We start from the raw sequence: 55,983 nt of genomic DNA, 5'->3' as shown, positions 1-55,983 counted from the left end.
AGCGCACGCCGTCGAGCGAAACGTCGGGTGCGACGATAAAGCCGGTCGCCACGCCATTCGAATCCGCATGGATGTTGCCGAGGTCGCCCTCGACGCGCGCGCCCGGCTTCAGGCGCTCGGCGGCGGGGGCGAACACGGGGCCGGCGCTCGATGCATCGATGGCGTTGCAGTCGCCGCGTTCGTGCACCTGCAGTGCGTGATCGCTGTCGGGCGGCAGGCCCGCGAGGTTGTAGCTCACCTGCACGCCGTCCGAGTGCTCGACGAACGACACGGTGCCGCGCGCCTGGCTGCCGACCGTCGGCAACAGCTGCGCGCTCGCGCGCTTCTCCTGCTGGCCCATGAAGCTCGTGCAGCCCGCTAGCAGCATGCCGCCGCCGAGTGCCACGAGCGCCACGAGGGCCCTCACCCGTACGACGTGCGCGTTCCCCGCTTGCCTGTCGTGTCCTTTATCCATGCGATCCTCTTGCCGGCCGGCGGCAGCCCCGTTGCTCCCGCCACACCGGACCCGATGAAGCCCACATGATACCGCGCACGCGCCGCGCCGCGCGCCTATCTGTCCCCATGCGCGGGAACCGGCCAGGCCTCTGGATGCGCAGGAATTCAGGTGTTCTGCACGACGATGGTCGGGAACTTCGAGGTCATGTCGCGGGCTCGCTCGGCGATCTGGATTGCCACGCGCCGCGCGATCGCGCGATAGATTTCCGCCACCGGCCCCTGCGGCGCGGCCACCACGGTGGGGTTGCCCGAATCGGCCTGCTCGCGAATGGCGATGTCGAGCGGAAGGCTGCCCAGCACTTCGACGCCGTACTCCTTCGCCATGCGCTCGCCGCCGCCCGCACCGAAGATATGTTCGGCCTGACCGCAGTTCGAGCAGATGTGCACGGCCATGTTCTCGACGATGCCGAGAATCGGAATGCCCACTTTCTCGAACATCTTGAGGCCCTTCTTCGCGTCGAGCAGCGCGATGTCCTGCGGCGTCGTGACGATCACGGCGCCGGTCACGGGCACGCGTTGGGAAAGCGTGAGCTGGATGTCGCCGGTGCCGGGCGGCATGTCCACCACGAGATAGTCGAGCTCGCGCCAGTTCGTCTGCCGCAGCAGTTGCTCGAGCGCTGAGGTGGCCATCGGGCCGCGCCAGACCATCGGATTGTCCTGCTCGATCAGAAAGCCGATCGAGTTGGCCTGCACGCCGTGACCTTCGAGCGGATTCATCGACTGGCCGTCGGGCGACTCGGGGCGGCCCTCAATGCCGAGCATCATCGGCAACGAGGGGCCGTAAATGTCCGCGTCGAGCACGCCGACAGAAGCGCCTTCGGCCGCGAGCGCGAGCGCGAGGTTGACGGCGGTCGTGCTCTTGCCCACGCCGCCCTTGCCCGACGCCACGGCGACGATATTCTTGACGTTGGGCAGCAGCTTCACGCCGCGCTGCACCGTATGCGCGGTAATCTCACTGCGCACGGCGACGCGGCTTGCCTGCACGCCCGGCACGGCGGCGAGCGCCGCTTCGACCTGCTTGCGCACGGCGTCGAACTGGCTCTTCGCGGGATAGCCGAGCACGATCTCCACGCCGACCGTGTCGCCTTCGACGCTGACGTTGCGTACGCCCTTGGCCACCGTGTAGGGATGGCCCGTGTTCGGATCCGTCAAGGCCGCGAGCGCGGCGTCGATCAAAGCCCGGTCTATGCTCATTGAAACTCCGTGGGGAGAATGCCGGTTCGCGTAAGCGCTCATCGCAGCGAGGAGTGATCGCGTACGCGCCGGAAATCGAAAGAAATTGTTAAGCTGCATTGCGCAAATCCGGCCGGGAAGGCACGCTTCGCGGCAGCATCGTTTGCGCGCGCCAAAGGCGCTCTCAAGGCTGCTGGAATGCGGCCGCGAGAGCGCCTGGCGGCGCAATCCTCAAGGCGTCATTGTAGTAGCTGCCGCCGTGCGCGCATCGAAGACCCTGTTCGCAAGCGGGGCCGCGAACGCCACGGCCGGCCTGGTTCCACTCAAGAAAGGAAAGCAAATGAACACAAGAATCCTGACCCGCCTCTCCGTCTTCGCCGTTGCCGGCGCGCTCGTCGCCGGCTGCGCGACCCAGCAGGGCACCAATACGGCGCTCGGCACGGGTGTGGGCGCCGGTACGGGCGCCGCCATCGGCGCGATCTTCGGCGGCGGCAAGGGCGCGGCGATCGGCGCGGGCGCGGGTGCACTGGTCGGCGGCATCACGGGCTACAACTGGAACGCGATCCACAACAAGCTCTCGGGCGCGACCAAGGGCACCGGCACCCAGATCACCGAGCAGCCGGACGGCTCGCTCAAGCTCAACATCCCGAGCAACGTGACGTTCGACACCAGCAGCTATGCGATCAAGCCGTCGTTCGCGCCGGTGCTCGACGAGGTCGCGCAGACGCTCCAGCAGAACCCGGAAGTCGTCGCGCAGGTGGTAGGCCATACGGATAACACGGGCTCCTCCGCCTACAATCAAACGCTGTCGGTCAATCGCGCGCAGAGCGTCGTGAACTACCTCGCCTCGCGCGGCATTCAGATGCAGCGCATGGCGGCCGACGGCCGCGGCGACACGCAACCGGTCGCCGACAACAACACCGAGGCGGGCCGCGCCGCGAACCGCCGCGTCGAAATCTATCTGCGCGCCACGGCGCAGCATCAGGGCTGAGGCTGCCCGGCACAGCCGCTGGCTAGAGGCGACAGCTAAAGGCGACACATCGACGGGACGGCAGCGATGCCGTCCCGCTTGCATTGCGCATTCGGAGCGGCAGCAGGGCCGCTTCGGACCCGCTGCTGGACGGCCATCAACGCCTCGTCTGGAAACGCTGCCAGGGAATCGAAAAAATTTTCGAACTCTCCGGAAACCGCGCTGTCTTTGTTTACGGTACGTGTGCGGCAGCGCCGCCGCGTCACCATTCTCCTCTTGTCGTTGTTGCTCCGGGGCCATACTGCCCCGGTTTTTTTTTGGCCGCTTTTTGCAATGCGGCTTCTCCGTTGCCCGAGCGGGCGTGCTGTCTCTACCCAAATCGCATGCGAGCGCTCAGCCGCCGGCTGAACGGGGGTGCGTCTGCCCTGCTAAAATCGCCCTTTCCCCCTGCAACATCGGACTTCTCCTCATTTATGTCAGCACCCGCCACCGACCTCGCAGCAGCCGGCGCGCATGCCAATCAAAGTGGCCGCCGCCAGATTCTCGTCACGTCTGCTCTGCCCTATGCCAACGGGCAGATCCACATCGGCCATCTGGTCGAGTACATCCAGACGGACATCTGGGTTCGCGCGCTTCGAATGCATGGCCACGAGGTCTACTACGTCGGTGCCGACGACACGCACGGCACGCCCGTCATGCTGCGCGCCGAGAAGGAAGGCGTCACGCCGCAGCAGTTGATCGCGCGCGTATGGCAGGAGCACAAGCGCGACTTCGACAGTTTTGGCGTGTCGTTCGACAACTACTACTCGACGGACTCCGAAGAAAACCGCGTGCTCTCCGAGTCGGTGTATCTGGCGCTCAAGGAAGCCGGCCTGATCGACACGCGCGACATCGAGCAGGCCTACGACCCGGTCAAGAACATGTTCCTGCCGGATCGCTTCATCAAGGGCGAGTGCCCGAAGTGCGGCGCGAAGGACCAGTACGGTGACAGCTGCGAAGTGTGCGGCTCGACCTATGCGCCCACCGATCTGAAGAATCCGTACTCGGTGGTTTCGGGCGCCACGCCCATCCGCAAGACCTCGACGCACTACTTCTTCCGCCTCTCCGACCCGCGCTGCGAAGACTTCCTGCGCGGCTGGGTGAGCGGGCTCGCGCAGCCGGAAGCGACCAACAAGATGCGCGAGTGGCTCGGCGAGTCGGGCGAATCGAAACTCGCCGACTGGGACATCTCGCGCGACGCGCCGTACTTCGGCTTCGAAATTCCGGGCGCGCCGGGCAAGTACTTCTACGTGTGGCTCGACGCCCCGGTGGGCTATTACGCGAGCTTCAAGAACCTTTGCGAGAAGCGCGGCATCGACTTCGAGGCGTGGGTAAGGCCCGGCTCGAAGACCGAGCAGTACCACTTCATCGGCAAGGACATCCTGTACTTCCACACGCTGTTCTGGCCGGCCATGCTGCAGTTCTCGGGCCACCGCACGCCGACCAACGTGTTCGCGCACGGCTTCCTGACCGTGGACGGCGCGAAGATGTCGAAGTCGCGCGGCACGTTCATCACGGCGGAAAGCTACGTGAGCACGGGCCTGAACCCCGAGTGGCTGCGCTATTACTTCGCGGCAAAGCTCAACAGCACGATGGAAGACCTCGACCTGAACCTCGATGATTTCCAGGCGCGCGTGAACAGCGACCTCGTCGGCAAGTACATCAACATCGCGAGCCGCGCGGCGGGCTTCCTGATCAAGCGCTTCGACGGCCGCGTGCAGGACAGCGCGATGAATCATCCGCTGCTCGAGCAACTGCGCGCCGCGATTGCGCAGATCGCCGCGAACTACGAGGCGCGCGAATACGGCCGCGCGCTGCGCCATACGATGGAGCTTGCCGATGCGGTGAATGGCTACGTCGATACGGCCAAGCCGTGGGAACAGGCCAAGGATCCGGCCAACGCGGCGGCGCTGCACGAAACCTGCTCCGTGAGCCTCGAAGCGTTCCGCCTGCTCTCGCTCGCGCTGAAGCCGGTGCTGCCCACGCTCGCCGAAGGCGTCGAACAGTTCCTGGCGATCGAGCCGCTCACCTGGGCCGACGCGGGCAAGGCGCTCTCCTCGCAACGCCCGATCAACGCGTACAAGCACCTCATGACGCGCGTCGATCCGAAGCAGATCGAAGCGTTGCTGGCCGCGAACCGCGACTCGCTCCAGGCCACTGACGCGCCCGCCGCGGCAGCCGCCGATGCGAACAAGAAGTCGAAGGCCGTCAAGGAAGCGAAGAAGGCAGAGCCGCAACTGCCTGGCGAGCCCGAAGTCATCTCCATCGACGACTTCGCGAAGATCGACCTGCGCGTGGCGCTGATCGTGGATTGCAATGTCGTCGAGGGCTCGGACAAGCTGCTGCAGCTCACGCTCGACGTGGGCGAAGGCCGCACGCGCAACGTGTTCTCGGGTATCCGCTCGGCCTACAAGCCCGAGGATCTCAAGGGCAAGCTCACCGTGATGGTCGCGAACCTGGCGCCGCGCAAGATGAAGTTCGGCATGTCCGAAGGCATGGTGCTCGCGGCGTCGGCCACCGACGAGAAGGCGGAACCGGGCCTTTACATTCTCGAGCCGCACTGCGGTGCAAAGCCGGGGATGCGAGTGCGGTAAAAGCGTAGCGAGTCTTTTCAGTTCCAGTCGTCGCAAGCGCTGCTTCGCGACTGTCGACTCAAAATGCCGCCCCACGGGGCGGCATTCGTTTATCAGGCACTCGCGTGCAACTGATACGTCATCTGCGGGGTGATGGAGGTGATGGCACTCTCCCCCTTGACCCGGTGCCCCTCTGTCAGGGCGCGATCGTGGCCTTCACGCTTTCGACCACGGGGTTGCCGTCGTCGTCGATCAGCGAAAACCGGACTTCGGCCGTTTCGCCTGCCCCGGCGCCGAGCTGGTCGAGTTCGAGCGTCGAGCCGGAAAGCGGTGCCACCATGTCGGGTGTGATCTGCTGCGAGCGGCCGCCGATCTTGACGAGAACAGCGTTGAAAGTTGCGTAGTAGGGCGTGGGGTTGTCGATCTTTAGCGTGAGCTTGCCCCCGGCATTCGCCAGCGAGAACGTCAGACGTTTCGGCAGCTCGCGCGCTCCGTACGGCAGTCCGGCCGGCCGCACGAAGACCTTGTACTGCGTGCGCATCGTGACCATCACGCTCTGTGCCTTGTCGGGCTGATTTTTCGGCACGCCCGGGATCTCATACAGGTTGAGCCAGAACAGCGACTCCCGGTCGGACGTCAGCTTCGCGCCGGAATGAATGATCCGCAGGCTGGTCTGGTCCCCTGCGCCCATGCGAAAGATTGGCGGCAGCGTAACGAACGGTGCGGTTGATTCCTGGGGTACCGCTTCGATACGGCCGTCGTCGATCCACGCCTGAACCAGTACGGGATATTTGTTGACATTGAAGAGCTGCACCGATTGCTCGGTATCGCCCGCGGGAAATATCACGCGCGATGCCACCGGCGTCACGCCCGCATGAGCCGGCAGGCTCAGCGAGGCCGCGAGCAGTGCTGCGAATGCGAATGCGAGACCGGCGAGGCGAAGAGAGCGCAGGACGTTCCGGGCGGGTAGCCAGTCCGTGAGAACGCGCAAGGCACTGGCGCGCCGCCGTGCATGCAGCGCGTGACTGGCGGACGGCCCCGAGCCGGATCCACTGCGAACGGGAAAGCCGCTGGGCGCGGCAGCGCTTGCGCTACGGACGGATTTACTGGACACGGACAATGACCTGCGCGGTTGCGTTGTATCTGCCGGGCGTGACAGGCACCGCGCCAGGCGCAAATGCCTTGAACGTCGCATTGATCTGGCGCTGGTAGGACGTCAACCCTGCGCCCGGCGATCCGGTCGAGGTCGCGTCATTGAGCACCGGATCCCAGCCGTCTTTCGCGCCGCCCATCGTCACATACTGGTTCGTCAGAAAGTTCAGCGCACCGCCGCCAGGCCGCGTCAAGGCGACGCCGACACCGGTCGCGACCGTCGGATCGGTTCCATAGTTGTCCGAAAGCAGATAAGTCACGCCGGTGCCCGTGGTCGTGAGTCCTGCCGACGCCGCGGCCCGGGCGTTGGCAGCCGGCGCGAGGATGCCGAGCGCGGTCTGGTTGGCACCGGTGCCGCTCGCAAAGGCGCTCATGCCCGAGGGGGTCGTGGACTGGCATTGCATCTGGATCGTGACGGGCAACTGGCGCGTGGTGCCCTTGTTCAGCTCGTCAACCGTGATCAACGGAAAAACGACGACCGGAGTCGCATTGGTCACGGCGCAGGTGGCCGTTCTCCTGATGTAGACCGTGTTATAGGCGTTGATTGCGCCCGGCCATCTGCTGTAGAACCCGTCGTATGCAACGTTGTGGTCGGCACCGGGCTTTACGTTGCCGCCGAAGTTGGGCGCCACGAATGCCACATACCCTGCGGGCTGGTAATAGGCCCAGATGCCAGGGTCGGCGCTGGTGTTGGCATAGTAACGGGTACAGGTGCTGCACTGGAAGAATTCGAGCTTGTACTGGCTGAAGTTCTTCGCTTTCACGAGCAGCCAGCCCTGGCTGTCCTTGTCGAGGTTCGTCAACTGGCGAGCAGCCCAATAGCGGGAGAGGTATTGTCCGGTCGTGATGTTGGTGATGCGCGAGATGAGTCCTTTGTAATAGGTGTAGTAGGTGCCGGGAATGCCGGAGTCTCCGCTCGCGTCCTGTTTCCCGGCATAGTCGTTGTCGCCGTTGGTCGAGAAGAACTCGTACAGGCCATTGGCCGTGGCGGCCTCGGGCGAGCAGCGCCACAGCACCTGTTCGGGACTGTAGCTGCCGACGCCGTTGGATCCCATGTTGTAGAGGGAAGAGACGCCGCTGCCAAGCAGTGTGCCGTCTGGCACGAAAGGCGGCGTGTTGACCGTGACGGTCATCGGGTAGGCGCCTTGTCCCGCCGTGTCGGTCGAGCCGAGCCAGTTGGTCGTGATCGTACCGGGATCGGTGTAGTACGCGCTATTCACGTCATTGATGAGACCCGTGATCTTGTAACATCCCGTTGCCGTGGACACAGCCCATGACGAGGTGGGCAGGCCCACACCGAGGCAGCAGGCGAGCAGCGACAACCAGGCGGTTCGGCGCGGTTTGAGCATGCGTGCAAGAGAATTAATGAATCTGCGGGACATGGTTGGCATTCCTGATTGCGTGTCTGTTCTGTCGCATCCGCTGTTGATGACGGACCGATGCGGCCGGGTGCCGGACGGTGCGTCCGGCTTCGCCCGGCCATGCTGGGCTTCGCTCACCGCTTCGCGGAGACCACGATGGGCGAACACTCGGCCTTCATATTCACCAGGGGTGCCTTGGCATCCTGCCCGCTCAGGTCGTAAGGAATCGCGCACTGGTTTTCCCGGCCCTCGCCCCATTTCACGGTGACGACGCCCTGCTCCGACGGCACGCGCGCATACACCTGCCCGCCCTGGCCGACCATTCCGATGGCAGTGCCATCGCTGGTCAGGACGTCGGCGCCGAGCGGCAACGGCTTGCCGTCTGGCAGCGTGGAGCGGATCAGCACCGCATGGCCCGTGAGGGTCGAGAAGCGCAGCAACACGGACGAGCCAGGGTACGGCGCGACGCGCAACTGGTTGCCCGTCAACTCCGCGCGCGTGCTGATGCCCTTGGTGTCGAGCGCCACGTCGTTGTACCGATAAGGTGTGAGCGACGGCACGATCGCATAGCCCCAGCGGTCCACCTGTGCGCCCTGGCCATTGCGCACCGTCGCGCCTTCGGCCCCCTTGGCCTCGACGAGGCCAAAGGTATCGGAGAGATAGGGGCCGAACGTCACGCCGCCGCTGTGCGCGACTGCCGCGCCGCGCGCTGTGGCGCCGGCCTGCCAGAAGCCGTTGCCCTGCGAGTAACTCGCGCCCATGGTGATCATCGAGAGGTTCTTCTGGATGTTGCCGCTGATGCTGCGCTGACCGTCGCCCGTCTGGGCCGTGCCCGTGAGGCCGTAGCTGATCGTCTGGGCCTCGTCGGCGATGCCGGAGACCGAGGCCTGATAGGTACTGCTCGAGTGCGAATCGAGCGTGACGCCGCCCGACACCGAGGCGGAGCGTGGCCCCGAGCCGAATGGAATCGACACGGTCGCCATGAACGTGTTCGAAGTCGGATACTGCCTGCCCGTCTGCGCGCTGCCCGTGACGAAGCCAGGACCACTCGTCGTGTAGATCGGCCCCGTGTGCTGCCGCACGAACGACAGGTTGTAACTCAGCGACTTGAAATGATTGTTGTAGCTGATCTGGAACTGCGTATCGCGGGACTTGGCTCCGTAGTAGTTGCTGACGCCGAGCGACAGTGACAGCGAGCCGTAGCTGTCAAGGTTCTGGTTCACGTTGACCGTGAACTGGTTGCGCTGCTGGTATGTGCTCGACGACCAGTTCTGGCCGCTCTTGTAGGCCGCGCGCGCGCCGAGCGCATCGACGAAATCGCGATAGCCGCTCGTCGAATAGCGGTAGCCGGCAAGCGCAAACGTGGTCTGGGTGGCCGCGATCGTGTGGCTATAGGTAATGGAACTGAGCCAGCCGTTCGTGTGGTGACCGGTCTGGTCGAGCGCGTTGGACCACGAGGCGTTCAAGCCGAACGCGCCGACAGGCGTGGCGAACACCGCGCCCGCGAGCAGCGACTGGTAGTCGCTGGACAGGCGGGTGGCGCTGTTGAGCGTGACGTGGTTTGTCAGGCCGCGTTCATAAGTCAGGTCGGCGAACGCGGCGTTCGCGCCCTGGACCTGGCGCACCTTGCCGAGCGTGGCGCTATAGTGCGACGACCCTGCGCGCCGCGAGTTCGGCACGGCCGAGAACGGCACGACGAAGCTGGACACCTGCCCGTTCGCTTCGAACACCTGAACGGTCAAGTCGCCCTGGAAGCTGGTCGGGCTGAGATCCGTGATCCTGAATGGGCCGGGTGCGACCGTGGTTTGATAGATCGTATTGCCGTTCTGGCTGACGACCACGCGCGCATTGGTATTCGCGATACCGGTGACGACCGGTGCATAGCCCTGCATCGAATCGGGCAGCGAGCGCTCGTCGGTTTCGATGTGAACGCCGGTATAGCCGACGGAACTCAGCAGGTTGCCGCTGGTGAAACTCTGTCCGACGACGAGTTGGCTGCCGATTTCCGGCAGGGGCCGCTCGGCGTAGGCACGGATGTTGTTCCAGCGCGAATAGCGGGTATTGCCTCCGTCGGTGAAGCTGTAGGCGGACTGCTGGTGCAGACGCCAAAGGCCAATATTCACACCGGCGTTCAGGCCGGCGTAGAAGGAGTTCGTCTTGAAGCCGAACGCCGACGACGTGTAGTAGTTGGTGTCGTAATTGACGTAGGCCATGGTCTGGCCGGCGTCGAGGCTCTTGATGTCGACGGATCCGCGCGGCGTGCTCTTCATCATCGCCTGGGGAACGCTGATGTCGAGCCTCAGGCGCGACAAATCGAAGGTCGTGGACGCGCCTTCGACGCGCTTGCCCATAGGCAGACACGCTCCGGGCGTGTCGGTGCCGCCGGCCATGCCGCCCTCGCTGTCGGGCATCGGTGTTTCGGCGGGCGCCGCATCGACCGAGGCGTCGCCGGACTTGACGCCGGAAACCAGCACGCCGCTTTCGCGCAGGAACGAATCGCTCAGGCAGGGATAGACCTCCCCGTCCTGGTCCGCGCGAAACTCGACGGCCTTGCGCGAGATGAAGTTGCTGTTCAGGTAGACGTCCACCTGATAACGGCCCGGGTCGACGACGCTCGCCTTGTTATAGCGTTCGATGTCGGCCACGCCCAGCGACGAACCGAGCAGCAGCTTGCTGTCGAAGTTATAGGCCAGCGTGGTCGGCATGGCTGCGCCGGACTCTTTTTCGCTGGACTCGACCGGCGCGGCGAGCACCGGCATGGCCGGCACCGCGAAGCCAAGCGCGAGGATGCTCAGCGATAGCCGGCAGGCCGGATGCGCGTCTTTTCTCGGGGCGAGTTTTCCCGCGCGGCGCGTATGGCGTGCCGCGGCATGTGCTGAACACGTCATCTTAGTTTTTTCCCGTCGTCGTAGAGGTGGCGGGATACTCGGCGTCGCGGATTGCGCCGTAGTCGTCGATGTATTTCACCTTCACGCGCACGGCGGTGCTGTCGTCGATGCGCGCGGATTCGAGCTTCCAGCTTTGCGCGGAATGCGGCCCGACCATGGACGGGGTGAAATTCGTGACATGCGAACCGCTCACGAGCTGGCCCTCGATGAGGGAGACGTAGTAGCCCGATGCGTTGTTCGCACTGACACGCCACTTGCCGGCTTCGCTCTCGAGGCGGAAGCTCAGCTGTTCGGGCGCCTTCTGCGCGCTGCCCTCGATACCGGTGGGGCGATAAAAGATCTTCAGCCGGTTACGCAACATGACCATCATCTGGTTCTGCTCGGCGTAAGCGCTGTTGAGCGACGGAATCTGGAGGGTGTTCAGATAGAACACGGATTCGCGATCCTGGGGCAGATCCTTGCCGGTGAATACGATGCGAACGGTCTGCCCGGCTTTCGGATTGATCCTGAAAACGGGGGGCGTGACGATAAAGGGGGCATCGGCGGTCTGGGGCACGGAGTCGGGATTCCCGGAGTCGACCCAGAGCTGCATGACGCTCGGCGATTCATCCTGATTGGTGAGCTGAACGGTCTGCTCACGCGCGTCGGAGGGGTAGATCACCCGGGTCGTGGACATGACGACACTGGCCGACGCGCTTCCCAGTTGCGCCGCCAGCACCAGCGGTGCTACCACCTTGAACAATTTCGCGTTGAGCCCTGTCATGCCGATCTGCCTTCCTGGTATGAACGATTGAATATCCGGGCCTGGAGGTATCCAGGCCCGGTTTGAAGCGCTGGCCCTGAAGCTGAGGCAGGCGCTCAGGCCTTACTGGTAGCTGACTGCGTACTGCACGCTGCCGAGCACCGAACCGGCAGTGGCATTGCCCGTCGCGCTGTAGTAGCGAACGGCGAAGTCGTGCGTTGCCGCGGTTGCGCCAGCAGCGAGATTCAAACCCGCTGCGGCATAGCCCGTGGCGCCGGACAGGTTGAACGGCGTGGACGTAGCCGTGGGATCGAGCAGCTGCAGCGCCACGTTCGTTGCGGTGCCGGTGTTGCCGAGGTTGCCGTTGCCGTCGACCTGGTTGCCGACGAACACCGTCTTGATCGGCGTCGCGCTGGCTTGCGCCGTGCAGCCGGTCACCCCGATCGTGAAGGTGGTCATGCCTGCGTTGCTCCCCGTAGCAGCCAGAGAGGCGGTCGAGACGGTGGGCAGCAGAACCGTCGGGTTAGCTGCGTTGCCGTTGACCGTCACCGCGCAGGTCTGGGTCGTCACTTCGCCCTGGAAGTTGATGGTGTTTGCGCTGGCGGCGAATGCCATGGCCGGAGCGGTGGTGGCCGCAACGAGAGCGATCGCGGCAATTTTCTTGTTGAACAACATTTTTGGGTTCCTTTCGGGTTGAAGAGGGTTTGTAATATCCATGCAAGCTTCCTCTATAGATATCGGATATTTCCTATTTTTTGGATCGGAGCCAGGGAACAGGAATTTCCCGTTTTATTGGGGTGCAAGCGCAAGCTGCGGAATCGCAGCCGTGAGCCGTATCAGGCGTGCACCGAATCTTGCGGCCATTTCATGGCACGCCGTAATGCTAGATATGGGCGATCCATCCTCCATAGGAATAATCCGAAATCAACCCGATCTTATTTCCGCAATTAAATTCGTCCTATCAGACGAGTCAGAATTTGCGCCATTCCTTAATCTGACCCATCCGATCCCGAGAATTCCTTAATGCCACTGCCGTGCGCCGGGAAAAGCCGCGTGTGCACAACAATAAGATCATTCACATTTAATTTATCCGGGTCGCAGGGATTTCCTAATGCCGTAGAGATCTATTAAGAAAATGCCGGCGCATAGCGACGACGGCCCGGTCATCGACATTCGACGACCGGGCCGCTCGGTTTCACAAAATCGTTTTCGCGTTGTTACCGGCGTAGGCGATCGAAGCGCCGCGTATACAGAATATCGGCGCCGTTAAACGTGCCGCCGTACACCACCAACGACCAGTAACGCGTCAGATTGATCGTCGCCTTCACCGCGTTCGAGGCCGACTGCAGGCCCTGCTCGTAGCCAATCACGAGCCGCTGGTTGATGGCCTTCGCGATCATCACGACCTCTGGGTCCGTCAGGCCGACCTGGCTGCGGCCGATCGAAAACTCGTCGAGTCCGATGCTCTGCGCGATGCGCTTGCCTTGCGCGCTGCCGAGCAACGCGAGCGCCGTGGTCATCGCGCTCTGCTGGCCGAGGTTGTTGCCCTGGTCGGTGCCGTGGCCAAAGAGGAGCCAGGAGAGCTTTTCGTTATCGGGCACGTTCGGCTCGGATACCAGCCGCGCCACGGGCGCCTGCACCGTGCCGGTCACCTGCACGCCCGCCTCGACTTGCTGGTTGCGGCGCATGGCGAGAATGTTGATGCCCGGATTGCCGACCGGCCCGTTGAACGTGAAGAAGCCATTCTCGATGTTGAGCTTGGTGCCGAATGCCGTGTAGGTGGATCCTTCGGTCACCCGCACGTTGCCGTCGGCGCGCAGCGGAACATCGGGCTCGCTGATCACCGTGATCGTGCCCGCGAGGCCGAGATCCGCGCCCTGCCCGCGGAAGCGGAAGTCGCGCCCGAGATCGATGGCCACGTTCGCGCGCGGCGCGAAACGCGGCGCGGGTTTCGTCGAGGCGGTCTCCCCGATGGGCGGTCTGCCGCCCGACGTGCTGCCGTCGGGGCGCACGATCACCACGTCGTCGCCGAGCGAGGGCGCGGGCGATTCGGGCATGTCGAAGAGCGCATGATCGACGGTGAACTTGCCGTCGATCTGCATGCCGCCCAGGTGGCCGCCGTTGGCGATGCTCGCGCTGCCCGAGAGCGATAGCTTGCGGTCGGGCGAGGCAAAGAGCTCGAGCTTGTCCGCGACGATGCTCGCCGTGAGATCGGGTTCGGCGTTGTCGAGGCGCACACGGCCCGTCGCGCGCAGCGTGCCGCTTGTCGCCCCGTGGAACTCAACTTGCTGGAAGTCGACGAGATTGTGCGAAAGCGCAATGTGGATCACACCGTCCTTCAGCTCCACGCCCTGGTCGACCATGGTGGCCGACAGGCCGTCGCCGACCAGCGAACCGGTGAGATCAGGCTTCGCTACGGTGCCGGCGAGCGCGAGCTGCAGCGCGAGATGGCCTTCGAGCAGATAGCTCGGTCCAAAGAGGCCGCCCGTCGTTCGCAGCGAGGGCACGTTCGCCGTGATCGTGCCGCCGATCGGGGCCTCGTCCGCAACGGTGAGGATGCCGTCGCGCGGCATGAGCGTCGTGTGGGCGTCGATATCGAGGACCCCAACGCGGCTCGCCTGCGCGCGTGCCGTGAACGTGAGCCGGTTGCCGCCGCTGAAGGCCGCGCGTGCCTGGAGCTCGCCGATGCCGAGCGAAGCGAAGCCGCGGCCGATCGCGGCCGTGATGTCGCCCGAGTGGCGCTTGAGCTGCACGTAGCCATTCGCGCTCTGGCCAACGGAGAAGTCCCAGTCGCCATCGAACACGAGATCGGTCCTGAGCGTGGACGTCTCGCCCGTGTACTGCTGCCGCAGTTGCATGATGCGCGCGAGCGAAACGTTCCTGAGCGTGCCAGCCGAACGGATGCTGCCATGGTCGAGGTCGAACGACTTGAGCTCGAGCGAAGCGCCTTCGGCCACGATGCGCGTCGCGCCCAGCGTGACCTTGCCCGCGCCCGCGCTCACCGTCATCGGCGCCTGAAGCTTCACGCCGGGCGAGCCGCGGTTCTCGAGCTGCGTGAGCGTGCCGTTCCAGCGCGTGCCCTCGCGCGTCTCCTGGAGCCCGCCGTTTGCGGCCACCGCCAGATCGATCGGCTGGCCCTGGACCTTGCCTTTCGCGTTCGCGTTCGCGGTGAGCGTGTGCTTCGCGCGGGTGCCGTCAAGGCGCGCGTTGAGCGTCGCGATATCGACGCCCGCCACGGCGACATCGCTCGCGTCCGTGCTGAAGGCGAGCGCGCCGTTCGCGCCGTCGCGCGCGAGCGCCTTGCCCTCTGCATGGCCGACCCGGTTATCGCCGAACACGACGTGATCGGCCCGGTAGTCGAACGAGACGTCGGGATGGGCGAAGCTGCCGGTCAGATCGCCGTTCGCCGCGAGCTGCCCCGCAACGCCGAAGCCGAGCCGGTCGAGCTGCGGCGCGTCCACGCGAAAGCGCAGCCGGTCGCCGGGCGCGCCGAAGCTGCCCTCCAGATCGACGTTATTGCCCGCGACCGAGAGGTTCGCACGGCTTGGCAGAATGCGCGAACCCGCCAGCTGAATGACGCCCTGGCCCGTGAGCGGCAAGTCGTCGTAGACGCTCGGACCGAGCTTGAACTCCGCCTTCGTCGTGAAGGCGGGCGCGAGCGTGCCGCTCGCGTTGAGCGTGCCGTTCACGCGCGCCTCGATGCGGCGGGTTGCGCGTACCGGCGCAGGGCTCGGTCTCGCTGCGGGCCTCGCTGCCCCGCCCTGCTCCGTCTGCTTCGCAATGTCCACTCGCTTTTGCTCGGCAGCCTGTTCGCCCGATTGCGCGGGATTGAGCGCCGGGTTTAGCGCGGGATTCAGCGCGAGATTGCGCTTCGGGTTGAGCGCGTCGGCGGTGTGCGCGGGCGCCGGGGCGTGCGTTGGCCGGGCGCTCGCGCTCGTCGTCCTGGGCGTCGGGCGCGCCGGTGTTTGCGACGTCAGCGAGAGCGGGTCGAAATCGGTCAGCACCGCCTTCAACTGATACGTCGAGCTGGCGTCGTGCTTGAGCGCGCCGGACAGGTCGATGCGACCTGCGCCCGACGTCAGCCGCACGTCGCTGAACGACAGGCGCGCAGGATCCTGCGTCACCTTGCCCTGCACGCGCAGCGCCGCCCGCGGATCGGCGAGATCGAGCGTGACGCTCTGCACGTCGCCATTGAGCCGCACGCCGACCGGCCCCGCGAACTGCGTGGCGCGCACGCTGGACTGGATCGCGTTGAGGTCGAGCCCGGCCACCTTCAGGTCGAAGCGGCCGTCGCGCCCGCTGATGGTGCCGCCGCCCGTGATCGTCGCGTTCTTCATGAGGCGCACGGCGAGCTTCGGGATACGCTGCGTCTTCGCATCGAGCACGACGTCCGCTTGAGCGTCGATGAGTGGCAGCAGCTTCTCGTCGATCGCGCCGGGCTTCGCGTTCACGATCGAGACCGTGCCCGCCACCGTGAAGCCTGCGACATCGCGGCGTGCGCCGGCCGCAGACGCAGATGCCGCCGTAGCTGCGGATCCCGCCGCCGTGCCGGAAGCCGTTGCGCCAGGTTTCGTGCCGGCCTTCGGCGCCGAGGCCCCGGCCGGCACGGACGCGGGCGCCCCCTGCGAAGCCGCGGCAACGCCAGAGGCCGCCGCCAGCGCCGCCGGCACACCCGCCGCGCCGCCCGGCACCGGCTGCAGTTGCGCGCGCAGCGCGAGATCGGCAAACGGCGCGCCCGGCGCGAACGCCTGCGGGTTGACGTGATCGAAGGCGAGCGTCGCCCGCTGCAGGGGCACCGAGGCGAACGGCGCGGCCTCCACATGGGCGCGGCCCGTGAGCTTCATGCCGCTCGCCACGATCTCGGCCGTGAGCGCCTCGAGCGAACCGGCCAGGTTCGCGCTCACCTGCACGTCTTCGCCGTTCACCTTGCCGGAATAGCCAACATCGCCGGTGAGCGCGAAGGGCCGCACGCCGTCGAGCTTCGCCTCGGCGCTCACGGCGCCAAACGGCGTGTCGAGACGCTCGATGGCGGCCTCGTGATGACGGCCGTCGCTGCGGCCGTGGAACTGGAGCCGCGAGTACTCGCTGGTCGACGTGCCTTCGTGCAGCGTGAGCTTGTCGACCCGCAGGTCGCGGATCTCGAGCCCGAGCGGCAGCTCCAGGTTCTCCGGCAGCGTCATGGGCGTCGAAGGTTCGTGCGACGGCACGATGCGCATCTCGACGTCGCCGATATGCAGATAGTCGACCACGAAGCGCCACGGCCCCTGGCCGAAGCCGTGCAGCGCCCATTGGCCGCCGATGCGGTCCACCTTGAGCGTGGTGCCGTCCGCGCCGCGCCAGCTCACGTCGGAAAACCGCACGCCGCTCGCGAGCGTGCCGCCTTCGAGCCTGCCGGCGAGCTTGCCGTCGAGCAGCCTGACCGCCGCGCGCCACGCGAACGCCGTGCCGCGCTCGGTGGTCAGCAGGCCATGGATCCCGCCGGCGATGAGCCCGACGATCAGCACCGGCACGACGATCGCCCAGGCGAGCGCCTTCCACAGGCTGCGTCCACGGCGCGGCGGCGGCGCGTCGCCATTGCCGCCATCCTGGCCGCCGCCGTTCCCGCCGCTCGCCCCCCTTTGGCCGCCGGTGTCATGGCCAGCGGCGTCGTCCGGCCGGCCGCTTGCCTCCCCCGGCGGCACCGCGAACGCGGCAGACCGCCAGGGCAGCGCCGCGAAACGGCGCGCGCTCATGCGGCCACCCCACCGTGCGGCGCGGGTGTCGAACCGAAAGCGAGCAGCGAGCGCGTCGTCATCAGAAGGCGATCCCGAGAGTCAGATAAGGACGCACGCTGTGAGTGCGAAAACCATAGGCGAGATCGAGGTTGACCGGCCCGACCGGGCTGCGCCAGCGCGCGCCGATCCCGGCACCCGGGTCGAACTGCTTCTCGCCCCACGTGTCGGTGGCCGTGCCCACGTCGAAGAACACGGCGCCACCCCAGTCGCGGGTCCACCAGTGCTGGTACTCGGCCGATCCGGTAACGAGATACTTCGTCGGCAGGATCGAGCCCGACACGTTGTTGCCGATACTCTGGAACGAGTAGCCGCGCACCGAGTTCGAGCCGCCCGCGCGAAACAGCAGGGAGGCTGGCACGCCGCTCGAAGGTCCGCTCGTGAACACGCCGCCCAGCTCCGCGCGGAACAGCATGAGATCGGAACGGCCGATCGGCAGGTATTGCTGGCCGCGCATGTAGCCGCGCAAGAAGCTTTGCTCGGCCCCCAGGTTCTTCAGCGCGAGGCCTGCCTCCACGCGAATGATGTTGCCGCTGCGCGGAAATATCGGGTCGTCGACATTGCGGCGCGTCCAGCCCCAGGTCGGCACGAGCGCGTAAGCCCTCGACGACGGCCCTACGTTTTGCGTGAGGCGGTCGTCGTAGAACATCAGCGCATAGGCGTAGTCGATGTTCTGCGAGGTGCGCGTGCGCTGCACGCCCACGCGCGCGCTGTAGATATTCGTATCCGAGACGTCGGTCGTCGTGTACGAAGCGACGAGGCTGTTGGTCCAGGCGCGCGGTCCCGGCGGCATCGAAAGCTGGACCTGGCCGAACTTCTGGATCTGGTCCAGCCGCCCCTGCACCTGGAACGGCCAGGCCGCCCCGAACGTGTTCAGGTAGGTGTACGAGCCCTGGACGTGCGCGCCGGTGTCGGTCGAATAGCCCACGCCGCCGCGAAAGCTGTTGTACGGGAACTCGCTCACCTTCACGTGCACGGGCGTCTCGAGCGGCTTTTGCGTATTGGCGTCGACGTCGATGGCCACGCTCGCGTAGTACGGCGTGTTCTGGACCTGGCGCTGCAGTTCGGCCACGCGCTTGAGGTCGTAGACTTCGCCCGGCGAGAGCGGATTCACGTTGTCGATGATTTCGGCCGGGTAGCGCCGCGTGCCCGATACGTCGAGCTTGCCCACCGTGAAGGTCGGCCCGCTGTCGAACGTCACGGAAAGCTGCGCGTCGTGCATGAGCGGATCGACGCGCGCCTCGGAGTGCACGATTTTCGCGCCCAGGTAGCGGCGCGCCTGCAGCGCCTTGAGCGAGGCGTTCTTGGCGTCGTCCCAGCCCGACTGCGTGAAGGCGTCGCCCTCGTGCAGCGAAAATGCGAAGCGCGCGGTGTTCTCCTGCGCGGTATCCTCCGTGAGCACCGGGCCGCGAAAGACGAGCTTCACCGATGAGATCGTCGTGCGCGGGCCCGCGTCGACGCTCACCCGCACATGCCGCCTGCCGTCGATGGTGCGTACGTCGGTGCGCACCACCGGCGTGAAATAGCCGTAGGTCGCGGCGAGGTCGCTGACCTGCCGTGGGATCGCGGTCACGAGGAATTCGAACTGGTCCTCGTTCACGTCGGCTCGCGTGGCGAAGCGCGAAATATCGAGGTGCGCCTCGAGCAGCTTGCGCAGCTCGCGCGGGGAGGCCTCGATCTCGACGTCGTAGTAGGTGCGCGCACGCATCCACGGCAGGAGGCTGGCGAGGTCGGCCCGCGCGGGCGTTGGCGCAGACAGGCAGACGGCGAAGCACGCGGTCAGACACGCGGCGAGCCATGGCCGCGCCGCCCGCGAGGGACGCCGCCGTGCGCACAACGCTTCGATCACCCTTCCCGCCAAACAACACCTCCGGCCGTCGTAGAACTGGTTGCCACCGGCTGCGCCGTTCGCGCGCAGGGCACGGGACGCGGCATCGGGCGCAAACGCGTTATTTCACCACATCGGCGTGTCAGAACCCCGCAAGGAGGCGCAAAACGTGCCACAACGCTCCGCGATGTGAAACGCAAGGGGCGCGAACGAAGCGCGCATGTTACGCAGCGGTGGCTTGCGGTAAAATTGCGGCCGACAGAATTAGCGGCGCGGTGCAATCAGGCGCCCCGCCTTACTGGACGGACGTCAGCCATGTATCAGTCGGACATCACGCAGTTCCTGAACCAGCTCAAGCAGCAAAAGCCGCAGCTCGAAGAGCAGCAACGCAAGGGCCGTGCGCTCCTGTGGGACAAGCAGCCGCTCGACCTCGACGAGCGCGAGCGTCAGCAGGCTTCGCGCGTGAAGCAAACGTCTTACGTCTACTACCAGAACTTCTGATGGCCGAGGCCGACCGGGCCGGCGCGCCGCCACCGGGCGAGCACGCGGCCAGTCACGGGGGCCACGCCGCCGGGCAGACGCCCGGTGAAGCGCTGGCCACGCCCGCCACCGACTCGACACCCGACACCATCGACGGCGTCGCGTTCGCGCGCCTCTATGGCGAGCCGCTCTTCAAGCTCCCGCAGGACCTGTATATCCCGCCGGATGCGCTCGAAGTCTTCCTGGAGACTTTCGAAGGCCCGCTCGACCTGCTGCTCTACCTCATCCGCAAGCAGAACTTCAACGTCCTCGACATCCCGATGGCGGAGGTCACCACGCAGTACCTCGGCTACGTCGAGCAACTGCGCAAGACCAATCTCGAACTCGCGGCCGAATATCTGCTGATGGCTGCCATGCTCATCGAGATCAAGTCGCGCATGCTGCTGCCGGTCAAGAAGGCCGACACGGGCGAAGAGGCGGAAGACCCGCGCGCCGAACTCGTGCGCCGCCTGCTCGAATACGAGCAGATGAAGCTCGCCGCCCAGCGCATCGACCGCCTGCCGCAACTGGGCCGCGACTTCCTGCGCGCCGAGGTCTATATCGAGCAGAGCATCACGCCGCGCTTCCCGGACGTGGACTGCAACGACCTGCGCGCCGCCTGGGCCGACGTCATCAAGCGCGCGAAGCTCGTTCAGCATCACAAGATCTCGCGCGAGGAACTCTCGGTGCGCGAGCACATGAGCATCATCCTGCGCCGCCTCCAGGGCGAGCGCTTCATGGAGTTCTCCGAGCTTTTCGACACCACGCGCGGCGTGCCCGTCGTGGTCGTGAACTTCATCGCGATGCTGGAGCTTTCGCGCGAATCGCTCATCGAGATCACCCAGCCCGAGCCGTTCGCACCGATCTACGTGCGGCTCGCGTATCTGCCGGCTTGATACGAGGCTGACGGCTTCGCAGGCTGGCCCGCCGGGCCCGGTGAACCCATAAACAGGATCGTATCGCGAGAGGGGTGCCGGCTGGTCCGCATAGCGGAACACCAGGAAAAGCCCTCTGCCGGGGCGGGTGCGCCGGGCTCGCAAATCCACTACAATCGCCCGCGCCTGCCCGGTCTCATCCCACATATGGGAACATGAAATACTGCGCGGACCGGGCGCGCGACGTCCGCTCCGGGCCCATCGTCCGGATCTCCGGCTTGCGGCCGTGCAACCCAAGTCTTGCCCCGCGCGAGGCATAACGCATCCAATCATGAAAGTCATCAGCTCGATTCAGGAATTGCGCGACCAGCTGCGCGGCCAAAACCGCACCGCGTTCGTGCCGACCATGGGCAACCTGCACGAAGGCCATCTCTCGCTGATGCGCCTAGCGCGCCAGCATGGCGACCCGGTCGTGGCGAGCATCTTCGTCAACCGGCTGCAGTTCGGCCCGAACGAGGACTTCGACAAGTATCCGCGCACGCTCCAGGACGACATCGAAAAGCTGCAGAAGGAAAACGTCTACGTGCTGTTCGCCCCGACCGAGCGCGACATGTACCCGCAGCCGCAGGAGTACCGCGTGCGCCCGCCGCACGATCTCGGCGATATCCTGGAGGGCGAATTCCGCCCCGGCTTCTTCGAGGGCGTGTGCACCGTCGTCATGAAGCTGATGTCGTGCGTGCAGCCGCGCGTGGCCGTGTTCGGGAAGAAGGACTACCAGCAGCTCATGATCGTGCGCGCGATGTGCCAGCAGTTCGCGCTGCCCACCGACGTGATCGCGGCGGAAACGGTGCGCGACACCGACGGCCTCGCGCTAAGCTCGCGCAACCGCTACCTTTCCGAAGCCGAGCGCGCCGAGGCGCCGCAACTGGCGGGCGTGCTGCGCGCGATCCGCGAGTCGGTACTGGCGGGCCGCCGCGATTTCCAGCAGCTCGAGCTCGACGCCATGGCGACGCTCGCCGCACGCGGCTGGAAGCCCGACTACATCGCGATCCGCAAGCGTGTGAACCTGCTGCCGCCCGCCCCCGGCCAGGGCGACGAGCCGCTCGTCGTGCTGGCCGCGGCGAAGCTCGGCCCGACGCGTCTCATCGACAATCTCGAGATCTGAGCCCGCAGGACCGCCGCGCCCCATTCCGCCAGATTCCGCCTATCCGTATTTTTGCGCCTGATCCGTGGCGGCCCGCCCGCCCTTGCGCCTGAGGAGACACATCATGCAACGCCATATGCTCAAGTCGAAGATCCACCGCGTCGCGGTCACGCACTGCGAGCTGCACTACGAAGGCTCGTGCGCCATCGACGAGAACCTGCTCGAAGCGGCGAACATCGTCGAGAACGAGCGCATCGACATCTGGAACATCAACAATGGCGAGCGCTTCACGACCTACGCGATCAAGGGCGAGCGCGGCAGCGGCATGATCTCGCTGAACGGCTCGGCCGCACGCCGCGCGCAGCTGGGCGACCTCGTGATCATCGCGGCCTTCGCGAATGTGGAAGAAGAAGAGCTCAAGGCCGGCTGGAAGCCGAACCTCGTGTTCGTCGACGAGAACAACCGCATCAAGGGCAGCCGCGACCACGTGCCCACGCAAAGCTGGAGCTGAGCGGAAGGGCGGCGGCGCGGCTCGCGGCCAGCGCCGGCGCCTGCCGGCGGCTTGTTTGGCGCTAATGTGCCGCTTCTGTGCCCGCTTCTATGCCGCTTCTATGCCGCTTCTATGCCGCTTGGTCGCCGCTTGTTCGCCGCTTATTTTTTGCCGTCCACCCAGCCGAGAATCGACTGCCACTGGTCGAGATCCTTCTCGACCCGGCTCTTCGCCACGTCCCACAGCGTCAGGCCGTGCGCGGCGAGCTGCACGTAGTTCTGCGTATCGCGCAGATAGCCCAGCACCGGCAGATCGAGCCCCTCCACGAAGCGTTGCAGCTGCTCGGCCGAGCGCGTGCGCGCGTCCACGCGCATGCCGACCACGCCCACCTGGATGTTGCCCTTGCGCACCGCCTTTTCCTTCGCGAGGCGGTTCAGGAAGTCCTGGGTGGCCAGAATGTCGAACATCGAAGGCTGTAGCGGCACGATCACCTTGTCCGCCAGCTCGATGATCGACGCGAGACGGTTGCCGTGCAGGCCCGCGGGGGTGTCGATGACGGCGTGCTCGAGTCCCCTGGGCGGCTTCGCCGGATTGTCCAGATCGACCTGCCAGCTTTCGATCGGCGGCAGCGTCGCGGCCCGCAGATCGAGCCACGCGTGCGAGGACTGCTGCCGGTCGAGGTCCGCGAGCGCGACCCACTCGCCCTGTGCGGCGAAGTAGCCGGCCAGATTGGTGGACAGCGTGCTCTTGCCCACGCCGCCCTTGGGATTCGCCACCACGATTACCGTCATGAATACTCCCGTCAGGATGGCTGGCGCGTGGGCCAGCCGGTTTGCCGTGAATTTGCTCGATGCGCTGCTCGATGCCTTGCGAGGCGACTTGCCGGTTAGGCAGCGAACCGGATCAACCGTCCGATAATATCGACAATTTGCGCGCCGCCGAAGCCCCCCAGCTGCGCGCACCACAATCTTCATATCAAATTCGGGAGACTGACCGACCATGAGCACCCTACGCCACGACATCACGATCGAGTCCCTGCTCGAGCGCCAGCGCGGCCGTCTGCCCGAGCTGCTTGGCTTTCGCCCGCTTGCCCTCGAGCAAGGCGAGCTGCGCGCCGAGCTCGACATTCGCAGCGACCTGCTCGCCCCCAACGGCTTTCTGCACGCCGCCACCGTGATCGGCCTCGCCGACACCGCCTGCGGCTACGCCTGCTTCGCCCACCTGCCGCCGACCGCGAAGAACTTCACGACCCTCGAGATCAAGAGCAACCACCTCGGCACCGCCCGCGAAGGCACGATCTCGGCCGTTGCGACGGGCGTGCACCTCGGGCGCAGCACGCAGGTCTGGGACGCCACGGTAAGCGGCCCGGACGGCAAGACCATCGCGCTTTTCCGCTGTACCCAGATGGTGCTCTACTGAGCACGCCCGGCGCGCCGCGCATTCAGCCGATCGCGCCGAACACCTTCTGCAGATCGAGGCTCGCCGCCAGCGTATCCGCCAGCCGGTCCAGCGACGCCTCGCGCAACGCCGGATAGTCCACGGTGCGCGCCGCCGCGAGCCCGGCCCAGCGCAGGAGCGCGACGCACGCCTCGGGCGTGTCGAAGAGGCCGTGCACGTAGGTCGCGAGGATCTGGCCATCCGCGGAGCACGCGCCGTCCGGGCGCGTTGCCGTTTCCGGCCGGCCCACGGCAGCGGCTCCTAGCCACATCGCGGGGCGATCGAGCGCGCGCCCGCGCGTCTCGCCCATATGAATCTCATACCCCGCCACGCGCGCCTCACCGGCGCCTTCCAGCGCGAGCGCGCCCGTCACGTTCTTGAGCGTCTTCTCGCGCGTGAGCTCGGTTTCGTAGTCGAGCCAGCCGAAGCCTTCCACCGCCCCCGGTTCGCCCTCCACGCCATGCGGATCGGCGATCGTGTGTCCGAGCATCTGCATGCCGCCGCAAATGCCGATCACCCGGCCACCGTAGCGCAGGTGCCGCGCGAGCGCCGTCTCCCAGCCCTGGGCGCGCAGCCAGGCGAGATCGTCGCGCACGTTCTTCGAGCCTGGGAGAATCACGAGATCGGCGGCGGGCGGCGCTTCGCCCGTGCGCACGTAGGTGAAATCGACCTGCGGATGAGCGCGCAGCGCGTCGAAGTCGGTATGGTTGCTGATGTGCGGCAGCGCCGGCACGACCACGCGCAGCGTCTCACCCTCGGCCTGCGACGCGCCGCTGCGGGCCGCGCCCGGCAGCATGTCCTCGGCGTCGAGCGTGAGCCCGTGCAGGTATGGGACGACACCGAGCACCGGCTTGCCCGTCTGCGCTTCGAGCCATGCGAGGCCGGGCTCCAGCAGCGAACGATCGCCGCGAAAGCGGTTGATGACGAAGCCCTTCACGCGCGCGCGCTCGCTTGCGGAAAGACAGGCCAGCGTGCCGATCAGATGCGCGAACACGCCGCCACGGTCGATGTCGGCGACGAGCACGACCGGGCAATCGACCGCTTCGGCGAAACCCATGTTGGCGATGTCGTTGGCGCGCAGGTTGATCTCGGCGGGACTGCCCGCGCCTTCCACGAACACGGTGTCGTAGCGCTCGCGCAGCCGCCCATAGGACGCGAGCACGGCCTCGCGCGCGAGCGGCTTGTAGTCCTGGTATGCACGCGCGTTGAGATTCATGCGCGCCTTGCCGTGGATGATGACCTGCGAGCCGAGGTCGCTGTTGGGTTTGAGCAGCACCGGATTGAGGTCGGTGTGCGCCTCGATGCCGGCGGCGACGGCTTGCAGCGCCTGCGCGCGCCCGATCTCGCCGCCGTCCACCGTCACGGCGCTGTTGAGCGCCATGTTCTGCGGCTTGAATGGCGCGACACGCGCGCCCGCGCGCCGCGCGAGGCGGCACAGGCCGGCGACGAGCGTGCTTTTGCCGGCGTCGGACGTCGTGCCCTGGATCATCAGCGCGCCTTGCGGCACGGCGGGTAGCGTTGCGGTCATGAAGCGAATGGCAGGTGATGCGTGGGCCCGGAAGACACCGGGGGGCGCAAAAAGGAGAGAGCGCATTATCCCATCGCCCCGCAAGGCACTGCAGGTGCGGGGCGCGACGCTGGCCGACGGGACAACCGCGAGAGATAACGACGCCATAAAGGCAGCCGTTACAATCACGCGATGAATTCGCGCGACCTCACCTTCATCGTCGGCGGCGCGCGCTCGGGCAAGAGCGCGCACGCCGAACGCCTCGCCGCCGCGAGCGGCCTGCCGGTCACCTATATCGCCACCGCGCGCGTGACCAGCGACGCCGAGTTCGCCGAGCGCATCGCCCACCATCGCGCGCGCAGGCCCGCGCACTGGGCGCTCGCCGAAGCGCCGCTCGACCTCGCGGGCGCGCTCGACGCCACGGCGGCGCCCAGCCAGTGCGTGCTGATCGACTGCCTCACGCTCTGGCTCGCGAACCTCCTTTGCCCGGCCGACTCCGATGCGCCGCTGCCCGGCTGGCAAGCCCGCCTCGACGCCTTCGCCGCCGCCTGCGAGCGCGCACAGGGCACGGTGCTCGTGGTGAGCAACGAGATCGGCATGGGCGTGGTGCCGCTCGGCGCCGCGACGCGTCTTTACGTGGACGAACTCGGCCGCCTCAATCAGCGCATTGCGGCGCTCGCCGACCGGGCCACGCTCGTCGCCGCGGGCCTGCCGCTCGTGCTCAAGGCGCCGCCGCGGACCTCATGATGCTCACCCTGCCCGTCAGTGCCGCGCTCGCCGTGGCCGGCATCGCCGTGGACCGTTGGCTCGGCGAGCCGCGCCGCGCGCACCCGCTCGTCGCCTTCGGCCGCTTCGCCAACGCCATCGAGGCGCGCCTGAACACGGGCCGGCGTGGCCGCCCGCTCGGTCTGCTCGCATGGCTCGCGGCCGTCGCGCCGCCCGTCGTTCTCGCCGCGCTGCTGTGCGCGCTGCTGCCCTGGCCGCTCGCGTGGGCGCTGCACGTCGCGCTGCTGTGGTTCGCGCTCGGCGCGCGCAGCCTCGCGGAGCACATCGCGCCGATCGGCGCGGCGCTCGCGCGGCGCGACCTCGCCGCCGCGCGCAAATTGACCGGCCGCATCGTCTCGCGCGATACGCATGACGCGGACGCGGCCGCGCTCTCGCGCGCCGCCGTCGAATCGGCGCTCGAAAACGGCAACGACGCGATCTTCGGCGCGCTGTTCTGGTTCGCGCTCGCGGGCGGCCCGGGTGCCCTCGCGTTTCGTCTGGCCAACACGCTCGACGCAATGTGGGGCTACCGCACGCCGCGCTTCCTGCGTTTTGGCTGGGCGGCCGCGCGCATCGACGACGTCCTCAACTGGATCCCGGCGCGCCTCACCGCCGCGAGCTACGCGCTGCTCGGCGATACGCGCACGGCGCTGCGCTGCTGGCGCGAGCAGGCGCCTCGCTGGGAAAGCCCGAACGCGGGGCCGGTGATGGCGTCCGGCGCGGGCAGCCTGAACGTGCTGCTGGGGGGCGCGGCCGTTTATCACGGCATGCTGGAGGAGCGCCCGGCGCTCGGCGCGGGCTCGCCGCCACGCGCGCAGCACGTGGATGCGGCGCTGCGCCTCGTGGAGCGCACCACGATCCTGTGGCTCGCGGCGCTGCTCGCCCTGGCCTTTGCGAGCGTGGCCGCCCATGTTTGAGAAGCCAGCCACGCTCGTCGCCCACGGCGGCAATCTGCACGAAGCGGCGCAGCGCTACGGCATCGCCTGGGAGGCATGGATCGACCTCTCGACCGGCATCAATCCGCATGGCTACCCGGTGCCGCCGGTACCCGCGGCAGCATGGCGACGCCTGCCCGACGAGGGCGACGGCCTCGCTGCCTGCGCCGCGCGCTACTATGGCGCCCCCGACGCGCGGCATGTGCTGCCCGTGGCGGGCAGCCAGGCCGCGATCCGCGCGCTGCCCGCACTGCTGCCGCGCGCAGGTGAAGCGTGCGTGGCGATCGCACCGCTTACCTACGGCGAGTACGCACCGGCTTTCGCGCGGGCGGGCCACGAGATCGTGCCGCTCGACCTCACGCTCGACGCGTTGCCCGATGGCATCGCGCATGTCGTCGTGGTGAATCCCAACAATCCCACTGCCGCGCATGTCGCTGCGGCCCGTCTACTGCACTGGCGTGCACAACTTGCGGCGCGCGGCGGCACGCTGATCGTCGACGAAGCTTTTGCCGATGCATTCGGCACGGAGCGGTCCGAAACGGTTGCGCACGCAACCGGTCTCGAAGGACTCGTCGTGCTGCGCTCGCCAGGCAAGTTCTTCGGGCTCGCGGGCGCGCGTTGCGGCTTCGCGCTTGGCGCGCCCGAACTGCTGGAGGCGTTGCGCGCGCATCTGGGCGCGTGGACCGTGAGCGGCCCCGCGCGCCACGCGGTCACGCATGCGTTCGAAGACAGCGCGTGGCAAAGCGCAATGCGCATTTGCCTCGCAGACGAAAGCGCGCGACTCGTCGCGCTATTGCGCGCTCACGGGTTCGCGCCGCACGCCACGCCGCTTTTCGCGTGGATCACGGACCCGCGCGCGCCGGCGCTGCAGGACGCGCTCGCGCGGCACGCGGTATGGACACGCCGCTTCGACGCACCGGCCAGCCTGCGCTTCGGGCTGCCCGCGAACGACGACGAATGGCGGCGCCTGGAAGACGCGCTCGCGCAAGCCATGCGGACGATCGGCTGATGCGCGCGGCCGCCTTTGCGCTTGTCGCCAGATTGATTGCCGGGTCTCTCGCCAGGTTCGTGCTCGCTGCCGTGGCGCTCGGCCCCTGCGCCGCGCATGCCGCGGTCACCGCCATCGACGATGCGGGCAACACCGTCACGCTCCCCGCGCCCGCGCAGCGCGTGGTGAGCCTGGCGCCCCACGTGACCGAGCTGCTCTACGCTGCCGGCGGCGGCGCGAAGCTGGTCGGCGCCGTGGCCTACAGCGATTACCCACCCGAAGCGCAGCATGTGCCGCGCGTGGGCGACAACCGCGCGCTCGACCTCGAACGCATCGCCACGCTCAAGCCCGACCTCATCGTGGTCTGGCGTCACGGCAACGCGCAGCAACAGCTCGACCGCCTGCGCGCGCTGCACATTCCGCTCTTTTTCAGCGAGCCGCACGAACTCGACGACGTCGCGACCTCGCTCACGCGCCTCGGCGCACTGCTCGGCACCGACGCCACGGCGCAGGCCGCGGCCGCCGCCTACCGCCGTGACATCGCGCAGCTACGCGCGCGCTATGCGCGGCGCGCGCCCGTAAGCGTCTTCTATGAAGTCTGGGATCAGCCGCTGATGACCATCAACGGCTCGCACATGATCAGCGACGTGATCGCGCTATGTGGTGGCCGCAACATCTTCGCGGCGCTCAAGCCGCTCGTGCCGACCGTTTCGACCGAAGCGGTGCTGGCCGCCAATCCCGATGCGATCGTCACGGCCTCGCAAGGCGCGACTTCGCCGGATCGTCCGCTGCCGAGCCTCGAGCGCTGGCGCGCGTGGCCCGCGCTTGCCGCAGTCGCGCACGGCAATCTCTTCGCCATCGACGGCGATCTGCTCACCCGCCCCACACCGCGCATCGCCCAGGGTGCGGCGCAGCTTTGCGGGGATCTCGAACACACCCGCTCGCGCGATGCTGCCTCGCATTGATTGGAGATCCTAAGCGACCGGCTACGCGTTCCAGCGCGAGAGCAACCATTGCGCGCTAAACGCGTCATAACGCAGCCATACGATCGCGCCCATTTCGAGCGGCCAGCGCACGCAGCGCGCAAGCGGCATGCCGAGCGCGCGCGCCGTGACGGTACGAATGACGCCCGCATGCGTGATGGCCCAGACAGTCGCATTCTCGCGCGCATCGAGCGTGTCGACCCACCCGCTCACGCGTGCATCGAACTGCGCGACGCTCTCGCCGCCGTGCTCGCGGGCGTGCTCGAAATCGGCGGCCCAGGCGTCGATCTGCGCACGCTCGATCGCGTCCCAGCGCTGCATTTCCCACGCGCCGAAATCCATCTCCGCCAGACGCGCGTCCTGCTGCGCCACGTGTCCCTCGGCAGCGGCAAGCGCCGCCGCGACGCCCGCGCAACGCGTGAGCGGACTCGTCGCGATGCGTTGCGGCCTGCTCACGCCGAGCGCCGCGAGCCGCTCGGCGAGCAAACCGGCCTGCTGTGTCGCGTCGCCCTTGAGCGCAACGTCACTCGCGCCGTAGCACACGCCCGCCTCCACGGCGACGGCCGGATGCCGGATCAGAACGAGATCCACGCGAGCCCCACGAGATAGATGGCGATCTCGAACACCTGCTGCGCGAAACCAAGGCAATCGCCCGTATAGCCGCCGATGCGGCGCACGAAATAACGCGCCAGCACGAAGCGCAACACCGCCAGCACGGCGAGCGTCGCCACGCCGGCACGCCAGTCGGGTCCGGCGGACCACACGGGCCAGAAGAGCCACGGCAGACCGAACACGCACGCACCCATCCACGCGGCCACGCTCATACGCTGCGCCACGGGCCTGGCCTTGCCTTCGGGGCGCACGTAGTCGAGCGAGACGAGATAGCTGATCGCGCAGGCGCGGCTCGCGGCATGGCCCGCGATCATCAGCATCGCGGCGCGCGCGGGCGGCAGCGCGGCGAGCGTCTGCCACTTGAGCGCGAGCGCCACCACGAGACCGATTGCACCGAACGCGCCGATGCGCGAGTCGTGCATGATGCGCAGCACGTCCTCGCGCGTGTATGCGCCGCCGAATGCGTCGAGGCAGTCGGCGAGCCCGTCTTCGTGGAAGGCACCCGTCGCGAGGAGCGTGACGGCCATCGAAAGCAGCACCGCGACGCTCGCCGGAAAGAGTCGCAGCGCCGCGAGATAGACGAGTGCCGCGAGCGCCCCGACCAACGCGCCGACGAGCGGAAAGTAACGCGCCGCCGCATTGAGCCACGCGGGCTCGAAGCCCACCCAGCGCGGCACCGGCACACGCGTGAAATAGCCGAGCGCCGTGAAGAAGTAGCGCAGCTCCGCGAGCGGATTCATCGCACGGCGCTCATGCGTGGCGATCGCTGCGGTCGTCGACGCCGGCCGACTCGAAGCTCGCCATCTCGTTGAGGAACGCCACGGCCGCGCGCAGCAACGGCACCGCGAGCGCGGCGCCCGTGCCCTCGCCCAGACGCAGGTCGAGCGCAAGCAGCTCGCGCGCGCCGAAATGGTCGAGCATACGCCGGTGCCCCGCCTCGTTCGATGCGTGCGCAAACACGCAGTAGTCGCGTACGTTCGGCGCGAGCGAATCGGCCACGAGCAGCGCCGAAGTCGCGATGAAACCGTCCACGAGGATCGTCATGCGCGAGCGCGCCGCTTCGAGGAACGCGCCCGCCATCATCGCGATCTCGAAGCCGCCGAACGCGGCGAGCACGTCGAGCGGCTCGCGTGCGTCGGCATGATGCGCGAGCGCCGCCGCGAGCACGTTGCGTTTCTTCGCGAGGCCCGCGTTGTCGAGGCCCGTGCCGCGTCCGACGCATTCGTCGATCGGCACGCCGCACAACCGGCTCATCAGGCAAGCGGCCGACGATGTGTTCGCAATGCCCATTTCGCCGAAGCCGATCACGTTGGTCCCGAGCGACGCGTGATGGCGCACGCGCGCGGCGCCCGCGGCGAGCGCGGCAACGGCCTCGTCGCGCGTCATGGCGCGCTCGCGCGCGAAGTTGCGCGTGCCGCGCGCAATCGGCACGTCGACGAGCGCGGGTGACGGCGGCAGCGGCGTCGCCACGCCCGCATTGACGACTTCGAGCGTGAGGCCTGCCACGCCGCTGAACGCGTTGATGGCCGCGCCCCCCGCCACGAAATTCGCGACCATCTGCGCGGTCACGGCCTGCGGATACGGGCTCACGCCTTCGGCCGCGATGCCGTGGTCGCCGGCGAACACGATCATCACGGGCCGCTCGACGCCCGGGCGCGTGGTGCCCTGGATCATGCCGAGCTGGCGCGCCAGCGCTTCGAGGCGGCCGAGACTGCCAGGCGGTTTCGTTTTCGTGTCGATGAGGCGTTGGAGTTCGTCGCGCAACGAGAGGTCGAGCGGTTCGACGGCGAGCAGTTCGGTAAGCGATGACGTCATGGTGAGTTTCGTTTCGAAGTGATGCGGGAGCGAACGGCGCACTAGCGGCCGCCGTTCGCTACCGGCGAATGCAGTAATGAAGAAGTCGGGCCGAGCGCAGGCACGAGTGCCTCGTGCGCGCCCTCGCGTATCAGCACGAGCGGATGGCCGAATGCAGTGCTCGCGCGCTCGGGTGTGAGCACTTCGCGCACGGGGCCCGCGTGAAAGCCGCCGCGGCCGTCGAGCAGGAGCGCGTGCGTTGCGAATCGCCGCGCGAGATTGAGATCGTGGCAGGAAAACAGCACCGCGCGGTCTTCGCCGCGCACCCAGCGCGAAAGCGTTTCGAGGCACGCAATCTGATGATGCAGATCCAGATGCGCGAGCGGCTCGTCCAGCAGCAGGAGCGGTGCACCCTGGCACAGCGCCGCCGCGAGCGCAACGCGCTGTCGCTCACCGCCGGAGAGCGACAGCACATCGCGGGTGGCGAATGCTTCGAGGCCGAGCATCGCGAGCGCAGCGTGCGCGGCGGCGCGATCGACGTCGCCTTCCCAGCCCCAGCCCGAAAGATGCGGATAGCGATTGAGCAGCACGGTGTCGAGCACACTCGCGCCGAATGCGTCGCGCTGGTCCTGGGGCATCAGCGCGCGGCGCCTCGCGAGACGAACCGGCGGCCAGTGTGCGAGCGCGATGCCCTCCACTTCCACGCGCCCCGCCGAGGGTTCGCGCAGGCCCGCGAGCGCACCGATCAGTGTGGTCTTGCCCGCGCCGTTCGCACCGGCCACGCACCAGATCTCACCAGCGGCAAACCTTTGCGTGAGCGATTCGACGAGCGTACGCGCGCCCGCGCGCAATGTGAGCGCATGCGCAGCAAGAAGCGGTGCCCGGGTGTCGCTCATCGCGGGCGCCTCGCGAGCAGCATCCAGAGAAAAACCGGGACGCCCGCCAGCGCGGTCACGACGCCCACCGGCAACTGCGCGGGGGCCGCCACCGTGCGCGCCACGAGGTCCGCGCCCATCACGGCCACGCCGCCCGCGATCGCGGCCGCGGGTACGAGCATGCGCTGATCGTTGCCGAACGCGAGGCGCAGCATGTGGGGCACGACGAGCCCGACGAAGCCAATGGTGCCGCCCGTCGTCACCGCGGCCGCGGCTGCGAGCGACGCGGCGAGATAAATGCCCACGCGCAAACGCAGCACCGGTACGCCGAGCGCCTGTGCGGCGGCATCACCGCGCAGCAGTACGTTGAGCATCGGCGCAGCGGGCACGATGCATGCAAGCAGTACGCCGAGCGTCACGAGCGCGGGCCATGGCACGCTCGCGCCGTTGAGGTCGCCCGTGAGCCAGAACAGCATGCCGCGCAAGCGCGTGTCGGGCGCGAGGGTGAGCAGCAGCGTGATCAATGCGCCCCACCCCGCCGCCGTCACGGCGCCCGTCAACAAGAGCCGCGGCGAACTGTCCTGCGGTTCGCCGCGCCATAGTTCGCGGCGCGCGAGGCCGAGCACGAGCAGGATCGAAAGAAGCGCGCCCGCGCACGCACTCGCCTGCACACCCCACCACGCCACGCCCGCGATCATCGCAACGAGCGCGAACACCGCGGCGCCGCCGGAAACGCCCAGCACATAGGGCTCCGCCAGCGGATTGCGCAATAGCACCTGCAAGAGCGCCCCGCCCAGCGCGAGCAAGGCGCCGCACGCGAAGCCGGCCAACGCGCGCGGCAGGCGCAGTGTGCGCACGATTTCCGTCGCCATGTCCGGCGCGCCGTGCGCCGGCGTGAGCGCCGCGAGCGCCTGCGCAGGCGTCACGCTCACGCTGCCTGTCACGAGCGATGCCGCGAAGACCACGAGCGCCGCTAGTGCGAGCCCCGCCCAGATCGTGCAGGCGCGGCGCACGGTCATCGAGCGGCGCGGCAGCGCATGCAACTCGGACGCGGCGTGAGATTCATCGCGGCTCATGGAACGCATCGGGTAACTCGGCGGCGGGTTTCAAAAAGATCACACGGATTAACGGCAGCGATATCGCAACATGGGCAGCGCGCAGTGTTTTTGTTCGAAGCGATTCTGCCGACGCAGCTGAAAAAACGATCGGCAAAAAAGAGAACAGCCGACAAAACCACTAGCAAAAAGCCACGAATCCGTGATGTTATAACGCGCAGACCACAATCGAGCCAACGCGCTTCGCGCGCGCCTTGGCAAATTGCGTTCCCGGCTGGCGCATGCAGCACACGTAACGCGGGATTCGGGCCCGGTTCCGGTAAGAAGCCGGGTTGTTACGTCTGGAAACGACACAATTGCCAAATCACGCGTTGATCCGCGCTAGAATGCCTGTCTTTAGAGGACGCAGCACATGCTCAACGAACTCGAAACACTCTCACAAAACATCGGGCGGCTGATCGAGATTAATCAGCGCCAACATGAAACACGCCTCGCACTCGAAGAGCAACTCGCACAGCTGCGTGCGCAATGCGACACCACGCGCGCCGAGCTCGAACAGATCCGCGAGGAACGCAACGCGCTGCAAGCAGAGCGCGACACGCTCTCGGCCAAGATCGACGATGCGCAGGTGCGTCTGAACGCGATCCTCGAAAAGCTGCCGCGCGCACGTGCGGGCAACGAGCGCGACAACCAGCTCGACCTGCTCGAACCGTCGCGAGGCAGCGATGACGAAAGCAACGCGGCGCGCCACGGAGAAAATGCATGACCACCAAGCAGATCGAAGCGACGATACTCGGGCAAAGCTATCGCCTCGTCTGTTCGCCGGAAACGGAACAGGCCCTGCTCGAAGCGGTGGCGCGCGTCGACGCCGAAATGTCGAAAATCCGCAATCACAGCAATGTGCGCGGCACCGATCGCATTGCGGTCATGGCGGCGCTCTCGCTTGCGTCGGAACTGCTGCGCCTGCAAACGAGCGTGCGTCATGGGGAAGCATTCCCAGCCGAAGAAATCCGTCGTACAATGCGCCAAATGAATGAACAGCTCGGCGCGGTCATCCAGCAGTATGGGGTGCAATAAGCGCGGTAAAGCGGTTCCTTCATCGTAACGTCGAGCACGTTACTAAACAGTTTAGTCAGCTTCCCTGCCTGGTTCGCCAAGGTCATATATTCCTTGAACCAATGCCATGTGCACGGTTGCGGAAATTTGTAGCACGGGCGTGCGCGTCACACAGTCTGATGTACCCGAAGTGCTGCTAACTGCGACCAATTCTGAACCCTCGGTTCAGGATGCCGGCCTAGCGGCTATGGCGGGGACCTATTCAAACGGCATCGGACCAGCGTCCGATGCCGTTTTCCGTTGTGCGGCCGTTTTCCGTTGTGCGGCCGTTTTCCGTTGTGTGGCCGATTTCGCGCTTGCTGGTGTGCGCCGCTTCGCGCATGGCCTTGCGCGTACGCCTGCCCCTCTCCCTATCGACGTGACCTTCGACTCATGCGCTACTGGCTGATGAAGTCCGAACCCGACGAAGCAAGCATCGACGACCTCGCACGCGCGCCGCAGCGCACGCTGCCATGGACTGGCGTGCGCAATTATCAGGCGCGCAACTTCATGCGCGACACCATGCAGCAAGGCGACGGCGTGCTGTTCTATCACTCGAGCTGCCCCGAGCCCGGTATCGCGGGCATCGCCGAGGTGTCGTCCACGGCCTACCCCGACCCCACGCAGTTCGATCCGAAAAGTCCTTACTACGACGCGAAATCGACGCGCGAGAATCCGCGCTGGATGCTCGTCGATGTCGTGTTCAAGAAGAAGTGTCCGCTGATTCCTCTGGCCGCCTTACGTGAACACGACGAACTCGCGGACATGCGCGTGCTCGCAAAAGGCAATCGCCTTTCGATCACCCCGGTCACCGCGGCCGAGTGGAACTTCATCACGAAACATCTGATGTGATGCGGCACGTCGTTCACCATGTGTTGAAGCGGCATGGCGGCGGCACGAGCCCAAGCGGCCGAGGCACGGAAGCGACATCGCTGCGCGACTTCAAGCACAATCGCGCACAGTCGCGCATCGTTGCCTGAATGTTCGATCACGCCACGCTCGCGACGCCAGTTCTGCAAGGAGCCTCAATGAACCGAAAAACCGCCGTAACGCTCGCCGCCGCATTCGCCGCCGCCCTCCCCCTCGCCATCACTTTCGCACCAGGCGCAGCGCTTGCCCAGAGCGACGCGCGTTTCCAGCCCTCGGGCGTGCTGTCGCTTTCCGCCCAGGCGAGCGCCGAAGTGCCTCAAGACGTCGTCACCATCACGCTGTTTTACGAGCAGGAAGCGAACGATCCCGCTTCGCTCACGGCGACGCTCAACCAGCGCGCCGACGCCGCCCTGCAACGCGCCAGGGGTGTCGCGGGCGTGACCGCCCGATCGGGCCAGTTCTCGATCTTCCCCTCCACCGATCGCGACGGACGCATCTCCGCGTGGCGCGGCCGCACGGAAGTCGTGCTCGAATCGCATGATTTCGCGGCGGCGTCGAAGCTCGCCGGCGATCTCGGCGCCGTCATGCAGGTGGGCAACGTGCAGTTCTCGCTGTCCCCCGAGGCGCAGCGCGCCGCCGAGCAGAAGCTCTCGGGCCAGGCCATCGCCTCGTTCCGCGATCAAGCCTTGTCGGCCACGCGCGCGTTCGGCTATAGCGGCTACTCGATCCGCGACGTGAACGTGGGGCATTCGGGCGTGATGCCGCGCCCCGTGATGATGATGAGCGCGCGCGCCATGTCGGCGGATGCGAAGATGTCGTCGCCCGTGCCGGTCGAAGGCGGCACCTCAACGGTGACGGTCAATGTCTCCGGATCGGTGCAAATGAAGTAAGGCGCGCACTTCGGCAGCACGCAACAAAAAGGCCACGGTTTGTTGAAAACCGTGGCCTTTTTCATGGGCTCAATGCGCTTTGTCCGTGTGCGAGCGTCAGCTCTTCGCGCCCGCCACCCGCGCGCCGTCGTTGCCATTCTTGCTGTCGTCCTTGCCGCGATTGGCGCGGCGATACGCCCACGCCATCAAGCCAATGCCCACGATGATCATCGGCAGCGAAAGCCATTGGCCCATCGAAAGGCCGAGCGCGAGCAGGCCGAGGAAGTCGTCGGGTTCGCGCGCGAACTCGACCGTGAAACGCGCAAGACCATAGCCAATCAGGAACATCGCCGAAATCGCGCCGACGGGGCGCGGCTTGCGCGAGAAAAGGATCAGCACGACGAAGAGCGCGATGCCTTCCAGCGCAATCTCATAGAGCTGCGAAGGATGGCGCGGCAGCAGATGGTATTGCGCGAACACCTCGCTCAGATGCCACTGCGCAGCCAGTTGCGGATGCGCGGCGAGCCATGCCGCATCGTCGTTCGCGGCGCCCGGGAACAGCATGGCCCACGGCGAGTCGGGCGAGGTCACGCGGCCCCACAGCTCGCCGTTGATGAAGTTGCCGAGACGTCCGGCGGCCAGGCCCGTGGGCACCATCGGCGCGACGAAGTCCGTCACCTGCAGCCACGTGCGGCCGCGCTGCCACGCGAACAGGATCATCGCGAAGGTGACGCCGAGGAAGCCGCCGTGAAACGACATGCCGCCTTCCCACACCTTGAAGATGTCGAGCGGGTGCGCGAAATACCAGCTCGCCTTGTAGAACAGCACATAGCCGAGGCGCCCGCCCAGGATCGTGCCGAGCACGCCGTAGAACAGCATGTCGTCGATGTCTTTCACGTTCCAGCCTTGCGCGGCCACGAACGGCAGACGCAGGCGCAGGCGCCCGATCACGATCGCGAGTATGAAGCCGACGAGGTACATGAGGCCGTACCAGCGCACGGCGAGCGGCCCCAGATGAATGGCGACGGGGTCGAAGTTCGGGTGGATGAGCATCGTGGGATGAAGTCTTCTCGGCGATATCGGTTGAAATCGGGTTGTAAGCGGCAGCGCCGCGGTGCCTCAAAGCGGGCCAGACTGGTTGGACGTTTGCAAAGCGCCGGGGTTCGCCGCCGGCGCGTCACGGCGTGACATTATCGCCGAGGCGCGGGAGCGGGAAGCAGAATGCACAGTTGGCACGCACGGCGAATATAACGGTGACGGATGACCATCGCGAGCGGCCAGCAGGACTCGATGAGCCACGAATAATATATTGGACAGCGTTCTCGCGAAACCGCATGCTTGCCATCACATGCCGGCATGCAGGTACGACGCGGCTACGAAAAATCGCCCGCACAAGAACAACGGCCGGCCTGCGAGACAACGTCCACCGGAGTTCCCCATGCCCTATAACCGTCGTTCGAAGCACATCACGCAAGGCGTCGCCCGCTCGCCCAATCGTTCGATGTATTACGCGCTCGGCTACGAGAAAGGCGACTTCGACAAGCCGATGATCGGCATCGCCAACGGCCACTCCACGATCACGCCCTGCAACGCGGGCCTGCAGCGGCTGGCCGACGCCGCCGTCGCCGCGATCATGAACGCCGACGCGAACCCGCAGACCTTCGGCACGCCCACCATCTCGGACGGCATGTCGATGGGCACCGAGGGCATGAAGTATTCGCTCGTCTCGCGCGAGGTCATCGCGGACTGCATCGAGACCTGCGTGCAGGGCCAATGGATGGACGGCGTGGTCGTGATCGGCGGGTGCGACAAGAACATGCCCGGCGGCATGATCGCGCTCGCGCGCATGAACGTGCCCGGCATCTATGTGTATGGCGGCACGATCCGGCCCGGCAACTGGAAGGGCCGCGCGCTCACCATCGTGTCGGCGTTCGAGGCCGTCGGCGAATTCACGGCCGGGCGCATGACCGAAGAGGATTTCGAGGGCATCGAGAAGCACGCGTGCCCCTCCACGGGCTCGTGCGGCGGCATGTACACGGCGAACACGATGAGCTCGTCGTTCGAGGCGCTCGGCATGTCGCTCATGTACTCGTCGACGATGGCCAACCCCGACGAGGAAAAAGTCGACTCGGCCGCGGAATCGGCGCGCGTGCTCGTCGAAGCCGTGAAGCAGGACCTCAAGCCGCGCGACATCATCACGAAAAAGTCGATCGAGAACGCCGTGGCGCTCATCATGGCGACGGGCGGCTCGACCAATGCCGTGCTGCACTATCTCGCCATCGCGCATGCTGCGGAAGTCGAATGGACGATCGACGACTTCGAGCGCATGCGCAAGAAGGTGCCGGTGATCTGCGACCTGAAGCCCTCGGGCCAATATGTCGCGACCGATCTGCATCAGGCGGGCGGCATTCCCCAGGTGCTCAAGCTGCTGCTCGACGCGGGCCTGCTGCACGGCGACTGCATCACCATCACGGGCAAGAGCATCGGAGAGGAACTGAAGGACGTGCCGTCCACGCCGCGCGCCGACCAGAAGGTGATCTTCCCCATCAGCGAGGCGTTGTACAAGGAAGGCCACCTCGCCATCCTCAAGGGCAACCTCGCGGTAGAGGGCGCCGTCGCCAAGATCACGGGCCTGAAGAACCCGGTCATCACCGGGCCCGCGCGCGTATTCGACGACGAGCAGAGCGCCATGGAAGCGATCCTCGCGGACCGGATCAAGGCCGGGGACGTCGTCGTGCTGCGCTACCTCGGCCCGAAGGGCGGCCCCGGCATGCCGGAGATGCTGGCGCCGACTTCGGCGCTCATCGGCAAGGGGCTCGGCGAGTCGGTGGGTCTCATCACCGATGGCCGCTTCTCGGGCGGCACCTGGGGCATGGTGGTCGGCCACGTGGCGCCCGAGGCGTTCGAAGGCGGCACGATCGCGCTCGTGCAGGAGGGCGATTCGATCACCATCGACGCGCACCAGCTCCTGCTGCAGCTGAACGTCGACGATGTCGAGCTTGCGCGCCGCCGCGCGGCATGGAAGCAGCCGGCGCCGCGCTACACGCGTGGCGTGCTGGCAAAGTACGCGGCGCTCGCGCGCCCGGCCAACCAGGGCGCGGTAACCGGATAGGATAAGACGGGACTCGGCGCGACGCCGGACGCCCGCCGCGATGCCAAAGACGAAAGGGCGCGCGCCCGGAACGTGCGCCCTTTGCTTTTATAATGCGACGACACAGCCGGCGCATACGCTGGCGGAGGCCTGTATGAAACGGAAGTCGCAAGCAAAGAACAAGACAGCGACGCTCGCGGCCGCGCTCGCGTTCGGCATGACCGGCGCGCTCGGGGCGGACCCGGCCTGCGCGCAGCATGGCCCGACCGGCCTCGCGCTCGCCCAGCAGCAGAACTGCATGAGTTGCCATTCGGTGAACCGCAATTTCATGGGCCCCGCCCTGCACGACATTGCCGCGAAATACGCGGGCAAGCCCGACGCGCAGACCTATCTCGCGCACAAGATTCTTGAGGGAAGCACCGGCGTGTGGGGCACGGTGCCGATGCCGGCCAACACGCAGTTGAACCCCGGCCAGGCGGCCACGCTTGCGAACTGGATCCTCACGCTCAAGTGAGGCGAGGACGGTTGGCGGCGTCGCGTTGCCACAAGCCCAACCGGGCGAGGCCGGGCGGCGCCGGGAATCAGGCCGACGGCGGTTGCCCCGAGCGCGCCGCCAGTTCTTCGCGCACGGCGGCCTTCACCCAGTTCTTGAGTTCCGTTTCGAGCGCGAGACCGATCTCGCGCGACACCTGTCCCACGAGCCAGTTCGTATGTTCCTGCATCGCGGCGCTGCAGCGCGCCTCGATCACGGCGCGGCCCTCGCCCGTGAGCCACGCGAGGCAGCGGCCACGCAGGCGCTCGACCAGGGCGTCGGCGTCATGCGCGAACAGGCCCTCGCGCTCGGCCACGACAGCCTTCACGGCGGCCGCCGTCGCGCCCTTCGCCTCTTCGACGTTATGCGCGCGCAACGGATTGCCGGCCACCATCACCTCGTTCAGGAGCGGAATCGCCGCATCTTCCGTATCGTGCTTGCCGGACATGAGTACCTCCATCGATCGGAGCAGTCGGCCGGGCGCCGGTACGCTGCTCGCGTCCGGCCTCAGCCGCCCTGCTTGTAGTTGTTGAGCGCGTAACCGCGGTCGCGGTAGAAGCGATAGCGCTCGCGGCCCGACGCGAGTTCGTCGGGCGTATCGCCAATCACTTCGAGCAGGCGCTCGAAGCGCGCGAATTGCGGCGGCACCTCCCCACCCAGATTGAGCAGCACGCGATGATGCGGGGCACGCTCCAGGTCCGTCGCCAGCACGATGGGCGATGCGCCCGCATGCGGGCTGTCGGCCATGCAATGCGGCACGAAGTCGAGCGGCGAAAAGGTCCACAACATCTCGTCGAACGCGCGCAGGCGGCCGGGCTCGGCCAGCACGACCGCCTGCTCGCCCGCGAGATACGCCTTGCGCGCGAGCCGGCACGCGTACAGCAGCGAGTCGCCGACGTTCGTGTGGAAATCGATGCGCGTCATGCCAGCACCACTTTACACACCGTCACGCGCGCCGCAATCGCCATGCCTGACGTCATTGCGCGGCCCGATCGATCAGGAACTGGGCGAGCAGCGGCACGGGGCGGCCCGTTGCGCCCTTCGCCGCGCCGCTCTTCCATGCGGTGCCCGCGATGTCCAGGTGCGCCCAGGGGTATTTCTCGGCGAAGCGCGAAAGGAAGCACGCCGCCGTCACGCTGCCCGCCGGGCGCCCGCCGATGTTGGCGAGGTCGGCGAAGTTCGACTTGAGCTGCTCCTGGTACTCGTCGTCGAGCGGCAGGCGCCAGGCGGGGTCGTTGGCCTCGCGCGATGCGTCGAGCAGTTCGCCCGCGAGCGCGTCGTCCTTCGAGAAGAGGCCGCTGTTGTGATGGCCGAGCGCGATGATGCACGCGCCCGTGAGCGTGGCGATGTCGACCACCGCGGCCGGCTTGAAGCGCTCGGCGTAGGTGAGCGCGTCGCACAGGATCAGGCGGCCTTCGGCGTCGGTGTTGAGCACCTCCACGGTCAGGCCCGCCATCGTCGTGACGATGTCGCCCGGCTTCGTGGCGTTGCCCGCGGGCATGTTCTCGCAGGTCGGGATGATGCCGATCACATTGAGCTTGAGCCCCATTTCGGCGACCGCGCGGAACGTGCCGAGCACCGAGCCGGCGCCGCACATGTCGTATTTCATCTCGTCCATGCCCTCGCCGGGCTTGAGCGAGATGCCGCCCGTGTCGAACGTGATGCCCTTGCCGACCAGCACGACGGGCGCGGCCTTGGCGCTCGCTCCCTCATAGTGCAGCACGATGAACTGCGGCGGCTCGACCGAACCCTTCGTCACCGAAAGAAACGAGCCCATCTTGAGCGCTTCGATCTGACGCTGGCCGAGCACCTCGACCTTGAGCTTCCAGTCGCGCGCGAGCTTCTTGGCCGTGGCCGCGAGATACGTGGGCGTGCAGACGTTGCCCGGCAGATTGCCGAGGTCGCGCGTGAGGTCCATGCCGTTTGCGAGCGCGGTGGCCTGCTTCGCCGCGAGCTTCGCTGCCTTTTCCTCGGCGGCGTCGATGCTGAAGATCACACGCTTGAACGCGCGCTGCGCGACGTCGGGCTTGCTCTTCATCTGCGTGAAGCGGTACGTTTCGTTGCGCAACGCGAGAATGGCGGCGCGCACGCACCAGTCGCCCGTGCGCTCCTTCACCGGCAGTTGCGCGAGCGTGAACGTGGCCTGTGCGATTTTGGTGCCGAGGATCGCGCGCCAGGCGGCCTTGACGGCGTCGCCGTAAGCCTTCTGGCCGAACGTGTCCTGCTTGCCGAGACCGACGAGCAGCACGCGCGAGGCGCCGATACCGCTCACTTCGGGCAGGAGCAGCGTGGAGCCGGCCTTGCCGTCGATGTCGCCGGCCTTGACGACGCGCGCGATTGCGCCGCCAATTGCGCTGTCGATCGCGAACGCCGGGCCCGAGAGCGTTTGCGCCTCGAACACGCCGACCACGACGCAATCCGACTTGCCGGTCAGGAAGGGGCCTTCCCCGCCTTTGCTCCAGTCACAGGCTTTTATGCTAAAGTCCATCGCGCTTGTCCTCGGATAAAATCTGGGCTTAGGATGAAAGCCGCAATTATCCGCTATTTTTCCCGCGGCGGCTCCTGGGCGGTTGCGCGAGCTGCGCGCCTCCCGGCACGGGCCGCCCGCCCTGCCCTTCAAGAATGATCTTCGAACGTTCCCTGCAGCGCGAACTCGCGTACACGGCCGGCGCCGTGTTCATGGTTCTGCTCACGATCATGCTGACGACGATGATGATCCGCATCGTCGGCTTCGCCGCGTCGGGTCAGATCGACCCGCGCGACGTGCTGGTGCTCATCGGACTGACCGTGATCGGCTACATGGCCGTGATGCTGATCGTCACGCTCTTCGTGTCGATCCTGTTCGTGCTCACGCGCTGGTACAAGGATTCCGAAATGGTCGTGTGGCTCTCCTCCGGGGTGAGCCTCACGCGCCTCATCAAGCCGGTCGCCACGTTTGCCACGCCGATCATCCTGCTCATCGTGTTCTTCGCGTTCGTCGGCTGGCCGTGGTCGAACGCGCAAAGCAAGCTCATTCGCGCGCGCTTCCAGCAGCGCGATGAAGTGTCGCTGCTCGCGCCCGGGCAGTTCCGCGAGTCGCCCACCACGCACCGCGTGTTCTTCATCGAAAGCATGAGCCCCGACCAGGGCCGCGTGGAGAACGTGTTCGTCACGAGTACGGAAAACGGCAAGGTCAGCGTGATCGTCTCGAAGACAGGCCACACCGAAACCATGAAGGGCGGCGACCGCTTCGTCGTGCTCGAAAACGGCCGGCGTTACGACGGCGAGCCGGGCCACCCCGATTTCCGCATCAGCGAGTTCCAGCGCTACGGCGTGAAGATCACGAGCCAGCCCGTGGTGAACACGCCGTCGGCGAGCACCACGTCCACGCCGGGCCTCCTGCGCAATCCCACCAACGACAACCTGGGCGAGCTCGCGTGGCGCGCCGGCCTGCCGCTCATCGCGATCAACCTGATGCTGCTCGGCATTCCGCTTGCGTACCAGAACCCGCGCCGCAGCCGCACGATCAATCTCGTGATGGCGGTGCTCATCTACCTCACCTATTCGAACCTGCTCAACGTCGTGCAATCGCAGATCGAGCAAGGCAAGATGGCGTTCGGCGTCGGTCTCGTCTCGCTGCACGTCGTGGTGCTCGCGCTGGTCGTGTTCATCTTCTGGATACGCGTGCGCAACCGGCCGCTCTTCACACGTGCGATGTTCCGCCGCGCCTCTCCTGGAAACTGAGAGGGAAACTGACCGATGCGCATCTACGAGAAATACTTCGCTCGCCAGGTTTACCTGACGTTCATCTTCATCCTGTTCGCCTTCTCGGGCCTGTTCTTCTTCTTCGACCTCATCAACGAGCTGAACTCGGTCGGCCACGGCAACTACAAGTTCCAGTACGCGGTGCTGCGCGTGGCGCTCCAGGCGCCCTCGCGGCTTTACGAGATCATTCCGGTCGCGGCGCTCATCGCGGCAATCTACGTGTTCGCGCAAATGGCCGCCAATTCGGAGTACACGATTTTTCGCGTGTCGGGCCTCGCCACGAATCAGGCGCTGCGCTCGCTGCTCAAGATCGGCATTCCGCTCGTGCTGCTCACCTATTTGATCGGCGAAGTGGTCGGCCCCTACACCGACCAGCTCTCCGAACGCGTGCGCCTGGAGGCGCTCGGCTCGGCGGTGTCGAGCGACTTCCAGTCGGGCGTGTGGGTCAAGGACACGCTCACCGCGCGCGCCGACGGCGAGCAGGTCACGCGTTTCGTGAACGTCGGCGAATTGCAGCCCAACGCGACCATCTCGAACGTGCGCATCTACGAATTCGATTCGAAGTTCCGGCTTTCCAATGTGCGGCTCGCGAAAAGCGGCACCTTCCAGCCGCCGGGCCACTGGCTGCTCAAGGACGTGACCGATACCCAACTGCTCAGCGTGACGCCGCCGCAGAACCAGCCGGCCGATGCGCTCGATCCGGTCTATCGCGCGACGCAGACGTCGGCCCCCGAATACTTGCTGCGCTCGGAACTCACACCGAACATCCTTTCGGTGCTGCTCGTCTCGCCTGACCGGATGTCGATGTTCAACCTGTTCCGCTACGTCCAGCATCTGACCGAAAACCATCAGGACGCCCAACGCTACCAGATCGCGTTCTGGCGCAAGCTGCTTTACCCGTTCGCCGTGTTCGTGATGCTGGTGCTCTCGCTGCCGTTCGCGTACCTGCACACGCGCTCCGGCGTGGTGGGCATGAAGGTGTTCGGCGGGATCATGCTCGGCATGAGCTTCCAGCTCGTCAACACCCTGTTCTCGCACGTCGGGACGCTGAACACCTGGCCCGCGCCGCTCACGGCGGCGACACCGGGGCTGATCTATCTCGCGGTCGGTCTGATCGGGCTCAAATGGGTCGAACGGCATTGACGGCGGGCGCCCTCGCCCGCACTTTGTTCAACTGAATTGCGGGAGCCTGCACGCATGGGCAACCACGGCATGATCCTCTTCGGCCACGGCGCGCGCGACGCGCGCTGGCAAGAGCCGTTTCAGCGGCTCGCCGCGAAGCTCGCCGCCGCACGCGGCGATGCGGGTCCGGTTGGCCTCGCTTTTCTCGAACTCATGACGCCGAGCCTGCCCGACGCCATTGACGGACAGGCCGCGGCGGGCTGCGACACGATCACGGTCGTGCCCGTGTTCTTCGGCCAGGGCGGCCATGTGCGCCGCGATCTGCCCGCGCTGATCGCGCAATGTCAGGCCCGGCACCCCAATGTTCGCCTGCGCTGTGCAGGGGCCGTCGGCGAAGACGATGCGGTGCTCGATGCGGTCGTGCGGTATTGCCTCGGAAACGTGGGCGACTAGCCGAACCCGCCACGCTCACGCATAAAAAAACGGGCTCGCTGTTGCTGCGAGCCCGTTTTGCATTTGGCTCCTCGATGGCGACTTACGCCGCCGCCCGGCGACGTTGACGATCATCCTGCGCGTCATCTTCCAGCAGCGCCTGCCCTGCCCGCTCGGCGAACGCATCGCCGATCATGAGCAGGCTCGGCTGCGCCGGGTCGAGCCAGTCCTGCGCCTCGCCCGCGGCAAGTCCCGCCAGCGTGAGCGTGAGCATGCGCTCACGCGTCGTGCTGCAAGCTTCGACGATCGCCACGGGCGTCGTGCCCGCGCGGCCCGCCTCGATGAGCTGGCGCGCGATCTCGGGCGCGCTGTCGCGGCCCATGTAGAAGACGAGCGAATCGGCGCTAACGTGCTCGCGAATCTCCTCGCTGCCCGCCGCGCGCGAATACGTGGCGAGCGCCACGCTGCGCGCCACGCCGCGCAGCGTGAGCGAGCGCTGGAGCGTCGCCGCGCCAGCGAGCGCCGCCGTAATGCCCGGCACCACTTCGAACTCGATGCCGGCCGCTTCCAGCGCGCGCATTTCCTCGTCGGCGCGGCCGAACAGCATCGGGTCGCCGCCCTTCAGGCGCACGACCACGGCGTGCTCGCGCGCCGCATCGACGAGTTGCTTGTTGATGAAGTGCTGCGCCGTGGACCGTTGCCCGCAACGCTTGCCGACCGCGATGAACTTCGCGGTTTGCGGCGCGTAGTCGAGCATGGCGGGCTCGACGAGCGCGTCGTGCAGCACGACGTCGGCGCTCGCGAGCAGCCGCGCGCCGCGAACCGTGATGAGGTCCGCTGCGCCCGGTCCCGCACCGATCAGATATACCTTGCCCATTTGCTTGTGAATCTCCTGTTGCTACCGGGCGCACGCCGTCATCCCGCGCCCGACCCGAAGCCTCAGGCCGAAAACGCGCGGATCATGCCCGCAGCCACCGTGTGATGCGTCGCTTCGTCGATCAGCACGAACGCGCCCGTGCCAGGATTCGCATCATACAGGTCGGCGACGATCGGCTTTTGCAGCGAGAGCGTCACGCGGCCGATATCGTTCATCGCAAGTTCGTGGCGGTCGGTGGCGTGCGAGAGCGTGTGCACATCGAGCACCTGCTTGAGCGCGCCGATCTTCGCGAACACCGTGCTCGTGGTCTGCTTGAGCAGGTACTTGCGTTGCGGCGCGAGCGGCTCGTCGTCGAACCAGCAGAGGTCCGCCTCGAGCTTCTTCGCCGGCTGGGCGCTCTCCGAAACGGGCACGAACGTGTCGCCGCGCGAGACGTCCACGTCTTCGGCGAGACGGATCGTGACGGTCTGCCCCGCGAACGCGCGGTCGACCTGCGCCGTGCCGCCCGGCACCGGCGCGATGATCTCGGCGACCGTCGCCTGGCGGCCGGCTGGCTGCACCGTGATGGCGTCGCCCACTTTCACTTCGCCTGATTCCACACGGCCCATGTAGCCGCGGAAGTCGTCGGCGCTGGAGCCGTCCTGGCGCGCGACCCACTGCACCGGAAAGCGCAGCGCTTCACCCGTCGCCTGCGCGACCGGCAGTTGCTCGAGCACGTCGAGCAGCGGCTCGCCCGCGTACCACGGCATGCGCTCGCTCGCGGCCACGATGTTGTCGCCCTTGAGCGCCGAGACCGGCACGAAGCGCACGTCGGCAAGGCCGAGCTGGCGCGCGAGCGCGACATACGCCTCGCGGATCAGATTGAACGTCGCCTCGCTGTAGTCGACCAGATCCATCTTGTTGATCGCGACGATCACGTGTTGCAGGCCGAGCAGCTTGACGATGGCGCTGTGGCGCTTGGTTTGCGGCAGCAGTTGCGTGACGCCGTTCTCGACCGTCACGCGCGTGGGGTCGATCAGGATGATCGCGGCGTGCGCGGTCGACGCACCCGTCACCATGTTGCGCGTGTACTGCTCGTGGCCCGGGGTGTCGGCGATGATGAACTTGCGCTTGGCCGTGGCGAAGTAGCGGTACGCCACGTCGATCGTGATGCCCTGCTCGCGCTCGGCTTCGAGGCCGTCGGTGAGCAGCGACAGGTCGATTTCGTCGCCGACGGTGCGCTTGTTCTTCGCGCGCGAGAGCGCCGAAAGCTGATCGCTCAGGACAGCCTTGCTGTCGTACAGCAGGCGGCCGATCAGCGTGCTCTTGCCGTCGTCCACGCTGCCTGCCGTGATGAAGCGCAGCACGCCGAGGTCTTCAGGTTGGTGTGTCGTAACCATGTCTAGTTTTTCCTCTGCGTGCTCTTTAGAAATAACCTTGCTTCTTGCGCTGTTCCATCGCCGCTTCCGACGCCTGGTCGTCCATGCGCGTCGCGCCGCGTTCCGTGATTTCGGTCACGGCCGTTTCGGCGATGATCTTCTCGACGGTGTCGGCATCGCTCGCCACGGGGCAGGTGCAGCTGATGTCGCCCACGGTGCGAAAACGCACCTGCGCCATCTCGCTGACTTCGCCTTCCTTCATCGGCGTGAGCGGCGTGACCGGCACGAGCAGGCCGTTGCGGCGCACGATCTCGCGCTGGTGCGCATAGTAGATCGACGGCAGTTCGAGCTTCTCGCGCTCGATGTATTGCCACACATCGAGTTCCGTCCAGTTCGAGATCGGGAACACGCGCAGGTGCTCGCCGTTGTGCAGGCGCGCGTTATAGAGGCTCCAGAGTTCCGGGCGCTGCGCCTTCGGATCCCACTGGCCGAATTCGTCGCGGAACGAGAAGATGCGCTCCTTCGCGCGGGCCTTCTCTTCGTCGCGGCGCGCCCCGCCGATCATCGCCGTGTAGCCGTATTGCTCGATGGTTTCGAGCAGCGTGACCGCTTGCGCGGCGTTGCGCGAATCGGTTTCGCGGCGCAGGCGCACGGTGCCGCGCTTGATCGAATCTTCCACGTGGCCGACCACGAGTTCCGCACCGATCTCGGCCGCGCGGCGATCGCGAAAGTCGATCACTTCCTCGTAGTTGTGACCCGTGTCGATGTGCACGAGCGGGAACGGCAGCGCGGTCTTGCGATTCGCGCCGAGGCCGAACGCCTTCAGCGCGAGCGCCAGCACGACGACCGAGTCCTTGCCGCCCGAAAACAGCAGCGCGGGCTTGCTGCATTCGGCGACGAGTTCGCGCAGGATATGGATCGACTCGGCTTCGAGCCAGTCGAGATGGTCCATGCGGTTCGCCGTGACCTGGAGCGGTGCGTTCACTGCTGAGTCGAGCGTGGTGCTCATGTTCGGATCCTTCGTTGATTCGCACCCTTTTGACGGGGCACGCAGTACTCGGTGTTCGGTAGCGCGCCGGTCTACACGAACGGCGCGGCAAACTGAATCTTAGTTCGGCTGGGTGATCGAAGTCGCTTCGACTACGGGAATGGCCGAGACAGACGTGATATGCAGGCCACACTCCTTCGTGTCGCGCGATTCCCACCACCAGCGGCCCGCGCGGCTGTCCTCGCCGGGACGGATCGCGCGCGTGCAGGGCTCGCAGCCGATGCTCGGGTAGCCGCGCGCGTGCAGCGGGTTCACCGGCACCTCGTAGGCGCGCAGGTAAGCCCAGACATCGGCTTCGGTCCAGTCCGCGAGCGGATTGAACTTGTCGATGCTGCGTGCTTCGTCGCGTTCTTCCTCGTGCAGTTCCGCACGCGTGACCGACTGCTCGCGGCGCTGGCCCGTGACCCAGGCCGAAACGCCCGCGAGCGCGCGGTTCAGCGGCTCGACCTTGCGAATCTCGCAGCAACGCTTGCGCAGGTCCACGCTCTCGTAAAAGGCGTTCAGGCCGTGCTGGCTCACGTATTCGTCCACGGCGTCCTGCAGCGGATGGAACTGCTCGATCTCATAGCCGTAGCGCTCGCGCACCGCATCGATCATGCCGAGGGTTTCCGCATGCAGGCGGCCCGTGTTCAGCGAGAAGATGCCGATTTTCACACCGCGCGAGAGGATCGCGTGGGTGAGCAGCATGTCTTCGGCGGCGAGGCTGCTGGCTAGCTTGACGCTGGCATGACGTGCGGCGATGGAATCGAGCAGTGCGTCGAGGCGCTCGATCTTCGCCTGCAGGTCAGCCGTGATTTCGCTGGCGGCCGTGCTCATGCTGCCGCGCCTTGTTGAGCGAGGCGGCGGCGGAACAGCGGCGACGGCTCGTCGAACGCGCCCTGGTACTGCACCGTGAATTCCGTGAACGCCTTGAGCGCGTCGTGGATGTCCTTGTCGGCGCGCACGGCGAACGAATCGAAGCCGCAGCGCTCGTGAAAGCGCAGCTGGTCGCGCAGTACGTCGCCGATTGCGCGCAGCTCGCCCTTGTAACCATAGCGCTCGCGCAGCAGACGGGCGATCGAAAAGCCCCGGCCATCGCGGAACACCGGGAAGTCCACGCCGATCAGCGCGAGCTTGTCGAAGTCGCCGGCGATATCGGCCGGTTCGCTGTCCGGCGCGAGCCACACGCCGAGCTCGTCCTTGCCGCGCGAGGCGACGAGCGCGTCGCGTCCGGCCTGCCACAGCGCCAGCGGGACCAGCACCTTGCCGGCCGGCAGCGCGGCAACCTCGGGCAGCGCGCCGTCTTCGGCCGCACGCACGACTTGCCAGTTGTCTTCGACGATCTCGCGTTTTTTGATGATCAATGCCATTGCTCGAATCTCGTATCTCGTTGCGTGCCCTGTTGCATGCTCTCTTGCATGCTTCAGGCGTGGGCCGGCTGGCGCGAAGCGTACACGCGCTCCTTGAAGGGCGCGATGCCGATGCGGTCATAGGTGTCGATGAAACGCTCGCCGTCGATGCGCAGTTCGACGAACGTGTCGATCACCTTCTGGATCACGTCGGGCATTTCCTCGGCCGAGAACGACGGGCCGATCACGCGGCCAAGGCGCGCGCCGTTGGCGCCGTTGCCCTGCTCGCCGCCGAGCGACACCTGGTACCACTCCGCGCCGTCCTTGTCCACGCCCAGAATGCCGATGTTGCCGACGTGGTGGTGACCGCACGAGTTCATGCAACCCGAGATGTTGAGCGAGAGGTCGCCGAGGTCGTGGACGAAATCGAGATTGTCGAAGCGCTCCTGGATTGCGAGCGCGATGGGAATCGACTTGGCGTTGGCGAGCGAGCAGAAGTCGCCGCCCGGGCACGCGATGATGTCGGTCAGAAGGCCGATGTTGGCGGTCGCGAAACCTTGCGCTTTCGCCTTTTCCCACAGCGCGAAGAGATCGCGCTTCTTGACGTCGGCGAGGATCAGGTTCTGCTCGTGCGAGACGCGGATCTGGCCGAACGAGTATTCGTCGGCCCAATCGGCCACGGCTTCCATTTGCGCATCGGTGGCGTCTCCCGGCGCGATGTTGCGCGGCTTGAGCGAAAGCGTGACCGACGCGTAGCCCGGCACGCGGTGCGGACGCACGTTGCGCTCGACCCAGCGCGCGAACGCGCGGTCCTCCAGCAGATGTTTCTCGTACGAGGTGTCCGTGTCGGCGATCTTTTCATAGACCGGCGGCGCGAAGTACTGCGAGACGCGGTCGACTTCTTCCTGCGTGAGCGTCGAGGGTCCGTCCTTCAGGTGCAGCCACTCTTCTTCCACCTGCTCGGCGAACTTCGCCGGCGAGAGCGCCTTCACGAGAATCTTGATGCGCGCCTTGTACATGTTGTCGCGGCGGCCGTAGCGGTTGTACACGCGCAGCACGGCTTCGCAGTAGGTCAACAGGTGCTGCCACGGCAGGTCGCGCTTGATGATGGCGCCGACGATCGGCGTGCGGCCGAGGCCCCCGCCCGCGAGGATGCTCGCGACGACTTCACCCTGCTCGTTGCGCTCGAGGTAGACGCCCAGGTCGTGGATCTGCACGGCGGCGCGGTCTTCCTTCGAGCCCGACACGGCGATCTTGAACTTGCGCGGCAGCCATGCGAACTCGGGGTGGAACGTCGACCACTGGCGCAGGATCTCGGACCACGGGCGCGGATCGACGACTTCGTCGGGCGCGACGCCCGCGAACTGGTCGGCGGTGATGTTGCGGATGCAATTGCCCGAGGTCTGGATGCCGTGCATTTGCACCGAAGCGAGCTTGCGCAGGATCTCCGGCGTTTCTTCGAGCTTGATCCAGTTGAACTGGATGTTCGAGCGCGTCGAGAAATGGCCGTAGCCGCGATCGTGCTCGCGCGCGATGCGTCCGAGCATGCGCAACTGGTCGCTGCGCAAGTTGCCGTACGGAATCGCGATGCGGTGCATGTAGGCGTGGCGCTGGTAGTACAGGCCGTTCTGCAGGCGCAGCGGACGAAATTCCTCTTCGCTCAATTCGCCCGACAGGCGGCGGCGGACCTGGTCGCTGTATTGCGCGACGCGTTCGTCGACGATGGTCTGGTCGTACTGATCGTATTGGTACATTCGGGGACCCCAGGGGTTGGTTCAATCGCGGCGTTCCGGTTACGCCGCGCTCCGACTTCTTTGACTTCGCTCTTTCCGCCTCTGTCCGGTCTGTCTCGACACCCGCGCCGTTCAACCGCGCCGGTCATTTGCTAATGACCAAAACAGATATCCATATTGGAAAAGTTGGAGGAATGGTAATAAACTCGCCTTATATTTCAAACGACTCAAAAATCAGGTCGATATGCAAACAGGTTATAAGGGTTTGGTATGAACCTTCACCAGTTCCGCTTCGTCCGGGAGGCCGTGCGTCAGAACTTCAACCTGACCGAAGCGGCCAAGGCGCTGTATACAAGCCAACCGGGCGTCTCCAAGGCGATCATCGAGCTGGAGGATGAGCTCGGGGTCGAAATCTTCACGCGCCACGGCAAGCGCGTTCGCTCGCTGACGGAGCCGGGCCGGATCATCCTCGCCTCGGTGGAGCGCATTCTGCAGGAGGTGGAGAGCCTGAAGCGCGTGGGCAAGGACTACGCGGCGCAGGATCAGGGCAACCTGACGATCGCGGCCACGCACACCCAGGCGCGCTACTCGCTGCCAGCGGCCATCGCCGAGTTCAAGCGGCGCTTCCCGAAGGTGCACCTGTCGATCCTGCAAGGCAGCCCCACCCAGGTCGCGGAGATGGTGCTCCACGACCAGGCCGATCTCTGCATCGCGACGGAGGCCATCTCCGGCTACAAGGAACTGGTGTCGCTGCCCTGCTTCACCTGGCACCACGTGGCGGTGATGCTGCCCGACCACCCGCTGCTGGAGCGCAAGCCGCTCTCGCTCGACGATCTGGCCCAATATCCGCTGATCACCTACGACAACGCCTTCGCCGGGCGCACGAAGATCAACGACGCGTTCCGCCTGCGCGCCCTCTCGCCCGACATCGTGCTGGAAGCCATCGACGCGGACGTGATCAAGACCTACGTCGAACTGGGACTGGGCGTGGGCATCATGGCCGACATCGCGTTCAACGCCGAGCGCGACCGGCACCTGCGCGCCGTGCCCGTGGGCCACCTGTTCGGCAGCAACGTCACGCGCGTGGCGCTCAAGCAGGGTGCCTACCTGCGCAGCTATGTGTATACGCTCGTCGAGCTGCTCTCGCCGAGCCTGAACCGCAAGCTCATCGAGCAGGCGCTCAAGGGCGAGCACGAGACTTACGAGCTGTAGCGGGATGCGGCGGCGCCGCGCCGGCAGAAAAATCAGACAAAATCAGCATCACAACAACGTCGCTTTTCGCCCGCTCTGCATGGGATCAGAGTACGGCGCCGAAGCGCCAACTCTGATCGACAGGAGATCCAACGGATGAAGCCGTACACGTACTTGCGCCCGCTCGCCACGGCGGCCGCGCTCGCAGCCGCCATGTTCGCGCCGGCCGCGCACGCCGACATCAAGGTGGGCGTCGACCTGTCGAGCACGGGGCCCGCGGCCGCCATCGGCATCACGAGCAAGAACGCCATGCTGATGTGGCCCGACACGATCGCGGGCCAGAAGGCCGAATACATCGTGCTGGACGACGGCTCGGACCCGGGCGCCGCCGTGCGCAACATCCACAAGCTCATCAACGAAGATCACGTGGACGTGATCGTCGGGCCGAACATCACGCCGGCGGCGCTGGCGGCGCTCGACCCGGTGGCGCAGAGCAGGACGCCGATGATCACGCTGGTCGGCTCGGGCTCCGTGGTCGAGCCGCAGCAGGGCGCGCGCGTGTGGGCGTTCAAGATGGCGCAGACCGACGCCGCGATGGCCGACGTCATGACGCGCTACATGGCCGCGCACGGCGTGAAGACGGTCGGCTTCATCGGCTTTGCCGACAGCTACGGCGACAGCTGGCTCAACGAGTTCACGAAGTACGCGAAGGAACGCAACATCGAGATCGTGGCGACCGAGCGCTACAACCGCACCGACGCCAGCGTGACGGGCCAGGTTCTCAAGCTCATCGCGGCGAAGCCCGATGCCATGCTGATTGCGGGCGCAGGCACCCCGACCGTGCTACCGCAGCGCACGCTGATCGAGCGCGGCTACAAGGGGCCGATTTATCAGACGCACGGCATCGCCACACCTGAGTTCATCAAGCTGGGCGGCAAGGACGTGGAAGGCACCCTGTTCCCGACCCAGCCCGTGGTGGTGGCGCGCACGCTCCCCGCCGACCAGCCGGCGCAAAAGGCGGCGCTCGCCTTCGTCGACGCCTACGAGGCCAAGTACGGCCCCGGCACGGTCACGCAGTTCGCTGGCGACGCCGCTGGCGTGTACCCGCGCCTGCAAGATGCGGTTGCGCGCGCGCTCAAGACCGCGCAGCCGGGCACGGAAGCGTTCCGCGTGGCGTTGCGCAGCGAACTCGAACACGCGCATGAAGTGGTCGTGCCCAACGGCATGGTGACCACGAGCCCGACCGACCACGTGGGCCTCGACCAGCGCGCGAGCGTGATGGGCACGGTACGCGGGGGCAAGTTCGTGTATCTCGGGCAATGAGCGCAAGCGCCCCGCGCGCATGAAGCCAATCGAACGGCGGCTAACCGCAGCTAACCGCAGCGGTGATCGGAGGGCGCTCAAGGTCGCGCGCTCTTCGAGGCTGCGGGGTGCTCCAAGCGCATCGCGGCGCTTCCCTTGCAACGCATTCACGACCGCGCGATGCTGCGCCACTCGCCGCCCGCCTTGCTGCTCGCCAGCACCGCCTCGATGAAGCGCAATCCCTCCACGCCGTCGGCCACCGTCGTGAGGAGCCGGCTCTCGGGCGGCGCCGGCTCGCCGGCCTCGCGCGCGCGAATCTGCGCGGCGGCGTCGCGATAAAGCTGCGCGAACGCCTCCAGATAGCCCTCCGGATGCCCCGGCGGCACGCGCGTGGCGTGCCGCGCGGCGGCCCCTGTCACGCGGCCTCGCGTGAGCCGCTGCGCCGCGCCGCCCTGCGGCGTGAACCACAGCAGATTCGGCTCCTCCTGATCGAACGCAAGCCCGGCCTTCGTGCCATACACCCGCAGCCGTAGCGCGTTTTCCGCGCCGCTCGCCACCTGGCTCGCCCATAGCATGCCGCGCGCGCCGTTGGCGTAGCGCAGCATGGCCTGCACGTGATCGTCCACGCGACGGCCCGGCACGAAGGTGTGGACTTCCGCCGCCAGCGAGTCGGGCACGAGCCCGCTCACGAACGCCGCCAGCTGATAAGCATGCGTGCCGATGTCGCCCAGGCACCCCGCTGGCCCGGCGAGCGCCGGATCGGTGCGCCAGACGGCCTGGCGATTTGCGCCGCTGCCCCCGACCGCGCGCTCGACAGGATTGGCGAGCCAGTCCTGCGCGTACTCGACCTGTACGATGCGCACGTCGCCGATCTCGCCCGCCTCGACCAGATCGCGCGCGTGCCGCACGAGCGGGTAGCCCGAATACGTATGCGTGAGCGCGAACACGAGATTCGCGTCGCGCGCTTGCTGGGCGAGCGCCTCGCCTTCGGCGAGCGACACCGCGAGCGGCTTGTCGCAGATCACGTGAATGCCCGCATCCATGAACGCGTGCGCGACCGGCGCGTGCAGATGGTTGGGCGTCACGATCGCCACGACCTCGATGCCGTCTTCGCGCGCGCCTTCCACGCTCGCCATCTCGCGCCAGTCCGCATAGCTGCGGGCAAGGCCGAGCGCCTCGGCGCTCGATTGCGCGCGCGCCGCATCGGACGAGAGCGCGCCGGCCACGAGTTCGAACGCATCGTCGAGCCGCGCCGCGATGCGATGCACGGCGCCGATGAACGCCCCCTCGCCGCCGCCGACCATGCCGAGTCTGAGTCTTCGCGTCATTGCACCACTCCTTCAGGAATGCCGATCAAAGCCCGAGCACACCCCGCAGCTGCGCCGCATCGACACCGCTGCCCGCAAAGTCGTCGAACGCGCGCTCCGCTACGCGGATGATGTGCCGCTTGATGAACTCCGCGCCTTCGCGGGCACCGTCGTGCGGATGCTTGAGCGCGCACTCCCATTCGAGCACCGCCCAGCCCGGATAGTCGTACTGGGTGAGCTTCGAGAAGATCGCGCCGAAGTCGATCTGCCCGTCGCCGAGCGAGCGAAAGCGCCCGGCGCGCTCGACCCAGCCGCTGTAGCCGCCGTACACGCCCTGCTTTCCGGTGGGGCGGAATTCGGCATCCTTCACGTGGAAGGCCTTGATGCGCGCGTGATAGATGTCGATGAACGCGAGGTAGTCGAGCTGCTGAAGCACGAAGTGGCTGGGATCGTAAAGGAGGTTCGCGCGCGGATGGTCGCCTACGGCCGCGAGAAAACGTTCGAACGTCACGCCGTCGTGCAGGTCCTCGCCCGGATGCAGCTCGTAGCAGACGTCGACGCCCGCCGCATCGAATGCGTCGAGGATGGGCCGCCAGCGGCACGCGAGCTCGTCGAAGGCGGCTTCGACGAGACCCGCCGGCCGCTGCGGCCACGGATACAAATACGGCCACGCGAGCGCGCCCGAAAACGTCACGTGCGCGCTTAGCCCCAGGTTCTTCGAGGCGCGCGCGGCCAGCATCAACTGGTCGATCGCCCATGCCGTGCGCGCCTCGCGATTGCCCCGCACCTGCGGCGGCGCGAAGCCGTCGAACAGCGTGTCGTAGGCGGGATGCACGGCGACGAGCTGCCCTTGCAGGTGCGTGGAAAGCTCGGTGATCGCCACGCCCGCGTCGTCGGCCTGCTGGCGCAGGTCGTCGCAGTACGCCACGCTCGACGCGGCCTGCGCGAGATCGACGAGGCGCGCATCGGTGGGCACCTGCATGCCCTTGTAGCCGAGCTGGGCCGCCCAGCCGGCCATGTTCGCGAAGCTGTCGAACGGCGCGTCGTCGCCGAGAAACTGCGCGAGGAATATCGCAGGGCCCTTGATCGTCTTCATCGGCTATCTCCCTCTGG

50 protein-coding genes and 1 other RNA gene (1 of these 51 cut by a window edge) are annotated in these 55,983 nt (G+C 66.6%); 23 read left to right on the top strand and 28 right to left on the bottom strand.

Annotated elements, in window-relative coordinates; genetic code table 11:
* Together VSR34_RS16760 and apbC are read right to left on the bottom strand one after the other, a co-directional pair.
* Positions 1-367, bottom strand: partial view of a superoxide dismutase family protein gene (locus VSR34_RS16760; RefSeq protein ID WP_272945654.1) — the 5' portion only. Its footprint begins 110 nt before the window's first position; 367 of the gene's 477 nt are visible here — the first part of the coding sequence; its start codon is at positions 365-367; its stop codon lies off the left edge, out of view.
* A gap of 233 nt (positions 368-600) precedes the next feature.
* Positions 601-1,689, bottom strand: coding sequence for an iron-sulfur cluster carrier protein ApbC (gene apbC, locus VSR34_RS16755; protein WP_342962980.1), 1,089 nt, complete (start codon positions 1,687-1,689; stop codon positions 601-603).
* 319 nt (positions 1,690-2,008) lie between these two features.
* Here apbC and VSR34_RS16750 point away from each other — a divergent pair, with 319 nt between their 5' ends.
* Positions 2,009-2,659 (top strand): OmpA family protein, encoded by a 651-nt coding sequence (locus tag VSR34_RS16750; RefSeq protein WP_028210542.1) that lies wholly within the window; start codon positions 2,009-2,011, stop codon positions 2,657-2,659.
* 452 nt (positions 2,660-3,111) lie between these two features.
* On the top strand, positions 3,112-5,271 hold the full coding sequence (gene metG, locus VSR34_RS16745; RefSeq protein ID WP_342962979.1) for a methionine--tRNA ligase: 2,160 nt from the start codon (positions 3,112-3,114) through the stop codon (positions 5,269-5,271).
* Positions 5,272-5,446: 175 nt separating this feature from the next.
* Here the strand turns inward: metG and VSR34_RS16740 are convergent, their stop codons facing one another.
* From VSR34_RS16740 to VSR34_RS16710, 7 genes are all read right to left on the bottom strand, one after another.
* Positions 5,447-6,241: a molecular chaperone gene (locus VSR34_RS16740; RefSeq protein WP_342962978.1), complete on the bottom strand. Its 795-nt coding sequence runs from the start codon at positions 6,239-6,241 to the stop codon at positions 5,447-5,449.
* 112 nt (positions 6,242-6,353) lie between these two features.
* Positions 6,354-7,784, bottom strand: coding sequence for a fimbrial protein (locus VSR34_RS16735; RefSeq protein ID WP_342962977.1), 1,431 nt, complete (start codon positions 7,782-7,784; stop codon positions 6,354-6,356).
* Positions 7,785-7,897: 113 nt separating this feature from the next.
* Positions 7,898-10,651 (bottom strand): fimbria/pilus outer membrane usher protein, encoded by a 2,754-nt coding sequence (locus VSR34_RS16730; protein WP_342962976.1) that lies wholly within the window; start codon positions 10,649-10,651, stop codon positions 7,898-7,900.
* A gap of 1 nt (position 10,652) precedes the next feature.
* Entirely contained in the window at positions 10,653-11,414 is a 762-nt protein-coding gene (locus tag VSR34_RS16725; RefSeq protein ID WP_342962975.1) for a molecular chaperone, read from the bottom strand.
* A gap of 102 nt (positions 11,415-11,516) precedes the next feature.
* On the bottom strand, positions 11,517-12,068 hold the full coding sequence (locus VSR34_RS16720; RefSeq protein WP_342962974.1) for a fimbrial protein: 552 nt from the start codon (positions 12,066-12,068) through the stop codon (positions 11,517-11,519).
* 542 nt (positions 12,069-12,610) lie between these two features.
* Entirely contained in the window at positions 12,611-17,125 is a 4,515-nt protein-coding gene (locus VSR34_RS16715) for a translocation/assembly module TamB domain-containing protein (RefSeq protein ID WP_342962973.1), read from the bottom strand.
* A gap of 61 nt (positions 17,126-17,186) precedes the next feature.
* Positions 17,187-18,872 carry an autotransporter assembly complex family protein gene (locus VSR34_RS16710; protein ID WP_081715878.1) on the bottom strand — a complete coding sequence of 562 codons (1,686 nt, stop codon included), beginning with the start codon at positions 18,870-18,872 and terminating at the stop codon, positions 17,187-17,189.
* A gap of 435 nt (positions 18,873-19,307) precedes the next feature.
* On the opposite strand from VSR34_RS16710, the gene VSR34_RS16705 reads away from it, so the two are divergent.
* From VSR34_RS16705 to panD, 4 genes are all read left to right on the top strand, one after another.
* Entirely contained in the window at positions 19,308-19,493 is a 186-nt protein-coding gene (locus VSR34_RS16705) for a DUF3460 family protein (RefSeq protein ID WP_028210549.1), read from the top strand.
* A complete protein-coding gene (locus tag VSR34_RS16700) occupies positions 19,493-20,407 on the top strand; it encodes a ScpA family protein (RefSeq protein ID WP_244145312.1) in 915 nt (304 codons plus the stop codon). The genes VSR34_RS16705 and VSR34_RS16700 overlap by 1 nt, the downstream gene beginning before the upstream one ends.
* A 310-nt stretch (positions 20,408-20,717) precedes the next feature.
* Entirely contained in the window at positions 20,718-21,551 is an 834-nt protein-coding gene (gene panC / locus VSR34_RS16695; protein ID WP_028210550.1) for a pantoate--beta-alanine ligase, read from the top strand.
* 103 nt (positions 21,552-21,654) lie between these two features.
* Positions 21,655-22,041, top strand: a complete 387-nt coding sequence (panD, locus tag VSR34_RS16690) for an aspartate 1-decarboxylase (RefSeq protein WP_028210551.1) — start codon at positions 21,655-21,657, stop codon at positions 22,039-22,041.
* 140 nt (positions 22,042-22,181) lie between these two features.
* Here panD and VSR34_RS16685 read toward each other — a convergent pair whose 3' ends face one another.
* Positions 22,182-22,811: a ParA family protein gene (locus VSR34_RS16685; RefSeq protein ID WP_028210552.1), complete on the bottom strand. Its 630-nt coding sequence runs from the start codon at positions 22,809-22,811 to the stop codon at positions 22,182-22,184.
* 208 nt (positions 22,812-23,019) lie between these two features.
* On the opposite strand from VSR34_RS16685, the gene VSR34_RS16680 reads away from it, so the two are divergent.
* The gene (locus VSR34_RS16680; protein WP_028210553.1) at positions 23,020-23,439 is read left to right on the top strand and encodes a PaaI family thioesterase; all 420 of its coding nucleotides are present in this window, start codon (positions 23,020-23,022) and stop codon (positions 23,437-23,439) included.
* 22 nt (positions 23,440-23,461) lie between these two features.
* Here the strand turns inward: VSR34_RS16680 and VSR34_RS16675 are convergent, their stop codons facing one another.
* A complete protein-coding gene (locus tag VSR34_RS16675) occupies positions 23,462-24,985 on the bottom strand; it encodes a cobyric acid synthase (protein WP_342962972.1) in 1,524 nt (507 codons plus the stop codon).
* 171 nt (positions 24,986-25,156) lie between these two features.
* Here VSR34_RS16675 and cobU point away from each other — a divergent pair, with 171 nt between their 5' ends.
* Genes cobU through VSR34_RS16655 form a run of 4 tightly spaced genes read left to right on the top strand, consistent with a single transcriptional unit; the run spans position 25,157 to position 28,617 of the window.
* Positions 25,157-25,711: a bifunctional adenosylcobinamide kinase/adenosylcobinamide-phosphate guanylyltransferase gene (gene cobU / locus VSR34_RS16670; RefSeq protein WP_028210555.1), complete on the top strand. Its 555-nt coding sequence runs from the start codon at positions 25,157-25,159 to the stop codon at positions 25,709-25,711.
* Positions 25,711-26,646, top strand: a complete 936-nt coding sequence (cbiB, locus tag VSR34_RS16665) for an adenosylcobinamide-phosphate synthase CbiB (RefSeq protein WP_342963002.1) — start codon at positions 25,711-25,713, stop codon at positions 26,644-26,646. Before cobU ends, cbiB begins: the two co-directional genes overlap by 1 nt.
* Positions 26,639-27,673: a threonine-phosphate decarboxylase CobD gene (cobD, locus tag VSR34_RS16660; protein WP_342962971.1), complete on the top strand. Its 1,035-nt coding sequence runs from the start codon at positions 26,639-26,641 to the stop codon at positions 27,671-27,673. Before cbiB ends, cobD begins: the two co-directional genes overlap by 8 nt.
* Positions 27,673-28,617: a cobalamin-binding protein gene (locus VSR34_RS16655; protein WP_238327664.1), complete on the top strand. Its 945-nt coding sequence runs from the start codon at positions 27,673-27,675 to the stop codon at positions 28,615-28,617. Before cobD ends, VSR34_RS16655 begins: the two co-directional genes overlap by 1 nt.
* Before the next feature lie 21 nt (positions 28,618-28,638).
* Here VSR34_RS16655 and cobC read toward each other — a convergent pair whose 3' ends face one another.
* The 5 genes from cobC to VSR34_RS16630 are packed head-to-tail and all read right to left on the bottom strand — an operon-like array spanning position 28,639 to position 32,992.
* Positions 28,639-29,226, bottom strand: a complete 588-nt coding sequence (cobC, locus tag VSR34_RS16650; RefSeq protein ID WP_342962970.1) for an alpha-ribazole phosphatase — start codon at positions 29,224-29,226, stop codon at positions 28,639-28,641.
* The gene (locus tag VSR34_RS16645; RefSeq protein WP_342962969.1) at positions 29,211-29,987 is read right to left on the bottom strand and encodes an adenosylcobinamide-GDP ribazoletransferase; all 777 of its coding nucleotides are present in this window, start codon (positions 29,985-29,987) and stop codon (positions 29,211-29,213) included. The genes cobC and VSR34_RS16645 overlap by 16 nt, the downstream gene beginning before the upstream one ends.
* A gap of 10 nt (positions 29,988-29,997) precedes the next feature.
* The gene (cobT, locus tag VSR34_RS16640; protein WP_342962968.1) at positions 29,998-31,062 is read right to left on the bottom strand and encodes a nicotinate-nucleotide--dimethylbenzimidazole phosphoribosyltransferase; all 1,065 of its coding nucleotides are present in this window, start codon (positions 31,060-31,062) and stop codon (positions 29,998-30,000) included.
* Positions 31,063-31,103: 41 nt separating this feature from the next.
* A complete protein-coding gene (locus VSR34_RS16635; RefSeq protein WP_036044642.1) occupies positions 31,104-31,937 on the bottom strand; it encodes an ABC transporter ATP-binding protein in 834 nt (277 codons plus the stop codon).
* Positions 31,934-32,992 carry an iron ABC transporter permease gene (locus tag VSR34_RS16630; RefSeq protein WP_036018125.1) on the bottom strand — a complete coding sequence of 353 codons (1,059 nt, stop codon included), beginning with the start codon at positions 32,990-32,992 and terminating at the stop codon, positions 31,934-31,936. Before VSR34_RS16630 ends, VSR34_RS16635 begins: the two co-directional genes overlap by 4 nt.
* A 391-nt stretch (positions 32,993-33,383) precedes the next feature.
* Here VSR34_RS16630 and VSR34_RS16625 point away from each other — a divergent pair, with 391 nt between their 5' ends.
* The 5 genes from VSR34_RS16625 (at position 33,384) to VSR34_RS16605 (ending at position 35,826) form a co-directional block, all read left to right on the top strand.
* Complete coding sequence (locus VSR34_RS16625; RefSeq protein WP_028210564.1) at positions 33,384-33,737, top strand: hypothetical protein; 354 nt, start codon at positions 33,384-33,386, stop codon at positions 33,735-33,737.
* Positions 33,734-34,048 carry a cell division protein ZapA gene (locus VSR34_RS16620; RefSeq protein ID WP_028210565.1) on the top strand — a complete coding sequence of 105 codons (315 nt, stop codon included), beginning with the start codon at positions 33,734-33,736 and terminating at the stop codon, positions 34,046-34,048. Before VSR34_RS16625 ends, VSR34_RS16620 begins: the two co-directional genes overlap by 4 nt.
* Before the next feature lie 58 nt (positions 34,049-34,106).
* A non-coding RNA gene (gene ssrS / locus VSR34_RS16615) (6S RNA) lies at positions 34,107-34,288 on the top strand.
* Positions 34,289-34,459: 171 nt separating this feature from the next.
* Positions 34,460-34,918 carry an EVE domain-containing protein gene (locus tag VSR34_RS16610; RefSeq protein WP_028210566.1) on the top strand — a complete coding sequence of 153 codons (459 nt, stop codon included), beginning with the start codon at positions 34,460-34,462 and terminating at the stop codon, positions 34,916-34,918.
* A gap of 176 nt (positions 34,919-35,094) precedes the next feature.
* Positions 35,095-35,826, top strand: a complete 732-nt coding sequence (locus VSR34_RS16605) for an SIMPL domain-containing protein (protein WP_028210567.1) — start codon at positions 35,095-35,097, stop codon at positions 35,824-35,826.
* Between the two features lie 96 nt (positions 35,827-35,922).
* Here VSR34_RS16605 and lgt read toward each other — a convergent pair whose 3' ends face one another.
* Positions 35,923-36,858, bottom strand: a complete 936-nt coding sequence (lgt, locus tag VSR34_RS16600; protein ID WP_028230565.1) for a prolipoprotein diacylglyceryl transferase — start codon at positions 36,856-36,858, stop codon at positions 35,923-35,925.
* 385 nt (positions 36,859-37,243) lie between these two features.
* Between lgt and ilvD the strand changes: the two genes are divergently transcribed.
* On the top strand, positions 37,244-38,917 hold the full coding sequence (gene ilvD / locus VSR34_RS16595) for a dihydroxy-acid dehydratase (RefSeq protein WP_028210569.1): 1,674 nt from the start codon (positions 37,244-37,246) through the stop codon (positions 38,915-38,917).
* A 196-nt stretch (positions 38,918-39,113) separates the two neighbouring features.
* Positions 39,114-39,410 (top strand): c-type cytochrome, encoded by a 297-nt coding sequence (locus VSR34_RS16590; protein WP_342963001.1) that lies wholly within the window; start codon positions 39,114-39,116, stop codon positions 39,408-39,410.
* A 67-nt stretch (positions 39,411-39,477) separates the two neighbouring features.
* Here the strand turns inward: VSR34_RS16590 and VSR34_RS16585 are convergent, their stop codons facing one another.
* Genes VSR34_RS16585 through VSR34_RS16575 form a run of 3 tightly spaced genes read right to left on the bottom strand, consistent with a single transcriptional unit; the run spans position 39,478 to position 41,916 of the window.
* Positions 39,478-39,876, bottom strand: coding sequence for a DUF2486 family protein (locus tag VSR34_RS16585; protein ID WP_028210571.1), 399 nt, complete (start codon positions 39,874-39,876; stop codon positions 39,478-39,480).
* A 59-nt stretch (positions 39,877-39,935) separates the two neighbouring features.
* Positions 39,936-40,352, bottom strand: coding sequence for a DNA polymerase III subunit chi (locus tag VSR34_RS16580; protein WP_028210572.1), 417 nt, complete (start codon positions 40,350-40,352; stop codon positions 39,936-39,938).
* Positions 40,353-40,404: 52 nt separating this feature from the next.
* Positions 40,405-41,916 (bottom strand): leucyl aminopeptidase, encoded by a 1,512-nt coding sequence (locus VSR34_RS16575; RefSeq protein WP_342962967.1) that lies wholly within the window; start codon positions 41,914-41,916, stop codon positions 40,405-40,407.
* A 134-nt stretch (positions 41,917-42,050) separates the two neighbouring features.
* On the opposite strand from VSR34_RS16575, the gene lptF reads away from it, so the two are divergent.
* Genes lptF through VSR34_RS16560 form a run of 3 tightly spaced genes read left to right on the top strand, consistent with a single transcriptional unit; the run spans position 42,051 to position 44,747 of the window.
* Entirely contained in the window at positions 42,051-43,151 is a 1,101-nt protein-coding gene (gene lptF / locus VSR34_RS16570; RefSeq protein ID WP_028210574.1) for an LPS export ABC transporter permease LptF, read from the top strand.
* A 15-nt stretch (positions 43,152-43,166) separates the two neighbouring features.
* Positions 43,167-44,315: an LPS export ABC transporter permease LptG gene (gene lptG / locus VSR34_RS16565; protein ID WP_342962966.1), complete on the top strand. Its 1,149-nt coding sequence runs from the start codon at positions 43,167-43,169 to the stop codon at positions 44,313-44,315.
* 54 nt (positions 44,316-44,369) lie between these two features.
* Entirely contained in the window at positions 44,370-44,747 is a 378-nt protein-coding gene (locus VSR34_RS16560; RefSeq protein WP_342962965.1) for a CbiX/SirB N-terminal domain-containing protein, read from the top strand.
* A gap of 82 nt (positions 44,748-44,829) precedes the next feature.
* On the opposite strand, the gene cobA is transcribed toward VSR34_RS16560, so the two are convergent.
* The 6 genes from cobA to VSR34_RS16530 all read right to left on the bottom strand — a co-directional run bounded on the left by cobA (position 44,830) and on the right by VSR34_RS16530 (position 51,091).
* Positions 44,830-45,603, bottom strand: a complete 774-nt coding sequence (gene cobA, locus VSR34_RS16555) for a uroporphyrinogen-III C-methyltransferase (RefSeq protein ID WP_028230562.1) — start codon at positions 45,601-45,603, stop codon at positions 44,830-44,832.
* A gap of 62 nt (positions 45,604-45,665) precedes the next feature.
* Positions 45,666-46,982: a GTP-binding protein gene (locus VSR34_RS16550; protein ID WP_028210578.1), complete on the bottom strand. Its 1,317-nt coding sequence runs from the start codon at positions 46,980-46,982 to the stop codon at positions 45,666-45,668.
* Positions 46,983-47,007: 25 nt separating this feature from the next.
* Positions 47,008-47,970 (bottom strand): sulfate adenylyltransferase subunit CysD, encoded by a 963-nt coding sequence (gene cysD, locus VSR34_RS16545; protein ID WP_028210579.1) that lies wholly within the window; start codon positions 47,968-47,970, stop codon positions 47,008-47,010.
* A gap of 99 nt (positions 47,971-48,069) precedes the next feature.
* The gene (locus tag VSR34_RS16540) at positions 48,070-48,825 is read right to left on the bottom strand and encodes a phosphoadenylyl-sulfate reductase (RefSeq protein ID WP_342962964.1); all 756 of its coding nucleotides are present in this window, start codon (positions 48,823-48,825) and stop codon (positions 48,070-48,072) included.
* Positions 48,822-49,358 (bottom strand): DUF934 domain-containing protein, encoded by a 537-nt coding sequence (locus VSR34_RS16535; RefSeq protein WP_342962963.1) that lies wholly within the window; start codon positions 49,356-49,358, stop codon positions 48,822-48,824. The genes VSR34_RS16540 and VSR34_RS16535 overlap by 4 nt, the downstream gene beginning before the upstream one ends.
* A 53-nt stretch (positions 49,359-49,411) precedes the next feature.
* A complete protein-coding gene (locus tag VSR34_RS16530; RefSeq protein WP_342962962.1) occupies positions 49,412-51,091 on the bottom strand; it encodes a nitrite/sulfite reductase in 1,680 nt (559 codons plus the stop codon).
* Positions 51,092-51,340: 249 nt separating this feature from the next.
* On the opposite strand from VSR34_RS16530, the gene VSR34_RS16525 reads away from it, so the two are divergent.
* Both VSR34_RS16525 and VSR34_RS16520 read left to right on the top strand, forming a co-directional pair.
* The gene (locus VSR34_RS16525; protein WP_028210583.1) at positions 51,341-52,282 is read left to right on the top strand and encodes a CysB family HTH-type transcriptional regulator; all 942 of its coding nucleotides are present in this window, start codon (positions 51,341-51,343) and stop codon (positions 52,280-52,282) included.
* Positions 52,283-52,474: 192 nt separating this feature from the next.
* Entirely contained in the window at positions 52,475-53,584 is a 1,110-nt protein-coding gene (locus tag VSR34_RS16520; protein ID WP_342963000.1) for an ABC transporter substrate-binding protein, read from the top strand.
* Positions 53,585-53,730: 146 nt separating this feature from the next.
* Here VSR34_RS16520 and VSR34_RS16515 read toward each other — a convergent pair whose 3' ends face one another.
* Positions 53,731-54,891 (bottom strand): Gfo/Idh/MocA family oxidoreductase, encoded by a 1,161-nt coding sequence (locus tag VSR34_RS16515; protein ID WP_342962961.1) that lies wholly within the window; start codon positions 54,889-54,891, stop codon positions 53,731-53,733.
* Positions 54,892-54,916: 25 nt separating this feature from the next.
* Positions 54,917-55,966: a sugar phosphate isomerase/epimerase gene (locus VSR34_RS16510; RefSeq protein ID WP_342962960.1), complete on the bottom strand. Its 1,050-nt coding sequence runs from the start codon at positions 55,964-55,966 to the stop codon at positions 54,917-54,919.
* Between the last annotated feature and the right edge of the window lie 17 nt (positions 55,967-55,983).

It is taken from the genome of Paraburkholderia sp. JHI2823, from assembly GCF_038900695.1.
GTDB classification, from domain to species: domain Bacteria; phylum Pseudomonadota; class Gammaproteobacteria; order Burkholderiales; family Burkholderiaceae; genus Paraburkholderia; species Paraburkholderia mimosarum.
Note: the sequence above shows the minus strand (reverse complement) of the source record. Positions and strands in the feature narration are given on the sequence as shown.

What these genes read in the sequence shown, in the direction of transcription:
- apbC (WP_342962980.1), bottom strand. Translation starts at nt 1,689, where the DNA reads ATGAGCATAGACCGGGCTTTGATCGACGCCGCGCTCGCGGCCTTGACG.
- VSR34_RS16750 (WP_028210542.1), top strand. Translation starts at nt 2,009, where the DNA reads ATGAACACAAGAATCCTGACCCGCCTCTCCGTCTTCGCCGTTGCCGGC.
- metG (WP_342962979.1), top strand. Translation starts at nt 3,112, where the DNA reads ATGTCAGCACCCGCCACCGACCTCGCAGCAGCCGGCGCGCATGCCAAT.
- VSR34_RS16735 (WP_342962977.1), bottom strand. Translation starts at nt 7,784, where the DNA reads ATGTCCCGCAGATTCATTAATTCTCTTGCACGCATGCTCAAACCGCGC.
- VSR34_RS16730 (WP_342962976.1), bottom strand. Translation starts at nt 10,651, where the DNA reads ATGACGTGTTCAGCACATGCCGCGGCACGCCATACGCGCCGCGCGGGA.
- VSR34_RS16725 (WP_342962975.1), bottom strand. Translation starts at nt 11,414, where the DNA reads ATGACAGGGCTCAACGCGAAATTGTTCAAGGTGGTAGCACCGCTGGTG.
- VSR34_RS16720 (WP_342962974.1), bottom strand. Translation starts at nt 12,068, where the DNA reads ATGTTGTTCAACAAGAAAATTGCCGCGATCGCTCTCGTTGCGGCCACC.
- VSR34_RS16715 (WP_342962973.1), bottom strand. Translation starts at nt 17,125, where the DNA reads ATGAGCGCGCGCCGTTTCGCGGCGCTGCCCTGGCGGTCTGCCGCGTTC.
- VSR34_RS16710 (WP_081715878.1), bottom strand. Translation starts at nt 18,872, where the DNA reads ATGCGTGCGCGCACCTACTACGACGTCGAGATCGAGGCCTCCCCGCGC.
- VSR34_RS16705 (WP_028210549.1), top strand. Translation starts at nt 19,308, where the DNA reads ATGTATCAGTCGGACATCACGCAGTTCCTGAACCAGCTCAAGCAGCAA.
- VSR34_RS16700 (WP_244145312.1), top strand. Translation starts at nt 19,493, where the DNA reads ATGGCCGAGGCCGACCGGGCCGGCGCGCCGCCACCGGGCGAGCACGCG.
- panC (WP_028210550.1), top strand. Translation starts at nt 20,718, where the DNA reads ATGAAAGTCATCAGCTCGATTCAGGAATTGCGCGACCAGCTGCGCGGC.
- panD (WP_028210551.1), top strand. Translation starts at nt 21,655, where the DNA reads ATGCAACGCCATATGCTCAAGTCGAAGATCCACCGCGTCGCGGTCACG.
- VSR34_RS16685 (WP_028210552.1), bottom strand. Translation starts at nt 22,811, where the DNA reads ATGACGGTAATCGTGGTGGCGAATCCCAAGGGCGGCGTGGGCAAGAGC.
- VSR34_RS16680 (WP_028210553.1), top strand. Translation starts at nt 23,020, where the DNA reads ATGAGCACCCTACGCCACGACATCACGATCGAGTCCCTGCTCGAGCGC.
- VSR34_RS16675 (WP_342962972.1), bottom strand. Translation starts at nt 24,985, where the DNA reads ATGACCGCAACGCTACCCGCCGTGCCGCAAGGCGCGCTGATGATCCAG.
- cobU (WP_028210555.1), top strand. Translation starts at nt 25,157, where the DNA reads ATGAATTCGCGCGACCTCACCTTCATCGTCGGCGGCGCGCGCTCGGGC.
- cbiB (WP_342963002.1), top strand. Translation starts at nt 25,711, where the DNA reads ATGCTCACCCTGCCCGTCAGTGCCGCGCTCGCCGTGGCCGGCATCGCC.
- cobD (WP_342962971.1), top strand. Translation starts at nt 26,639, where the DNA reads ATGTTTGAGAAGCCAGCCACGCTCGTCGCCCACGGCGGCAATCTGCAC.
- VSR34_RS16655 (WP_238327664.1), top strand. Translation starts at nt 27,673, where the DNA reads ATGCGCGCGGCCGCCTTTGCGCTTGTCGCCAGATTGATTGCCGGGTCT.
- VSR34_RS16645 (WP_342962969.1), bottom strand. Translation starts at nt 29,987, where the DNA reads ATGAATCCGCTCGCGGAGCTGCGCTACTTCTTCACGGCGCTCGGCTAT.
- cobT (WP_342962968.1), bottom strand. Translation starts at nt 31,062, where the DNA reads ATGACGTCATCGCTTACCGAACTGCTCGCCGTCGAACCGCTCGACCTC.
- VSR34_RS16635 (WP_036044642.1), bottom strand. Translation starts at nt 31,937, where the DNA reads ATGAGCGACACCCGGGCACCGCTTCTTGCTGCGCATGCGCTCACATTG.
- VSR34_RS16630 (WP_036018125.1), bottom strand. Translation starts at nt 32,992, where the DNA reads ATGAGCCGCGATGAATCTCACGCCGCGTCCGAGTTGCATGCGCTGCCG.
- VSR34_RS16625 (WP_028210564.1), top strand. Translation starts at nt 33,384, where the DNA reads ATGCTCAACGAACTCGAAACACTCTCACAAAACATCGGGCGGCTGATC.
- VSR34_RS16620 (WP_028210565.1), top strand. Translation starts at nt 33,734, where the DNA reads ATGACCACCAAGCAGATCGAAGCGACGATACTCGGGCAAAGCTATCGC.
- VSR34_RS16610 (WP_028210566.1), top strand. Translation starts at nt 34,460, where the DNA reads ATGCGCTACTGGCTGATGAAGTCCGAACCCGACGAAGCAAGCATCGAC.
- VSR34_RS16605 (WP_028210567.1), top strand. Translation starts at nt 35,095, where the DNA reads ATGAACCGAAAAACCGCCGTAACGCTCGCCGCCGCATTCGCCGCCGCC.
- lgt (WP_028230565.1), bottom strand. Translation starts at nt 36,858, where the DNA reads ATGCTCATCCACCCGAACTTCGACCCCGTCGCCATTCATCTGGGGCCG.
- ilvD (WP_028210569.1), top strand. Translation starts at nt 37,244, where the DNA reads ATGCCCTATAACCGTCGTTCGAAGCACATCACGCAAGGCGTCGCCCGC.
- VSR34_RS16590 (WP_342963001.1), top strand. Translation starts at nt 39,114, where the DNA reads ATGACCGGCGCGCTCGGGGCGGACCCGGCCTGCGCGCAGCATGGCCCG.
- VSR34_RS16585 (WP_028210571.1), bottom strand. Translation starts at nt 39,876, where the DNA reads ATGTCCGGCAAGCACGATACGGAAGATGCGGCGATTCCGCTCCTGAAC.
- VSR34_RS16580 (WP_028210572.1), bottom strand. Translation starts at nt 40,352, where the DNA reads ATGACGCGCATCGATTTCCACACGAACGTCGGCGACTCGCTGCTGTAC.
- VSR34_RS16575 (WP_342962967.1), bottom strand. Translation starts at nt 41,916, where the DNA reads ATGGACTTTAGCATAAAAGCCTGTGACTGGAGCAAAGGCGGGGAAGGC.
- lptF (WP_028210574.1), top strand. Translation starts at nt 42,051, where the DNA reads ATGATCTTCGAACGTTCCCTGCAGCGCGAACTCGCGTACACGGCCGGC.
- lptG (WP_342962966.1), top strand. Translation starts at nt 43,167, where the DNA reads ATGCGCATCTACGAGAAATACTTCGCTCGCCAGGTTTACCTGACGTTC.
- VSR34_RS16560 (WP_342962965.1), top strand. Translation starts at nt 44,370, where the DNA reads ATGGGCAACCACGGCATGATCCTCTTCGGCCACGGCGCGCGCGACGCG.
- cobA (WP_028230562.1), bottom strand. Translation starts at nt 45,603, where the DNA reads ATGGGCAAGGTATATCTGATCGGTGCGGGACCGGGCGCAGCGGACCTC.
- VSR34_RS16550 (WP_028210578.1), bottom strand. Translation starts at nt 46,982, where the DNA reads ATGGTTACGACACACCAACCTGAAGACCTCGGCGTGCTGCGCTTCATC.
- cysD (WP_028210579.1), bottom strand. Translation starts at nt 47,970, where the DNA reads ATGAGCACCACGCTCGACTCAGCAGTGAACGCACCGCTCCAGGTCACG.
- VSR34_RS16540 (WP_342962964.1), bottom strand. Translation starts at nt 48,825, where the DNA reads ATGAGCACGGCCGCCAGCGAAATCACGGCTGACCTGCAGGCGAAGATC.
- VSR34_RS16535 (WP_342962963.1), bottom strand. Translation starts at nt 49,358, where the DNA reads ATGGCATTGATCATCAAAAAACGCGAGATCGTCGAAGACAACTGGCAA.
- VSR34_RS16530 (WP_342962962.1), bottom strand. Translation starts at nt 51,091, where the DNA reads ATGTACCAATACGATCAGTACGACCAGACCATCGTCGACGAACGCGTC.
- VSR34_RS16525 (WP_028210583.1), top strand. Translation starts at nt 51,341, where the DNA reads ATGAACCTTCACCAGTTCCGCTTCGTCCGGGAGGCCGTGCGTCAGAAC.
- VSR34_RS16520 (WP_342963000.1), top strand. Translation starts at nt 52,475, where the DNA reads ATGTTCGCGCCGGCCGCGCACGCCGACATCAAGGTGGGCGTCGACCTG.
- VSR34_RS16515 (WP_342962961.1), bottom strand. Translation starts at nt 54,891, where the DNA reads ATGACGCGAAGACTCAGACTCGGCATGGTCGGCGGCGGCGAGGGGGCG.
- VSR34_RS16510 (WP_342962960.1), bottom strand. Translation starts at nt 55,966, where the DNA reads ATGAAGACGATCAAGGGCCCTGCGATATTCCTCGCGCAGTTTCTCGGC.